This window comes from Micromonospora sp. DH13, from assembly GCF_020873825.1.
GTDB lineage: Bacteria > Actinomycetota > Actinomycetes > Mycobacteriales > Micromonosporaceae > Micromonospora > Micromonospora haikouensis.
Window position 1 is genome coordinate 57553 of the sequence record NZ_JAHWGR010000029.1, and the last position, 50976, is coordinate 108528.

Annotated in this window: 57 protein-coding genes, 4 tRNA genes and 3 pseudogenes (1 of these 64 only partly in view); 6 read left to right on the forward strand and 58 right to left on the reverse strand. The window is 69.7% G+C overall.

Annotation, left to right across the window (positions count from 1 at the left end; genetic code table 11):
• The 50 genes from secY to LPA42_RS24700 form a co-directional block, all read right to left on the reverse strand.
• Positions 1-1266, reverse strand: the 5' portion of a protein-coding gene (gene secY / locus LPA42_RS24455; RefSeq protein WP_043965532.1) for a preprotein translocase subunit SecY. 63 nt of this gene lie to the left of the window's left edge; 1266 of the gene's 1329 nt are visible here — the first part of the coding sequence; it begins with the start codon at positions 1264-1266; its stop codon lies beyond the left edge, outside the window.
• A 235-nt stretch (positions 1267-1501) separates the two neighbouring features.
• A complete protein-coding gene (gene rplO / locus LPA42_RS24460) occupies positions 1502-1945 on the reverse strand; it encodes a 50S ribosomal protein L15 (protein ID WP_043965531.1) in 444 nt (147 codons plus the stop codon).
• Positions 1945-2127 carry a 50S ribosomal protein L30 gene (gene rpmD / locus LPA42_RS24465; RefSeq protein ID WP_043965530.1) on the reverse strand — a complete coding sequence of 61 codons (183 nt, stop codon included), beginning with the start codon at positions 2125-2127 and terminating at the stop codon, positions 1945-1947. The genes rplO and rpmD overlap by 1 nt, the downstream gene beginning before the upstream one ends.
• Positions 2127-2741: a 30S ribosomal protein S5 gene (rpsE, locus tag LPA42_RS24470; RefSeq protein ID WP_077938300.1), complete on the reverse strand. Its 615-nt coding sequence runs from the start codon at positions 2739-2741 to the stop codon at positions 2127-2129. Before rpsE ends, rpmD begins: the two co-directional genes overlap by 1 nt.
• A gap of 33 nt (positions 2742-2774) precedes the next feature.
• Positions 2775-3152, reverse strand: coding sequence for a 50S ribosomal protein L18 (rplR, locus tag LPA42_RS24475; RefSeq protein WP_176734116.1), 378 nt, complete (start codon positions 3150-3152; stop codon positions 2775-2777).
• An 8-nt stretch (positions 3153-3160) separates the two neighbouring features.
• The gene (gene rplF, locus LPA42_RS24480; RefSeq protein ID WP_077938299.1) at positions 3161-3703 is read right to left on the reverse strand and encodes a 50S ribosomal protein L6; all 543 of its coding nucleotides are present in this window, start codon (positions 3701-3703) and stop codon (positions 3161-3163) included.
• Positions 3704-3719: 16 nt separating this feature from the next.
• The gene (gene rpsH / locus LPA42_RS24485) at positions 3720-4127 is read right to left on the reverse strand and encodes a 30S ribosomal protein S8 (RefSeq protein WP_043965527.1); all 408 of its coding nucleotides are present in this window, start codon (positions 4125-4127) and stop codon (positions 3720-3722) included.
• Positions 4128-4245: 118 nt separating this feature from the next.
• Positions 4246-4431: a type Z 30S ribosomal protein S14 gene (locus tag LPA42_RS24490; protein ID WP_007073023.1), complete on the reverse strand. Its 186-nt coding sequence runs from the start codon at positions 4429-4431 to the stop codon at positions 4246-4248.
• Between the two features lies 1 nt (position 4432).
• Entirely contained in the window at positions 4433-5002 is a 570-nt protein-coding gene (gene rplE, locus LPA42_RS24495) for a 50S ribosomal protein L5 (RefSeq protein ID WP_043965524.1), read from the reverse strand.
• Positions 5002-5322 (reverse strand): 50S ribosomal protein L24, encoded by a 321-nt coding sequence (gene rplX, locus LPA42_RS24500; protein WP_007073025.1) that lies wholly within the window; start codon positions 5320-5322, stop codon positions 5002-5004. Before rplX ends, rplE begins: the two co-directional genes overlap by 1 nt.
• Positions 5319-5687: a 50S ribosomal protein L14 gene (gene rplN, locus LPA42_RS24505; protein WP_007073026.1), complete on the reverse strand. Its 369-nt coding sequence runs from the start codon at positions 5685-5687 to the stop codon at positions 5319-5321. The genes rplX and rplN overlap by 4 nt, the downstream gene beginning before the upstream one ends.
• 97 nt (positions 5688-5784) lie before the next feature.
• Positions 5785-6066 (reverse strand): 30S ribosomal protein S17, encoded by a 282-nt coding sequence (rpsQ, locus tag LPA42_RS24510; RefSeq protein WP_074472524.1) that lies wholly within the window; start codon positions 6064-6066, stop codon positions 5785-5787.
• On the reverse strand, positions 6063-6299 hold the full coding sequence (gene rpmC / locus LPA42_RS24515; protein WP_074472523.1) for a 50S ribosomal protein L29: 237 nt from the start codon (positions 6297-6299) through the stop codon (positions 6063-6065). The genes rpsQ and rpmC overlap by 4 nt, the downstream gene beginning before the upstream one ends.
• Entirely contained in the window at positions 6299-6724 is a 426-nt protein-coding gene (gene rplP, locus LPA42_RS24520) for a 50S ribosomal protein L16 (protein ID WP_043965519.1), read from the reverse strand. Before rplP ends, rpmC begins: the two co-directional genes overlap by 1 nt.
• A gap of 3 nt (positions 6725-6727) precedes the next feature.
• A complete protein-coding gene (gene rpsC / locus LPA42_RS24525; protein WP_043965517.1) occupies positions 6728-7582 on the reverse strand; it encodes a 30S ribosomal protein S3 in 855 nt (284 codons plus the stop codon).
• On the reverse strand, positions 7582-8040 hold the full coding sequence (gene rplV, locus LPA42_RS24530) for a 50S ribosomal protein L22 (RefSeq protein WP_043965515.1): 459 nt from the start codon (positions 8038-8040) through the stop codon (positions 7582-7584). The genes rpsC and rplV overlap by 1 nt, the downstream gene beginning before the upstream one ends.
• Positions 8041-8079: 39 nt before the next feature.
• Complete coding sequence (gene rpsS, locus LPA42_RS24535; protein WP_007073032.1) at positions 8080-8361, reverse strand: 30S ribosomal protein S19; 282 nt, start codon at positions 8359-8361, stop codon at positions 8080-8082.
• Between the two features lie 12 nt (positions 8362-8373).
• Positions 8374-9213: a 50S ribosomal protein L2 gene (gene rplB / locus LPA42_RS24540; RefSeq protein WP_043965513.1), complete on the reverse strand. Its 840-nt coding sequence runs from the start codon at positions 9211-9213 to the stop codon at positions 8374-8376.
• A gap of 12 nt (positions 9214-9225) precedes the next feature.
• Positions 9226-9528, reverse strand: coding sequence for a 50S ribosomal protein L23 (gene rplW / locus LPA42_RS24545; protein WP_007073034.1), 303 nt, complete (start codon positions 9526-9528; stop codon positions 9226-9228).
• Positions 9525-10175 (reverse strand): 50S ribosomal protein L4, encoded by a 651-nt coding sequence (gene rplD, locus LPA42_RS24550; RefSeq protein ID WP_077938298.1) that lies wholly within the window; start codon positions 10173-10175, stop codon positions 9525-9527. The genes rplW and rplD overlap by 4 nt, the downstream gene beginning before the upstream one ends.
• Positions 10172-10837: a 50S ribosomal protein L3 gene (gene rplC / locus LPA42_RS24555; RefSeq protein WP_043965509.1), complete on the reverse strand. Its 666-nt coding sequence runs from the start codon at positions 10835-10837 to the stop codon at positions 10172-10174. Before rplC ends, rplD begins: the two co-directional genes overlap by 4 nt.
• Positions 10838-10848: 11 nt before the next feature.
• Positions 10849-11157: a 30S ribosomal protein S10 gene (gene rpsJ, locus LPA42_RS24560; RefSeq protein ID WP_007073037.1), complete on the reverse strand. Its 309-nt coding sequence runs from the start codon at positions 11155-11157 to the stop codon at positions 10849-10851.
• 357 nt (positions 11158-11514) lie between these two features.
• Positions 11515-12708: an elongation factor Tu gene (gene tuf, locus LPA42_RS24565; RefSeq protein WP_043965499.1), complete on the reverse strand. Its 1194-nt coding sequence runs from the start codon at positions 12706-12708 to the stop codon at positions 11515-11517.
• A gap of 222 nt (positions 12709-12930) precedes the next feature.
• Positions 12931-15027 (reverse strand): elongation factor G, encoded by a 2097-nt coding sequence (gene fusA / locus LPA42_RS24570; protein ID WP_077938297.1) that lies wholly within the window; start codon positions 15025-15027, stop codon positions 12931-12933.
• Positions 15028-15103: 76 nt separating this feature from the next.
• The gene (gene rpsG, locus LPA42_RS24575; RefSeq protein ID WP_077938296.1) at positions 15104-15574 is read right to left on the reverse strand and encodes a 30S ribosomal protein S7; all 471 of its coding nucleotides are present in this window, start codon (positions 15572-15574) and stop codon (positions 15104-15106) included.
• 1 nt (position 15575) lies between these two features.
• Positions 15576-15950: a 30S ribosomal protein S12 gene (rpsL, locus tag LPA42_RS24580; protein WP_014440718.1), complete on the reverse strand. Its 375-nt coding sequence runs from the start codon at positions 15948-15950 to the stop codon at positions 15576-15578.
• 610 nt (positions 15951-16560) lie between these two features.
• Positions 16561-16929: a DUF4190 domain-containing protein gene (locus LPA42_RS24585; RefSeq protein WP_043966510.1), complete on the reverse strand. Its 369-nt coding sequence runs from the start codon at positions 16927-16929 to the stop codon at positions 16561-16563.
• 1046 nt (positions 16930-17975) lie between these two features.
• Entirely contained in the window at positions 17976-18344 is a 369-nt protein-coding gene (locus LPA42_RS24590) for a hypothetical protein (RefSeq protein ID WP_043965490.1), read from the reverse strand.
• 166 nt (positions 18345-18510) lie between these two features.
• Positions 18511-22398 (reverse strand): DNA-directed RNA polymerase subunit beta', encoded by a 3888-nt coding sequence (locus LPA42_RS24595; RefSeq protein WP_077938295.1) that lies wholly within the window; start codon positions 22396-22398, stop codon positions 18511-18513.
• Between the two features lie 81 nt (positions 22399-22479).
• Complete coding sequence (locus tag LPA42_RS24600; RefSeq protein WP_074472515.1) at positions 22480-25911, reverse strand: DNA-directed RNA polymerase subunit beta; 3432 nt, start codon at positions 25909-25911, stop codon at positions 22480-22482.
• 574 nt (positions 25912-26485) lie between these two features.
• The gene (gene rplL, locus LPA42_RS24605; RefSeq protein WP_077938294.1) at positions 26486-26875 is read right to left on the reverse strand and encodes a 50S ribosomal protein L7/L12; all 390 of its coding nucleotides are present in this window, start codon (positions 26873-26875) and stop codon (positions 26486-26488) included.
• A 54-nt stretch (positions 26876-26929) separates the two neighbouring features.
• Positions 26930-27478, reverse strand: coding sequence for a 50S ribosomal protein L10 (gene rplJ / locus LPA42_RS24610; RefSeq protein ID WP_074472513.1), 549 nt, complete (start codon positions 27476-27478; stop codon positions 26930-26932).
• Between the two features lie 331 nt (positions 27479-27809).
• Positions 27810-28499, reverse strand: a complete 690-nt coding sequence (locus LPA42_RS24615) for a hypothetical protein (RefSeq protein ID WP_077938293.1) — start codon at positions 28497-28499, stop codon at positions 27810-27812.
• A complete protein-coding gene (locus tag LPA42_RS24620) occupies positions 28496-29317 on the reverse strand; it encodes an ATP-binding cassette domain-containing protein (RefSeq protein ID WP_228986892.1) in 822 nt (273 codons plus the stop codon). Before LPA42_RS24620 ends, LPA42_RS24615 begins: the two co-directional genes overlap by 4 nt.
• Before the next feature lie 78 nt (positions 29318-29395).
• Positions 29396-30109, reverse strand: a complete 714-nt coding sequence (gene rplA / locus LPA42_RS24625) for a 50S ribosomal protein L1 (protein ID WP_043965479.1) — start codon at positions 30107-30109, stop codon at positions 29396-29398.
• A gap of 85 nt (positions 30110-30194) precedes the next feature.
• Positions 30195-30626, reverse strand: coding sequence for a 50S ribosomal protein L11 (rplK, locus tag LPA42_RS24630; RefSeq protein WP_043965477.1), 432 nt, complete (start codon positions 30624-30626; stop codon positions 30195-30197).
• Positions 30627-30819: 193 nt separating this feature from the next.
• Positions 30820-31542 (reverse strand): transcription termination/antitermination protein NusG, encoded by a 723-nt coding sequence (gene nusG, locus LPA42_RS24635; RefSeq protein ID WP_077938287.1) that lies wholly within the window; start codon positions 31540-31542, stop codon positions 30820-30822.
• Between the two features lie 38 nt (positions 31543-31580).
• Positions 31581-31976 (reverse strand): preprotein translocase subunit SecE, encoded by a 396-nt coding sequence (gene secE / locus LPA42_RS24640; RefSeq protein ID WP_077938286.1) that lies wholly within the window; start codon positions 31974-31976, stop codon positions 31581-31583.
• A 212-nt stretch (positions 31977-32188) separates the two neighbouring features.
• A tRNA-Trp gene (locus LPA42_RS24645) sits at positions 32189-32261 on the reverse strand.
• Between the two features lie 127 nt (positions 32262-32388).
• The gene (locus tag LPA42_RS24650; protein ID WP_077938285.1) at positions 32389-32781 is read right to left on the reverse strand and encodes a MaoC family dehydratase; all 393 of its coding nucleotides are present in this window, start codon (positions 32779-32781) and stop codon (positions 32389-32391) included.
• Between the two features lies 1 nt (position 32782).
• The gene (locus LPA42_RS24655) at positions 32783-33229 is read right to left on the reverse strand and encodes a MaoC family dehydratase N-terminal domain-containing protein (protein WP_077938284.1); all 447 of its coding nucleotides are present in this window, start codon (positions 33227-33229) and stop codon (positions 32783-32785) included.
• A 122-nt stretch (positions 33230-33351) separates the two neighbouring features.
• The gene (gene rpmG / locus LPA42_RS24660; protein WP_013288652.1) at positions 33352-33519 is read right to left on the reverse strand and encodes a 50S ribosomal protein L33; all 168 of its coding nucleotides are present in this window, start codon (positions 33517-33519) and stop codon (positions 33352-33354) included.
• 133 nt (positions 33520-33652) lie between these two features.
• Positions 33653-33725: transfer RNA gene (locus LPA42_RS24665), tRNA-Met, on the reverse strand.
• A gap of 25 nt (positions 33726-33750) precedes the next feature.
• A tRNA-Thr gene (locus LPA42_RS24670) sits at positions 33751-33823 on the reverse strand.
• 126 nt (positions 33824-33949) lie between these two features.
• The gene (locus tag LPA42_RS24675; protein WP_077938283.1) at positions 33950-36490 is read right to left on the reverse strand and encodes a bifunctional diguanylate cyclase/phosphodiesterase; all 2541 of its coding nucleotides are present in this window, start codon (positions 36488-36490) and stop codon (positions 33950-33952) included.
• A gap of 121 nt (positions 36491-36611) precedes the next feature.
• Complete coding sequence (locus tag LPA42_RS24680; RefSeq protein WP_158229434.1) at positions 36612-36758, reverse strand: hypothetical protein; 147 nt, start codon at positions 36756-36758, stop codon at positions 36612-36614.
• A 430-nt stretch (positions 36759-37188) separates the two neighbouring features.
• Positions 37189-37596 (reverse strand): hypothetical protein, encoded by a 408-nt coding sequence (locus LPA42_RS24685; protein WP_198956617.1) that lies wholly within the window; start codon positions 37594-37596, stop codon positions 37189-37191.
• Entirely contained in the window at positions 37520-37798 is a 279-nt protein-coding gene (locus LPA42_RS24690) for a hypothetical protein (RefSeq protein ID WP_228986893.1), read from the reverse strand. Before LPA42_RS24690 ends, LPA42_RS24685 begins: the two co-directional genes overlap by 77 nt.
• 320 nt (positions 37799-38118) lie before the next feature.
• On the reverse strand, positions 38119-39309 hold the full coding sequence (locus LPA42_RS34010) for a helix-turn-helix domain-containing protein (protein WP_077938282.1): 1191 nt from the start codon (positions 39307-39309) through the stop codon (positions 38119-38121).
• Complete coding sequence (locus LPA42_RS24700) at positions 39306-39452, reverse strand: hypothetical protein (RefSeq protein WP_228986894.1); 147 nt, start codon at positions 39450-39452, stop codon at positions 39306-39308. Before LPA42_RS24700 ends, LPA42_RS34010 begins: the two co-directional genes overlap by 4 nt.
• Before the next feature lie 328 nt (positions 39453-39780).
• On the opposite strand from LPA42_RS24700, the gene LPA42_RS24705 reads away from it, so the two are divergent.
• On the forward strand, positions 39781-40554 hold the full coding sequence (locus tag LPA42_RS24705; RefSeq protein WP_077938280.1) for a GntR family transcriptional regulator: 774 nt from the start codon (positions 39781-39783) through the stop codon (positions 40552-40554).
• Positions 40544-41467, forward strand: coding sequence for a DMT family transporter (locus LPA42_RS24710; RefSeq protein ID WP_077938279.1), 924 nt, complete (start codon positions 40544-40546; stop codon positions 41465-41467). The genes LPA42_RS24705 and LPA42_RS24710 overlap by 11 nt, the downstream gene beginning before the upstream one ends.
• Before the next feature lie 205 nt (positions 41468-41672).
• Here LPA42_RS24710 and LPA42_RS24715 read toward each other — a convergent pair whose 3' ends face one another.
• Positions 41673-42020: a hypothetical protein gene (locus LPA42_RS24715; protein ID WP_077938278.1), complete on the reverse strand. Its 348-nt coding sequence runs from the start codon at positions 42018-42020 to the stop codon at positions 41673-41675.
• A 613-nt stretch (positions 42021-42633) separates the two neighbouring features.
• Here LPA42_RS24715 and LPA42_RS24720 point away from each other — a divergent pair.
• Together LPA42_RS24720 and LPA42_RS24725 are read left to right on the forward strand one after the other, a co-directional pair.
• A complete protein-coding gene (locus LPA42_RS24720; RefSeq protein ID WP_077938277.1) occupies positions 42634-43533 on the forward strand; it encodes a hypothetical protein in 900 nt (299 codons plus the stop codon).
• 63 nt (positions 43534-43596) lie between these two features.
• Positions 43597-44208 carry a hypothetical protein gene (locus LPA42_RS24725; RefSeq protein ID WP_158229433.1) on the forward strand — a complete coding sequence of 204 codons (612 nt, stop codon included), beginning with the start codon at positions 43597-43599 and terminating at the stop codon, positions 44206-44208.
• Here the strand turns inward: LPA42_RS24725 and LPA42_RS24730 are convergent.
• The 3 genes and pseudogenes from LPA42_RS24730 to LPA42_RS24740 all read right to left on the reverse strand — a co-directional run bounded on the left by LPA42_RS24730 (position 44205) and on the right by LPA42_RS24740 (position 45652).
• Positions 44205-44859 (reverse strand): annotated as a pseudogene (locus tag LPA42_RS24730) (HAD family hydrolase). The gene LPA42_RS24725 and the pseudogene LPA42_RS24730 overlap by 4 nt on opposite strands.
• 17 nt (positions 44860-44876) lie before the next feature.
• Positions 44877-45342, reverse strand: a pseudogene (locus LPA42_RS24735) (GntR family transcriptional regulator); the annotation flags it as partial.
• Between the two features lie 226 nt (positions 45343-45568).
• Positions 45569-45652: transfer RNA gene (locus LPA42_RS24740), tRNA-Tyr, on the reverse strand.
• Positions 45653-45799: 147 nt separating this feature from the next.
• Between LPA42_RS24740 and LPA42_RS24745 the strand changes: the two genes are divergently transcribed.
• Both LPA42_RS24745 and LPA42_RS24750 read left to right on the forward strand, forming a co-directional pair.
• Positions 45800-46294 carry a YajQ family cyclic di-GMP-binding protein gene (locus LPA42_RS24745; RefSeq protein ID WP_043965453.1) on the forward strand — a complete coding sequence of 165 codons (495 nt, stop codon included), beginning with the start codon at positions 45800-45802 and terminating at the stop codon, positions 46292-46294.
• Between the two features lie 29 nt (positions 46295-46323).
• Positions 46324-46659, forward strand: coding sequence for a YnfA family protein (locus LPA42_RS24750; protein ID WP_077938276.1), 336 nt, complete (start codon positions 46324-46326; stop codon positions 46657-46659).
• Between the two features lie 31 nt (positions 46660-46690).
• Here the strand turns inward: LPA42_RS24750 and LPA42_RS24755 are convergent, their stop codons facing one another.
• From LPA42_RS24755 to LPA42_RS24770, 4 genes and pseudogenes are all read right to left on the reverse strand, one after another.
• Entirely contained in the window at positions 46691-47950 is a 1260-nt protein-coding gene (locus LPA42_RS24755; protein ID WP_077938275.1) for an MFS transporter, read from the reverse strand.
• A 185-nt stretch (positions 47951-48135) separates the two neighbouring features.
• Complete coding sequence (htpX, locus tag LPA42_RS24760; protein WP_077938274.1) at positions 48136-49014, reverse strand: zinc metalloprotease HtpX; 879 nt, start codon at positions 49012-49014, stop codon at positions 48136-48138.
• A 156-nt stretch (positions 49015-49170) separates the two neighbouring features.
• The gene (locus tag LPA42_RS24765) at positions 49171-50700 is read right to left on the reverse strand and encodes an NADH-quinone oxidoreductase subunit N (protein ID WP_077938273.1); all 1530 of its coding nucleotides are present in this window, start codon (positions 50698-50700) and stop codon (positions 49171-49173) included.
• Positions 50697-50976 (reverse strand): annotated as a pseudogene (locus tag LPA42_RS24770) (NADH-quinone oxidoreductase subunit M); the annotation flags it as partial. The pseudogene LPA42_RS24770 and the gene LPA42_RS24765, both read right to left, overlap by 4 nt.

The following is a 50976-nucleotide window of genomic DNA, read 5'->3' on the forward strand; positions in this document are numbered from 1 at the left end:
CAGACCGACGCCGACCATGATGAGCACAGCGGTGCCGCCGAACGGGAAGTTCTGGAACTGCTCGCTGTTCAGCCAGATGAAGAAGAAGTTCGGCAGGATCGAGACGATGCCCAGGTAGAGCGCGCCCGGCAGGGTGATCCGGCTGAGGATGAAGTCGAGGTAGTCGGCGGTCGGCTTGCCGGGGCGGATGCCCGGCACGAAGCCGCCGTACTTCTTCATGTTGTCCGCGACCTCGGTCGGGTTGAACGTGATCGACACGTAGAAGTACGTGAAGAAGATGATCAGCAGGAAGTAGATCGCGATGTGCAGCGGGCTCGACGGGTCGACCACGTTGTTCTGGATCCAGGCCTGGGTCTTGCCCGGGTTCGTCTGGTCGAAGAACTGGAGCGCCAGCTGCGGCAGGTAGAGCAGCGACGAGCCGAAGATGACCGGGATGACACCCGCCTGGTTGACCTTCAGCGGGATGTAGGTCGAGGTGCCGCCGTACATCCGCCGGCCGATCATCCGCTTGGCGTACTGCACCGGGATCCGGCGCTGCGCCTGCTCGATGAACGTCACCGCGGTGATGACCACCAGGACCAGAGCCAGGACCAGGAAGAACTTCCACCAGCCCTGCTGGGTCTTGATCCGCCAGCCCTCGCTGGGGAGGCGGGCCGCGATCGAGGTGAAGATCAGCACCGACATGCCGTTGCCGACGCCCCGGTCGGTGATCAGCTCGCCGAGCCACATCACCACGCCGGTGCCGGCGGTCATCGTCATGACCAGGATCGTCAGCGTCAGCCAGTCCGGGATGCCGGTGCCCTTGGGCACGATCGGGAACTGGTCGCACTGGTTGTTGAACAGCTGCCCCGAGCGGGCCAGCGCCACGAACGCCGACGACTGGAGGATGCCCAGGCCGAGCGTGAGGTAGCGGGTGTACTGCGTGATCTTCGCCTGGCCGGCCTGGCCCTCCTTGCGGAGCTGCTCCAGCCGCGGGATGACCACGGTGAGCAGCTGCAGGATGATCGACGCTGTGATGTAGGGCATGATGCCCAGCGCGAAGACCGAGAGCTGCAGCAGCGCCCCGCCGGAGAAGAGGTCCAGCAGGTTCAGCACCCCGGTGTTCGCGCTGCCGATGGTGTCGAGGCACTTCTGGACGTTGCCGTACGAGACACCAGGGCTGGGCAGGGTGGCGCCGAGCCGGTAGACGGCAATGATGCCTACCGTGAACAGCAGCTTCTTGCGCAGGTCAGGCGTACGGAACGCACTGAGAAAGGCGGACAGCAACTTCTTCCTCCTGCGCGAGGCGGGCCGCCGGTGGTGGTCCCTGGCGGATCGGGGTGGGTGCCGGGCGAGCGCCCGATATCCATAGCTGGGATGGGAGCCTAACAGCCCCGTCCCGGTCCGGGCAGGTGTGCCCGGCTACATAAATCGAATCCGATATTACCCGGTGGAGACGCCCGGGGTAGACCGAGGCGCCCGCTCAGTCACGAAGAACTGAGCGGGCGCCACAGACACTGCCTTACAGCTCGGTGACCGAGCCACCGGCGGCGGTGATCTTCTCCTTGGCCGACGCGCTGAACGCCTGCGCCGACACCTGGAGAGACACGCCGTTCAGGTCGCCGGTGCCGAGCACCTTGACCGGGTGACCCTTGCGGACCGCGCCGGCCTCGACCAGCTCCTGCGGGCCGACCTGACCGCCGTTCGGGAACAGCTCGGCGAGCTTGTCCAGGTTGACCACCTGGAAGACCACCTTGAACTTGTTCTTGAAGCCCTTCACCTTCGGCAGGCGCATGTGGATGGGCATCTGCCCACCCTCGAACGCCGCCGAGATGTTCTTGCGGGCCTTGGAACCCTTGGTACCGCGGCCGGCGGTCTTGCCCTTGGAGCCCTCACCGCGACCCACGCGGGTCTTCGCGGTCTTGGCACCGGGCGCCGGGCGCAGGTGGTGGACCTTGATCGTCATTACTCGACCTCCTCGACCTTCACGAGGTGGTTGACCGCGAAGATCATGCCCCGGATCTCGGGACGGTCCTCCTTGACCACCACGTCGTTGATCCGCTTCAGGCCGAGCGAACGCAGCGACTCACGCTGGTTGCGCTTGGCACCGATCTCGGACCGGAGCTGGGTGACCTTCAGGCGAGCCATCAGGACGCCACCCCCGCCCGCGACGCGAGCATCGCGGCCGGCGCGACGTCCTCGACCGGCAGGCCACGACGGGCCGCGACGGCCTCCGGGGACTCCAGCCCCTTCAGCGCCGCCACCGTGGCGTGCACGATGTTGATCGGGTTGGACGAGCCGAGGCTCTTGGAGAGCACGTCGTGGATGCCCGCGCACTCCAGCACGGCACGCACCGGGCCACCGGCGATGACGCCCGTACCGGCGGAGGCCGGCTTGAGCAGCACCACACCGGCGGCGGCCTCACCCGTCACCGGGTGCGGGATCGAGGAAGCGATCCGCGGCACCTTGAAGAAGTGCTTCTTGGCCTCCTCGACGCCCTTGGCGATCGCCGCGGGCACCTCCTTGGCCTTTCCGTAGCCCACGCCGACGGTGCCGTCGCCGTCGCCCACGATCACCAGGGCGGTGAAGCTGAAGCGACGACCACCCTTCACGACCTTGGCGACGCGGTTGATCGCGACGACCCGCTCGATGTGCGGGGTCTTCTCGACGGGCGCGTTTCCGCGGCCGCCCTCACGGCGGTTGTCGCGGCGACCACCCTCGTTGCCACCGGACCCGCCGCCACGGCGCTGTTGACCTGGCATCAGCAGCCTTCCTTATCTCTCGTGACGGGGTTTCTAGAACTCGAGCCCGGCTTCGCGGGCGGCGTCGGCAAGCGCGGCGACCCGCCCCGCGTACCGGTTGCCACCGCGGTCGAAGACGACCTTCGAGACGCCGGCGGCCTTGGCCCGCTCGGCAAGCAGAGCGCCGACCTTGCCGGCCAGGGCGCTCTTGTCGCCCTCGGTGCCGCGCACCGACGCGTCGAGGGTCGAGGCCGACGCCAGGGTGTGGCCCTTGGTGTCGTCGACGACCTGCGCGACGATGTGACGCAGCGACCGAGTGACGACCAGGCGGGGACGCTCGGGGGTGCCGCTGACGTTCTTGCGGACCCGGAAGTGTCGACGCGCACGGCCGACGGCGCGCTTGGCGGCGACGCCGCGGCGACGCTTGAGCAGCGTGGCGCTCACTTCTTACCTGCCTTTCCGGCCTTGCGGCGGATGACCTCGCCCTGGTACTTCACGCCCTTGCCCTTGTAGGGCTCCGGCGGGCGGATCTTCCGGATGTTGGCGGCGACCTCACCGACGAGCTGCTTGTCGATGCCGGCCACGTGGAAGACGGTCGGCTTCTCCACCGTGAAGGTGATGCCGTCCGGCGCGGGGACCAGCACCGGGTGCGAGAACCCGAGCGCGAACTCCAGGTCCTTGCCCTTGGCCGTGACCCGGTAACCGGTGCCGGCGATCTCCAGGCTCTTGCGGTGGCCCTCGGTCACGCCGACGATCATGTTGGCGATCAGGGTCCGGCTCAGGCCGTGCAGTTCCTTGGCCTTGCGCTCGTCGTTCGGCCGGTTGACCTGAAGCTGACCGTCCTCGGCCCGCTCCGCGGTGATCGGCTCGGCGAGCACGTGCACGAGCTCGCCCTTCGGGCCCTTGACCTTGACGGCCTGGCCGTCGATCGTGATGTCGACGCCGGCAGGCACCGGGATCGACTTACGTCCAATACGCGACATTTCTACCTGTCTCCCGTTACCAGACGAAGGCGAGGACTTCCCCGCCAACGCTCCGCTTGCGGGCCTGCCGGTCGGTGAGCAGCCCCTGGGACGTCGAAATGATCGCCACGCCCAGCCCGCCGAGCACCCGCGGGAGCCCGTCCGACTTGGCGTACACCCGGAGACCGGGCTTGGACACGCGCTTGATGCCGGCCAGGCTCCGCTCGCGGTTCTGGCCGTACTTCAGCTCGACGACCAGTCGCTTGCCGACGGCGCCCTCCTCGGGCTCCTCGACCGACCAGGTGGCGATGTAGCCCTCGGACATCAGGACCTCGGCGATGTTCGCCTTGATCTTGGAGTAGGGCATCGTCACCCGGTCGTGGTACGCCTGGTTGGCGTTACGCAGACGCGTGAGCATGTCTGCGATCGGGTCGGTCATCGTCATGGATTTCGTCAGCCTTTCTCGCCGGGGTTCCCGGGGCGGTCAGCCCCGGGCCTACGGCGAAGAGCAATACATGATCGGTGCAAGGGGGCCCCGGCCGGCAGCCGGGGCGCGGTCGCCCTTACCAGGAAGCCTTGGACACGCCCGGCAGCTCACCGCGGTGGGCCATCTCCCGGATGCAGACCCGGCAGAGACCGAACTTGCGGTAGACCGCCTTGGGACGCCCGCACCGCTGGCAGCGGGTGTACGCGCGAACCGAGAACTTCGGCTTCGCGGCCGCCTTGAGGATCAGCGCCTTCTTGGCCATCTCAGTTCTCCTTGAACGGGAAGCCCAGGAGCTTGAGCAGCGCCCGGCCCTCGTCGTCGGTCGTGGCGGTCGTGACCACCGTGATGTCCATGCCCCGCTGGCGATCGATCTTGTCCTGGTCGATCTCGTGGAACACCGACTGCTCGGTCAGGCCGAACGTGTAGTTGCCGTGCCCGTCGAGCTTGCGCCCGTCCAGCCCGCGGAAGTCGCGGATACGCGGCAGCGCGATGGAGAGCAGGCGGTCCAGGAACTCCCACATCCGGTCGCCGCGGAGGGTGACCTTCGCGCCGATCGGCATGCCCTCGCGGAGCTTGAACTGCGCGATGGACTTGGTCGCCCGCCGCACCTGCGGCTTCTGGCCGGTGATGGTGGCCAGGTCCCGCACGGCGCCGTCGATCAGCTTGGCGTCCCGGGCGGCCTCGCCGACACCCATGTTCACGACGATCTTGACCAACCGCGGCACCTGCATGGGGTTGCCGAAGTTGTGCTGCTCCTGCAGCTTGGCCACGATCTCGTTGCGGTACCGCTCCTTGAGGCGCGGCATGGTCTTGGTTTCGGTAGCCGTGGTCATCACAGGTCCTTACCGGTGCTACGCGCGATGCGGACCTTCTGGCCGTTGTCGTCGATCCGGTACCCGACGCGGGTCGGGTTACCGTCGGAGTCCACGACCATCACGTTGGAGACGTGGATCGGTGCCTCCTGGGTGACGATGCCGCCGGTCTTGGCGCCACGCTGGGTGGTGCTGATGCGGGTGTGCTTCTTGACCCGGTTCACGCCCTCGACCAGGACCTTGTCCTGCCGCGGGTAGGCCGCGATGACCTTGCCCTTGGCACCCTTGTCCTTGCCGGCGATGACGACGACCGTGTCGCCCTTCTTGACCTTCACGGTCACAACACCTCCGGCGCGAGGGAAATGATCTTCATGAACCGCTTGTCCCGCAGCTCCCGACCCACCGGGCCGAAGATACGGGTACCGCGCGGGTCCCCACCGTCCTTGATGATGACGGCGGCGTTCTCGTCGAAGCGGATGTACGAGCCGTCCGGCCGCCGCTTCTCCTTGGCGGTGCGGACGACGACGGCCTTGACGACGTCGCCCTTCTTCACACCGGCACCCGGGATCGCGTCCTTGACCGTGGCCACGATGACGTCGCCGATGCTCGCGTAGCGCCGACCGGAGCCACCGAGCACCCGGATGCACAGGATCTCCCGGGCACCCGTGTTGTCGGCGACGCGCAGTCGCGACTCCTGCTGAATCACGTCTATCTCCTATGTCTGCCGGTTCTCCGGCCGCCTGCCGCGGCCGGAGCCTGGCGGAACCTGCGCCCGACTGACGCCGGGCGAGCTCGAGCCTTCGCTACTTGGCCTTTTCCTGGATCTCCACGATCCGCCAACGCTTGGTGGCGGACAGCGGCCGGGTCTCCATGATCAGGACCCGGTCGCCGATGCCGGCGGCGTTCTGCTCGTCGTGCACCTTCAGCTTGCGGGTACGGCGCATGATCTTGCCGTACAGCGCGTGCTTGACCCGGTCCTCGACCTCGACCACGACGGTCTTGTCCATCTTGTCGCTGACCACCAGGCCCTCACGCACCTTCCGGCGGGCCCGTGCGTCGACGGTGGTGTTCTCGGTCTCGCTCATGATGCAGTCACCTCAGTCGGCGCGACCGAGAGACCCAGCTCGCGCTCACGCATGATCGTGTAGATCCGGGCGATCTCCCGACGGATGACCTGCAGCCGCCGGTTGTTGTCCAGCTGCCCGGTTGCGGCCTGCACGCGGAGGTTGAACAGCTCCGCCTTGGCCTCACGCAGCTTCGTGACCAGCTCCTCCTCGGAGAGCTCACGCAGCTCGGAGGCCTTAACGCCCGCTGCCATCAGGATTCACCCACTTCGCGCGTAACAATGCGGCACTTCATCGGGAGCTTGTGGATCGCGCGACGCATCGCCTCTCGCGCGATCTGCTCGTTGGGGAAGGACATCTCGAACAGGATCCGCCCCGGCTTGACGTTGGCGACCCACCACTCGGGCGAGCCCTTGCCGGAACCCATCCGGGTCTCGGCCGGCTTCTTCGTCAGGGCCTGGTCCGGGAAGATCGAGATCCAGACCTTACCGCCACGCTTGATGTGACGGGTCATCGCGATACGCGCCGACTCGATCTGCCGGTTCGTCACGTACGCCGGCTCGAGAGCCTGGATCCCGAACTCGCCGAACACCACGCGGTTGCCACCCTTGGACGCACCGTGGCGGTCCGGGTGGTGCGGCTTGCGGAAGCCCTTCGGGGGCTTGCGCGGCATCAGCATCTGTCAGCCCTCCTGCTGCGTTTCTGCCGCGGCGGCGACGGCGGACGCGTCCACCGGCTCGCCACTCGGCGTCTCGGCCTGCTGCGCGATCGTGGTCGCGGCAGCCCGGCCGGCCTCGGTGCCACCGGCGGTCGTGCCGGACGAACCGGACCGACCACGGCGCGGCCGCTCGGGGCGGTCGCCGCGCTCACGGCGCGGGCGCGACGGAGCCTCGGCCGGAGCCTCCCGACCCGGCACCGCGTCACCCTTGTAGATCCAGACCTTCACGCCGATCCGGCCGAAGGTGGTACGGGCCTCGAAGAAGCCGTACTCGATGTTGGCCCGCAGCGTGTGCAGCGGAACCCGGCCCTCGCGGTAGAACTCGGTCCGGCTCATCTCGGCGCCGCCGAGGCGACCCGAGACCTGCACCCGGATGCCCTTGCAGACCGGGTTCTTCATCGCCGACTGCATCGCCTTGCGCATCGCCCGACGGAAGCTGACCCGGCTGGAGAGCTGCTCGGCGACGCCCTGGGCGACCAGCTGCGCGTCCGACTCGGGGTTCTTCACCTCGATGATGTTCAGCTGCACCTGCTTGCCGGTGAGCTTCTCCAGCTCGCCGCGGATCCGGTCGGCCTCCGCACCCTTACGGCCGATGACGATGCCCGGCCGGGCGGTGTGGATGTCGACGCGGACCCGGTCCCGGGTGCGCTCGATGTCGACCTTGGAGATGCCGGCGCGCTCGAGCCCCTTGGACATCATCCGGCGGATCTTGACGTCCTCGCCGATGTAGTCCTTGTAGAGCTTGTCCGCGAACCAGCGGGACTTCCAGTCGGTCGAGATGCCGAGCCGGAACCCAGTGGGGTGAACCTTCTGACCCATTACTCGGCGCCCTCCGTCTTGCTCTCCGTCTCAGCGGCCGCAGGCTGCTGCGCCGGGGCGGCCTTCTTCGCCGCGGACTTCTTCGGCGCGGCCGGCGCGACCGCCTCGACCGCCACGGTGATGTGGCAGGTGCGCTTGCGGATCCGGTACGCCCGGCCCTGCGCCCGCGGCCGGAACCGCTTCATGGTCGGGCCCTCGTCGACGAACGCCTCGCTGACGAGCAGCGCGTCGGGGTCCAGCCGCTCGTTGTTCTCCGCGTTGGCGATCGCGCTAGCGAGCACCTTGTATACCTGCTCGCTCGCAGCCTGCGGCGCGAACTGCAGCACCGTGAGCGCCTCCTTCGCGGGCAGGCCGCGGACGAGGTTGACCACCCGGCGCGCCTTCATCGGCGAGATGCGCACGTGCCGCGCAACCGCCCGCGCGCCCGGAAGCACCGGAGCGTCGCCCTTTCCTGGCATCGCTGTAACCCCTTGTTCCTCTATCCGTATGCCCGCGGCTCAGCGCCGGCGGCTCTTCCGGTCGTCCTTCTCGTGACCCTTGAAGGTGCGGGTCAGCGCGAACTCGCCGAGCTTGTGCCCGACCATCGCCTCGGTGACGAACACCGGGACGTGCTTGCGTCCGTCGTGCACGGCGATCGTGTGGCCGAGCATCTCGGGGATGATCGTCGAGCGCCGCGACCAGGTCTTGATGACGTTCTTCGAGCCCTTGTCGTTCTGCGTCTCCACCTTCTTGAGCAGGTGGTCGTCGACGAACGGGCCCTTCTTCAGGCTGCGAGGCATGTCTTATCTCCCTCAGCCGCGCTTACGCGTGGCGTAGCGGCGGCGGACGATCAGCCGGTCGCTCGGCTGGCCCTTACGACGGGTGCGGCCCTCGGGCTTACCCTGCGGGTTGACCGGGTGGCGACCACCGGAGGTCTTGCCCTCACCACCACCGTGCGGGTGGTCGACCGGGTTCATGGCGACACCACGGACGGTCGGGCGCTTGCCCTTCCACCGCATCCGGCCGGCCTTGCCCCAGTTGATGTTCGACTGGTCGGCGTTGCCGATCTCGCCGACGCTGGCGCGGCAGCGCACGTCGACCCGCCGGATCTCGCCGGACGGCATACGCAGGGTCGCGTACGCGCCCTCCCGGCCGAGCAGCTGGATGCCGACGCCGGCCGAGCGGGCCAGCTTGGCACCGCCACCCGGACGAAGCTCCACGTTGTGGATCGTCGTACCGACCGGGATGTTGCGCAGCGGCAGGTTGTTGCCGGGCTTGATGTCGGCGCCCGGACCGGACTCGACCGCGTCGCCCTGCTTCAGGTCCTTCGGCGCGATGATGTACCGCTTCTCGCCGTCGGCGTAGTGCAGCAGCGCGATGCGCGCGGTGCGGTTCGGGTCGTACTCGATGTGCGCGACCTTCGCCGGGACGCCGTCCTTGTCGACCCGCTTGAAGTCGATCAGACGGTACTGGCGCTTGTGGCCGCCACCGTGGTGCCGCGCGGTGATCCGGCCGTGGGCGTTACGCCCGCCCTTCTTCGGCAGCGGAACCAGCAGCGACTTCTCGGGCGTCGACCGGGTGATCTCGGCGAAGTCGGCGACGCTCGAGCCACGCCGGCCCGGCGTCGTCGGCTTGTACTTACGGATAGCCATTGTCTACACCCCTCAGCTGACCGGGCCGCCGAAGGCCTCGATACGGTCACCGTCAGCCAGCTTCACGATCGCCCGCTTGGTGGCCTTGCGCTGACCGAAGCCGGTCTTGGTGCGCTTGCGCTTGCCCTCGCGGTTGAGCGTGTTGACCGTCAGGACGCGGACGTTGAAGATCTGCTGGATAGCGATCTTGATCTCGGTCTTGTTGGCGTCCGGGTGCACCAGGAAGGTGTACCAGTTCCGGTTCAGCTCGCTGTAGCTCTTCTCCGAGACGACCGGCGCGATGATGACGTCACGCGGATCGGCGATCGTGCTCACTTGTCACCCTCCTCGGTGGTCTCGGCCGGGACACCCAGGAACTCGTCCAGGGCGTCCTTGGTGAAGACCACGTCGTCGGCCACCAGCACGTCGTACGTGTTGAGCTGGCCGGCCTCGATCAGGTGCACCCGCGGCTCGTTGCGCAGCGACACCCAGTTCAGCTCGTCGGTGCTGCTCAGCACGACCAGGACGCGGCGCGCCTCGGTCAGCTTGGCCAGCGTGGCCAGGGCGGCCTTGGTCGACGGCTTCTCGCCCGAGACGAACGCCTCGACGACGTGCACCTGGCCGGCGCGGGCCCGGTCGGAGAGGGCGCCACGCAGGGCGGCGGCCTTCATCTTCTTCGGGGTCCGCTGGCTGTAGTCGCGCGGCACCGGGCCGTGGACCACGCCACCGCCGGCGAACTGCGGCGCGCGGATCGAACCCTGGCGGGCCCGACCGGTGCCCTTCTGCTTGTACGGCTTCTTGCCGCCACCGGCGACCTCGCCGCGGGTCTTGGTCTTGTGCGTGCCCTGCCGGGCGGCCGCGAGCTGGGCCACCACGACCTGGTGCATCAGCGCGATGTTGGCCTGGACGTCGAAGACGTCGGACGGCAGCTCGACGGCGCCGCTCTTCGTGCCTTCGACGTTGAGCACGTCAACGGTGGTCACTTGGCCGCACCGCCCTTCTTCGCCTTGACCTTGGCCGCGGTGCGGACCAGGACCAGCGCGCCCTTCGGGCCGGGGATGGCGCCGCGGACGAGCAGGAGGTTGTTCTCGGTGTCGACCGCCTGGACGGTCAGGTTCTGGACGGTGTAGCGCACGCCACCCATCCGACCCGCCATCCGGGTGCCCTTGAAGACGCGACCCGGGGTGGCGCAGGCGCCGATCGAGCCCGGCGAACGGTGCTTGCGCTCGACACCGTGGCTGGCGCGCAGACCGTGGAAGCCGTGCCGCTTCATCGGGCCGGCGTAGCCCTTGCCCTTGGTCTTGCCGGTGACGTCGATGGTGACGCCCACCGGGAACTGCTCGACCGTGACCTCCTGGCCCAGCGAGTAGTCCGCGGCGTCCTTGGTGCGCAGCTCGACGATGTGCCGGCGCGGCGCCACGTCCGCCTTCGCGTAGTGCCCGCTGACCGGCTTCTTGACCTTGCGCGGGTCGATGGTGCCGTACGCGAGCTGGACCGCGGAGTAACCGTCCTTCTCGGCGCTACGAACCTGGCTGACGACGCACGGGCCGGCCTGCACCACGGTCACGGGCACAACCTTGTTGTTGTCCCAGACCTGGGTCATGCCGAGCTTGGCGCCCAGGATCCCCTTGACTTGCCTGTCCATTTGTCCGGTCCCTACAGCTTGATCTCGATGTCGACGCCAGCCGGCAGGTCGAGGCGCATGAGCGAGTCGACCGTCTTCGGGGTCGGGTCGATGATGTCGATCAGCCGCTTGTGCGTACGCATCTCGAAGTGCTCGCGCGAGTCCTTGTACTTGTGCGGCGAGCGGATAACGCAGAAACGGTTGATCTCCGTGGGCAGCGGCACCGGGCCAGCGACCTGCGCCCCGGTACGCGTCACCGTCTCGACGATCTTCCGAGCCGAGGAGTCGACGACCTCGTGGTCATAGGCCTTGAGCCGGATGCGGATCTTCTGTCCCGCCATGGTGGCTTCTGTTCCTTCTCTCGATGCCGCTGTGTTGCGGGCGCCTGCACCGGCTGGTGCAGGCCCACTTCCGCCGACCCCCGCGGTCGGGCGTGTCGCGCCCTAGGACCAGGCTCCGCCCCGGGACCCCGGAGCTCTGCTGGCCATGCGGTGGGTCAATGGCGCCGATCGCGTTCACCGCGACCCGGACGCCGTGCGAGGGTGGTTGGCCGCACAGTGGCAGGCCAACCACCCTACGCGCGACTGTTCAACGACCCGGAGGTCCAGCGGATGCCGGACACGGGCGAGGAACTGCCGTTACGCAACCTGACTAGTATGCCGCACGACCGGCGGCGACGCTAATCGGGGTTACCCAGTTCACTTGACGATCTTGGTGACCCGACCCGCGCCGACCGTACGGCCACCCTCCCGGATCGCGAACTTGAGGTTTTCCTCCATCGCGATGGGCTGGATGAGCTTGACGCTCATCGTGGTGTTGTCGCCCGGCATGACCATCTCGGTGCCCTCGGGCAGCGTGACGACGCCGGTGACGTCCGTGGTGCGGAAGTAGAACTGCGGGCGGTAGTTCTGGAAGAACGGGGTGTGCCGGCCGCCCTCCTCCTTGGAGAGGATGTAGACCGTCGCCTCGAACTCCGTGTGCGGGGTCGTGGTGCCCGGCTTGATGACGACCATGCCGCGCTCGACGTCCTCGCGCTTGGTGCCACGCAGCAGGAGACCGACGTTCTCACCCGCGCGCGCGTCGTCCAGGGTCTTCCGGAACATCTCGATCGCGGTGACCTTGGTCTTGAAGCCCTTCTCGCGGATGCCGACGACCTCGACGTCCTCGTTCGGGAGCAGCACGCCACGCTCGACACGACCGGTGACGACGGTGCCACGACCGGTGATCGTGAAGACGTCCTCGACAGGCATGAGGAACGGCTTCTCGGTCTCGCGCTCCGGCTGCGGGATCGCGGTGTCGACCGCGTTCATCAGCTCGAGCAGCTTCTCGGTCCACACCGGGTCGCCCTCGAGCGCCTTCAGCGCGGAGACCTGCACGACCGGCAGGTCGTCGCCCGGGTACTCCTGCGAGGAGAGCAGCTCGCGGACCTCGAGCTCGACGAGCTCCAGGAGCTCGGCGTCGTCGACCATGTCGCTCTTGTTGAGCGCCACGACGATGTACGGCACACCGACCTGACGGGCCAGCAGCACGTGCTCGCGGGTCTGCGGCATCGGGCCGTCGGTCGCCGCCACCACCAGGATCGCGCCGTCCATCTGCGCGGCACCGGTGATCATGTTCTTGATGTAGTCGGCGTGCCCGGGGCAGTCGACGTGCGCGTAGTGCCGCGCCTCGGTCTGGTACTCGACGTGCGCGATGGAGATCGTGATGCCGCGGGCCTTCTCCTCCGGCGCCTTGTCGATCTCGTCGAACGGGGTGTACGGGTTCAGGTCCGGGAACTGGTCGTGCAGGACCTTGGTGATGGCCGCCGTCAGCGTCGTCTTACCGTGGTCGATGTGACCAATGGTGCCGATGTTGACGTGCGGCTTAGTCCGCTCGAACTTCGCCTTCGCCACTGGTGTCCTCCTGTGGACTTCTTGGTTCTTCTCGCCCCGGCACGCCAGGTAGGCGCTTAGGACTCTGTCGACAGCCTTTCCGGCCTGACGGCCGGAGAGCTTTTGTGGGTTCTGCGGCGATGAAGCCTACAGGCCCGGTCTCACACAACCCGACCGAGGTGGCCGCGGGCGGGAGTCCCTCCCGCGACCAGCCCCGATTCATCGGATCAGCTCAGGCGAGCGTCACTCACCAGTCGCCTTGGCGATGATCTCCTTGGCCACCGAGGCCGGAATCTCGGCGTAGGAGTCGAACTGCATGCTGTAGCTAGCCCGGCCCTGGGTCTTCGACCGCAGGTCGCCGACGTAGCCGAACATCTCCGACAGCGGCACCAGCGCCCTCACGATGCGGGTGCCGCTGCGCTCCTCCATCGCCTGGATGATGCCACGGCGGGAGTTGAGGTCGCCGATGACGTCACCCATGTTCTCCTCAGGAGTGGTGACCTCGACGGACATCACCGGCTCCAGCAGCGCCGGGTCGGCCTTGCGGGCCGCCTCCTTCAGCGCCATCGAGCCAGCGATCTTGAACGCCATCTCGGACGAGTCGACCTCGTGGTACTGGCCGTCCACCAGGGTCAGCTTGACACCCACCAGCGGGAAGCCGGCGAGAATGCCGTACTGCATGGCGTCCTGGGCGCCCGCGTCCACCGACGGGATGAACTCCCGGGGGATGCGGCCACCCGTGACGGCGTTCGCGAACTCGTAGGTCGGCGAGTCGTTGTCCAGCGGCAGCGGCTCCAGGCTGATGATGACCCGGGCGTACTGGCCGGAACCACCGGTCTGCTTCTTGTGGGTGAACTCGACCTTCTCCACCTTGCGGCGGATGGTCTCGCGGTACGCCACCTGCGGCTTGCCGATGTTCGCCTCGACGTTGAACTCGCGGCGCATCCGGTCGACCAGGATGTCCAGGTGCAGCTCGCCCATGCCGGAGATGACCGTCTGGCCGGTCTCGTCGTCCAGCTTGACGCGGAAGGTCGGGTCCTCCTCGGCCAGCCGCTGGATGGCGGTGCTGAGCTTCTCCTGGTCGGCCTTGGTCTTCGGCTCGATGGCGACCTCGATGACCGGCTCCGGGAAGGTCATCGACTCCAGGATGACCGGGTTCGCCGGGTCGCACAGCGTGTCACCGGTGGTGGTCTGCTTGAGACCCTGCACCGCGATGATGTCGCCAGCCTGGGCCGAGCCGCGCTCTTCCCGCTTGTTGGCGTGCATCTGGTAGATCTTGCCGATGCGCTCCTTGCGGTCCTTGGTGGAGTTGACCACCTGGGACCCCGACTCGACCACGCCGGAGTAGACCCGGACGTAGGTGAGCTTGCCGAGGTGCTTGTCGGTCTGGATCTTGAAGGCGAGACCGGAGAACGGCTCCTTCTTCGAGGGCTTCCGCTGCAGCGGCGTCTCGCCGTCGGTCGCGGTGCCCTCGATGGCCGGGATGTCCAGCGGCGACGGCAGGAAGTCGACCACGGCGTCGAGCATGGGCTGCACGCCCTTGTTCTTGAACGCCGAGCCGCACAGCACCGGGTTGGCCTTGCTGGCGATCGTGGCCCGCCGGATGGCGGCCTTGATCTCCTCGACGGAGATCTCCTCGCCCTCCAGGTACTTCTCCATCACCGCGTCGTCGACGTCGGCCAGGGTCTCCATCAGCTTCTCGCGCCACTCCGCAGCGGAGTCGGCGAGGTCGGCCGGGATCTCCTCGATCGCGTAGTCCTCACCCTTCTGGGTCTCCCCGCGCCAGGTGAGGGCACGCATGCCGATCAGGTCGACGACACCGATGTGGTCGCCCTCGAGCCCGATCGGGATCTGGAGCACCAGCGGGGTCGCGTTCAGCCGGTCGATCATCATCTGGACGCAGCGGAAGAAGTCCGCGCCGGTCCGGTCGAGCTTGTTGACGAAGCACATCCGCGGGACGTTGTACTTGTCGGCCTGACGCCAGACGTTCTCCGTCTGCGGCTCCACGCCGGCCACGCCGTCGTAGACCGCGACCGCACCGTCCAGCACCCGCAGCGACCGCTCGACCTCGACCGTGAAGTCGACGTGACCGGGCGTGTCGATGATCTGGATCGTGTGGCCCTTCCACTCACACTTGGTGGCAGCGGAGGTGATGGTGATACCACGCTCCTGCTCCTGCTCCATCCAGTCCATGACGGCAGCGCCCTCGTGGACCTCACCGATCTTGTACGTGATACCGGTGTAGAAGAGGATCCGCTCGGTGGTAGTGGTCTTACCGGCATCGATGTGCGCCATGATGCCGATGTTGCGTACGTTGGCGAGCGCGTCTGCGGCGGCCACTTCAATCCCTACTTATCGTCGTCTCGACACAACTGGTGGTGGTTCCGGCGCCACGCGGGCGCCGGAACCAGATGTGTTACCAGCGGTAGTGCGCGAAGGCCTTGTTCGACTCGGCCATCTTGTGCGTGTCCTCGCGCCGCTTGACGGCGGCACCGAGGCCGTTGCTCGCGTCCAGCAGCTCGTTCATCAGCCGCTCGATCATGGTCTTCTCGCGCCGGGCGCGGGAGTAGGTGACCAGCCAGCGCAGGCCCAGGGTGGTCGCCCGGGCCGGCCGGACCTCGACCGGGACCTGGTAGGTGGCGCCACCGACACGGCGGCTGCGCACCTCGAGGGTCGGCTTGACGTTGTCCATCGCCCGCTTCAGGGTGACGACCGGGTCGGTGCCGGACTTCTCGCGGCAGCCCTCCAGGGCCGCGTACACGATGCGCTCGGCGAGCTGGCGCTTGCCGCGCAGCAGGATCTTGTTCACCAGCTGGGTGACCAACGGCGAGTTGTACACCGGGTCAGCGACCAGCGGCTTCCGCGGAGCGGGTCCCTTACGCGGCATCTCAGCTCTTCTCCTTCTTCGCGCCGTAACGGCTGCGCGCCTGCTTGCGGTTACGGACACCCTGGGTGTCCAGCGAACCGCGGACGATCTTGTAACGCACGCCGGGGAGGTCCTTCACCCGGCCGCCGCGGACGAGCACGATGGAGTGCTCCTGCAGGTTGTGACCCACGCCCGGGATGTAGGCGGTCACCTCGATCTGGCTGCTGAGCTTGACACGAGCGACCTTGCGCAGCGCCGAGTTCGGCTTCTTCGGGGTGGTGGTGTACACACGGGTGCACACGCCGCGCCGCTGAGGGGAACCCTTCAGCGCCGGGGTCTTGGTCTTACTCGTCTTCGCCTGGCGGCCCTTTCGGACCAGCTGCTGGATCGTGGGCACCGGGTTTCTCCGCTCCCTTCGGCCGCCTTCCGGCGACCGCGCCGTCTGCTCGTAGCCATCCCTCGTGGAAAGGCTCTCCTACATTCCGGCCAGGCCCGCCTTGCGGAGGTCCCGGCACCCGCGGTCGGGCGTGTCGCCCGGCTCACGGTCCCGGTGCAGCCGCTCGCGCGCGCACCGGATTTCTGTCACCGGCACACGGTCACCGCGCGCCGGGTCTTCTGGCTCTCTGTCGTGCTGCCGCGCGATCACCGGGAACCCGGTTCCGACGCACGCACGAGTTGCCCGGGCGAGCCCGGGCACAAGGGGAAAGAGTACCTATCACAGCCGCACAGGTCAAAACGGAGAGGTCCCGGAGATCAGCGTCACCGCCCTGCCGGCCGAACCGTCGCGCCTGCCCACTTGCGATGGGCACCTACAGAAACAAGTGTAACGGCTACCGCGGCACCCGGCCCGTCGGCCCTGGGTAACGCCGCCGCCCCGCCCTGCCTCTGAGCCGCCATGTCGGCGACATGGCGGCATCCAGGCACCCTCGACCCCGCCATGTCGCCGACATGGTGTCGATCAAGCCGGACCAGCCGGAGGACGGGGCGGCCCCAGCACGGGCGGAGACTCAGCTCAGGGCGAGCAGCAGCCCGAGGCCGAGGCCCAGCAGGCTGAGCACCACGCCCACCACGCCGCAGCTGATCCCGGCCACCGCCAGCCCCCGGCCCGTGAAGCGCACCGCCGGCGGGGGTGCCGGACGCCGGATCTGCCGCCGGCCGAGCGCACCGGCCACCACCGCCGCCGTGCCGGCCAGCAGCCCGAGGACCGCGAACACACCGGCGGCCCAGGCCCCCTGGCTGCCGGCGGTCGCCCCGAGGCAGATCACCAGGAGCGACACCAGTGCGGAGGCGATGCCCGCCACCAGTGACCCGATCGCGAGCCCGGACGTCACCGGGGGCACGTCGAGATGCACCACGCCGAACGGGGTGCCCGGCACCGGGTCGACCCGCTTGGGCGGTCGGGCCGCGTCCTTCGGCGGCGGGGGCACCGCCCCCCGGCCAGCGCCCGGTCCGCCCCAGCCGCCGCCTGGTCCGCCCCAGCCGCCGCTCGGTCCGCCCCAGCCGCCGCTCGGTCCGCCCCAGGCACCGCCCGGCGCCTGACCCGGGTAGCCGCCCGGCGCGCCCCCCGGATGGGTGGTCGTGCCGGGGTGCCCCGGCCAGGAAGCGGGAGCCGGATGCGGCCCGGCCGCCGACTGTGGCGCGTGGCCAGGCTGCACGAAGGAAGCCGACTGCGCGGGAGAAGCCGGCGATGCCGGGGGGCCCGGCTGCACGAAGGAGGCCGGCTGCACGAAGGAGGCCGGCTGCACAGGGGAAGACGGCTGCGCGAAGGAAGCTGGCGGCGCCGGGGGGCCCGGCTGGGCAGGAGAGGCCGGTGGTGCCGAGAGACCCGGATGCGCGGGCGGAACCGGCTGCGACGCGGAACCCGACGCCGAGGGGGACGGCGACGCGGCGGGGCCCGGCTGCGCCGAGGGAGACGACTGCGCGGCGGGGGACCACGGCTCGGGCGAAGTCGGCGGTGCGGCGGGGGCCGGCGGTGGCCCGGAACTCGGCTGCGCGGCGTCGCCGGCCCCCGGGCCTGGGCCGAACTGCGGCGGGGAGCCGGCCGCCGGGCCGGGACCCGGCCCAGGAAACGGGTCGGGCTGCGGGAACGCGCCGGCAGAGGGGCCGGTGCTCCCGATCGGCGGGGAGGCCGACGAAGGCGAGACCGACGGCGGGGCGGGGACGGTAGGGATGCCCGGTGCCCCCGGATCGGTGCCGGCGGCGGGCCGGGCCCACGGGCTCTCCTCCGGCGCTGCCGGCGACCCCGCCGGATCCGGGTGCGCGGCGGATCCCTCCGCCGACTCGCCCGAGGGCCGCGCCGGTTCCGTCACGAGGGCCTCCTGTCACCGGTCGTCGTCCACCGCCGCGCGGCGGACACCGGCCAGGCTACCGTCGCCCGGCCAGCCCCGTGGGCGCGCGTCGGCGTCTCCCCCGCGCGGGACGGTCAGTCCACGTTCGGGGCGTAGTCGTGCCCGAACGGCGCTCCGGCCAACCGCACCAGGCCGATCACCAGGGCCGCCACCACGGCCGCCGCGACCAGGACCAGCCCGGCCCAGGCCAGGCGCTCCCCGCGTCGCAGCCAGGCCGCGCCGGTGAGGAAACCCCCCGAGGCGTACGCCTCACGGCGGGCCTGCCGGGCCAGCACGAGAGCGAGCGTGGCCGGCACCACCCCGCCGACGAAGAGCCCGGTCAGCGCGCCCATCAGGCCGAGCGCGAAGACCGCCCGGGCCTTGCTGGAGCGCACCGGGTCGGGGTCGAGCGGATGGCGTGCCCCGTGCGGGGCGACGGGCACCTGCCCGGGTGCGATCGTCATGCCCTCCATCATGCCCGTCCCCCGCGACGATCCCAGCCGACCACGGAGAGATAGCGGTATCCCGGGCCGGCGACCCCGCCAGCTCGGCGACATGGCGGTGTCGCACGGCCCGACGCGACGAGGCCCCCGGCGGTGCGCCGGGGGCCTCGTCGTCAGTGCGTGATCTTTAGCGGTACGACCCGAAGTCGAAGTCGTCCAGCGGCACGGCCTGCCCGCTGGCCGGCCCGAAGCCGTAGTCGGTCTCCGGGTATCCGGTCATCGAGTAGACCTTGGCCTTGGCCTCCTCGGTCGGCTCGACCCGGACGTTGCGGTACTTGCTGATGCCCGTACCGGCCGGGATGAGCTTACCGATGATCACGTTCTCCTTGAGGCCGATCAGCGAGTCGCTGCGGGCGTGGATCGCCGCGTCCGTCAGCACCCGGGTGGTCTCCTGGAAGGAGGCCGCCGACAGCCAGGAGTCCGTGGCCAGCGAGGCCTTGGTGATACCCATCAGCACGGGGCGACCGGCGGCGGGCTCGCCGCCCTCGCCGACGAGCCGGCGGTTCTCCGACTCGAACAGCGCCCGGTCGACCAGCACGCCCGGCAGGAACTCGGTCGAGCCGGAGTCGATGACCGTCACCCGCTTGAGCATCTGGCGGATGATGATCTCGATGTGCTTGTCGTGGATGAGCACACCCTGCGAGCGGTAGACCTCCTGGACCTCCTGGGTCAGGTGGACCTGGACCGCGCGCGGGCCGAGGATGCGCAGCAGCTCGTGCGGGTCGATGGTGCCCTCGGTGAGCTTCTCGCCGACCTCGACGTGGTCGCCGTCGTGGGCCCGCAGCCGGACCCGCTTGGAGATCTTGTCGTAGACGATCTCGTCGGAGCCGTCGTCCGGCACCACGATGATCTTCCGCGACCGCTCGCCGTCCTCGATCCGGATCCGGCCCGGGGTGTCGGCGATGGGCGCCTTGCCCTTCGGGACGCGGGCCTCGAAGATCTCCTGGACCCGGGGCAGACCCTGGGTGATGTCCTCACCCGCGACACCACCGGTGTGGAACGTACGCATCGTCAGCTGCGTACCGGGCTCACCGATCGACTGGGCGGCGATGATGCCGACCGCCTCGCCGACGTCCACGGTCTTGCCGGTCGGCAGCGAACGGCCGTAGCACGCACCGCAGACGCCCAGCTTCGACTCGCAGGTGAGCACGCTGCGCACCCGCACCGTCTCCGTCCCGGCGGCGACGATCGCGTCGACCAGGATGGAGTTGATGTCCTGGCCCCGGTGGGCGACGACCGTGCCGTCCGGGCCCTTGATGTCGTCGGCCAGGGTCCGGGCGTGGACGCTGGTCTCGGCGTGCTCGTGGACGTACAGCTTGCCGTCGCGCCGCTCGCCGATCTGCATCGGGATGGCCCGGTCGGTGCCGCAGTCCTCCTCGCGGATGATGACGTCCTGCGAGACGTCCACCAGACGACGGGTCAGGTAACCCGAGTCGGCGGTCCGCAGCGCGGTGTCGGCCAGACCCTTACGGGCACCGTGCGTGGAAATGAAGTATTCCAGCACGGAGAGACCCTCCCGGTACGACGCCTTGATGGGTCGCGGGATGATCTCGCCCTTGGGGTTGGCCACCAGACCACGGATCGCGGCGATCTGGCGGAGCTGGAGCAGGTTACCGCGGGCACCCGAGTTGATCATCTTCCACAGCGGGTTCTCCTGCGGCAGCGCGGTGTCCATCTCCTTGGCGACCTCGTTGGTCGCCTTGGTCCAGATCTCGATGAGCTCGCCGCGACGCTCCTCGGCGGTCATCAGACCACGCTGGTACTGCTTGTCGATCCGGTCGGCTTCCTTCTCGTACCGCTCCAGGATCTCCCGCTTGCGCGGCGGAGCGATGACGTCCTCCATGCCGATCGTCACCCCGGACCAGGTGGCCCAGTGGAAACCGGCCTCCTTGAGCCCGTCGAGGGTCGCGGCGAGGGCGACCTTCGGGAAGCGCTCGGCGAGGTCGTTGACGATCGCGGAGAGCTGACCCTTGCGGATCTCGTAGTTCACGAAGCGGTAGCCCTGCGGCAGCGTCTCGTTGAACAGCACCCGGCCCAGGGTGGTCTCGACGGTGAGCGGCTCACCCTCGACCCAGCCCTCCGGCGCGACCCACGGCTGCGCGCCGGCGCCGTTGTCGACCCCGACCAGCCCGCGCAGCCGGATCCGCACCGGCGCCTGCAGGTGCAGCTCGCCGGCGTCGAACGCCATCCGCGCCTCGGCGTCCGAGCTGAACGCCCGGCCCTCGCCCTTCTCACCGGTGGTGAGGTGGGTGAGGTGGTAGAGGCCGATGACCATGTCCTGGGTGGGCATGGTGACCGGCTTACCGTCGGCCGGCTTGAGGATGTTGTTCGACGACAGCATCAGGATCCGCGCCTCGGCCTGCGCCTCGGCGGACAGCGGCACGTGCACCGCCATCTGGTCGCCGTCGAAGTCGGCGTTGAACGCGGTGCAGACCAGCGGGTGGATCTGGATGGCCTTGCCCTCGACCAGCTGCGGCTCGAAGGCCTGGATGCCCAGGCGGTGCAGGGTCGGCGCGCGGTTGAGCAGCACCGGGTGCTCGCCGATGACCTCTTCCAGCACGTCCCACACGACCGGGCGCTGCCGCTCGACCATCCGCTTGGCGGACTTGATGTTCTGCGCGTGGTTGAGGTCGACCAGCCGCTTCATCACGAACGGCTTGAACAGCTCCAGCGCCATCTGCTTGGGCAGGCCGCACTGGTGCAGCTTCAGCTTCGGGCCGACCACGATGACCGAACGGCCGGAGTAGTCGACGCGCTTGCCGAGCAGGTTCTGCCGGAACCGGCCCTGCTTGCCCTTGAGCATGTCGGACAGCGACTTGAGCGGGCGGTTACCCGGGCCGGTGACCGGCCGGCCGCGGCGGCCGTTGTCGAACAGCGCGTCGACGGCCTCCTGGAGCATCCGCTTCTCGTTGTTGACGATGATCTCGGGCGCGCCGAGGTCGATCAGCCGCTTGAGACGGTTGTTCCGGTTGATCACGCGGCGGTACAGGTCGTTCAGGTCGGACGTCGCGAAGCGGCCACCGTCGAGCTGCACCATCGGGCGCAGGTCCGGCGGGATGACCGGGACGCAGTCCAGCACCATGCCGAGCGGCGAGTTGCGGGTGTTCAGGAACGCCGCGACGACCTTGAGCCGCTTGAGCGCCCGGATCTTCCGCTGGCCCTTGCCGGAGCGGATGGTCTCGCGCAGGCTCTCGGCCTCGGCGTCGAGGTCCATGTTCTGGACCAGCGCCTTGATCGCCTCGGCGCCCATGCCGCCCGTGAAGTACTCGCCGAACCGGTCGCGCAGCTCCCGGTAGAGCAGCTCGTCGGTGACGAGCTGCTTCGGCTCCAGCTTGCGGAAGGTGTCGAGCACCTCGTCGAGGCGGTCGATCTCGCGCTGGGCCCGGTCGCGGATCTGGCGCATCTCGCGCTCTCCGCCCTCCTTGACCTTGCGCCGGACGTCCGCCTTCGCGCCCTCGGCCTCCAGCTCGGCCAGATCGGCCTCCAGCTTGGCGGCCCGCTTCTCGATCTCCGAGTCGCGGCTGTTCTCCGACTGCCGCTTCTCGGCGAGGATCTCGTTCTCGATGGTCGAGAGGTCACGGTGACGCGACTCGGCGTCCACGCTCGTCACGACGTACGAGGCGAAGTAGATGATCTTTTCGAGGTCCTTCGGGGCGAGGTCCAGCAGGTAGCCCAGCCGGCTCGGCACGCCCTTGAAGTACCAGATGTGGGTCACCGGAGCGGCCAGCTCGATGTGCCCCATGCGCTCCCGGCGAACCTTGGAGCGGGTCACCTCGACGCCGCAGCGCTCGCAGATGATGCCCTTGAACCGGACCCGCTTGTACTTACCGCAGTAGCACTCCCAGTCCCGCTGCGGACCGAAGATCTTCTCGCAGAAGAGCCCGTCCTTTTCCGGCTTGAGGGTGCGGTAGTTGATCGTCTCGGGCTTCTTGACCTCGCCGTGCGACCACTGACGGATGTCGTCGGCGGTGGCGAGACCGATGCGCAGCTCGTCGAAGAAGTTGACGTCGAGCACTATGTCCCCTATGTCGTCGTCTTTACAGCTAGATCACGGGCGGGGTTGGGGGCCGGTCGCCCGGCCCCCAACCCACACCACTTACACCTCTTCGACCGAGCTCGGCTCGCGCCGGGACAGGTCGATGCCCAGCTCCTCCGCGGCCCGGAACACCTCGTCGTCGGTCTCGCGCATCTCCAGGGCCACGCCGTCGCTGGAGAGCACCTCGACGTTCAGGCACAGCGACTGCAGTTCCTTGAGCAACACCTTGAACGACTCCGGAATGCCCGGCTCCGGGATGTTCTCGCCCTTGACGATCGCCTCGTAGACCTTGACCCGGCCCAGGACGTCGTCGGACTTGATGGTCAGCAGCTCCTGCAGGGCGTACGCGGCGCCGTACGCCTGCATCGCCCAGCACTCCATCTCACCGAAACGCTGGCCACCGAACTGCGCCTTACCACCCAGCGGCTGCTGCGTGATCATCGAGTACGGACCGGTCGACCGGGCGTGGATCTTGTCGTCGACCAGGTGGTTGAGCTTCAGGATGTAGATGTAGCCGACCGCGATCGGGTCCGGCAGCGGCTCGCCGGAGCGACCGTCGAACAGCTGCGCCTTGCCGGAGGAACCGATCAGCTGCTTGCCGTCCCGGTTGGGCAGGGTCGACGCGAGCAGACCGGAGATCTCCTCCTCGCGGGCACCGTCGAAGACCGGCGTGGCCACGTTGGTGTCCGGCTCGGACTCGTGCGCCTCGATGGAGCGCAGCTGGCGCTTCCACTCGGCGTCGTCGCCGTCGACGCTCCACCCCGTCTTGGCCACCCAGCCGAGGTGCGTCTCCAGCACCTGGCCGATGTTCATCCGGGACGGCACACCCAGCGGGTTGAGCACGATGTCGACCGGGGTGCCGTCCTCCAGGAACGGCATGTCCTCGATCGGCAGGATCTTCGAGATGACGCCCTTGTTGCCGTGCCGGCCGGCGAGCTTGTCGCCGTCCTGGATCTTCCGCTTCTGGGCGACGTAGACCCGGACCAGCTCGTTGACGCCCGGGGGCAGCTCGTCGCCGTCCTCGCGGGAGAACGTGCGTACGCCGATGACCGTGCCGGTCTCGCCGTGCGGCACCTTCAGCGAGGTGTCCCGGACCTCGCGCGCCTTCTCGCCGAAGATCGCGCGGAGCAGCCGCTCCTCCGGGGTCAGCTCGGTCTCGCCCTTGGGCGTGACCTTGCCGACCAGGATGTCGCCGGGGACGACCTCGGCGCCGATCCGGATGATGCCGCGCTCGTCGAGGTCGGCGAGCATCTCCTCGCTGACGTTCGGGATGTCCCGGGTGATCTCCTCCGGGCCGAGCTTGGTGTCCCGCGCGTCGACCTCGTGCTCCTCGATGTGGATCGAGGTGAGCACGTCCTGCTGCACGAGGCGCTGCGACAGGATGATCGCGTCCTCGTAGTTGTGGCCCTCCCAGCACATGAACGCGACCAGCAGGTTGCGCCCGAGCGCCATCTCGCCCTCGTCGGTGCAGGGACCGTCGGCGATGACCTGGCCGGCCTCGACGCGGTCGCCCTCGAAGACGACCGGCTTCTGGTTGACGCAGGAGCCGGCGTTGGAGCGGCGGAACTTGTGCAGCAGGTACGTCCGGCGGTGGCCGTCGTCCTGGTGGATGGTGATGTAGTCGGCGCAGAGGTCCTCGATGACACCGCCGACCTCGGCCACGACCACGTCACCGGCGTCGACGGCGGCACGGTATTCCATGCCGGTGCCGACCAGCGGCGACTCCGCCTTGACCAGCGGCACCGCCTGACGCTGCATGTTCGCGCCCATCAGGGCCCGGTTGGCGTCGTCGTGCTCGAGGAACGGGATCATCGCGGTCGCGACCGAGGTCATCTGCCGCGGCGAGACGTCCATGTAGTCGACGGCGGCCGGGACCACGTCCTCGGTCTCGCCGCCCTTACGGCGGCAGAGGACCCGGTCCTCGGCGAACGTGCCGTCGGCCTTCAGCGGCGCGTTCGCCTGGGCCTTGACGAACCGGTCCTCCTCGTCCGCGGTCAGGTAGTCGATCTGGTCGGTGACCCGACCGTCGACGACCTTCCGGTACGGCGTCTCGATGAAGCCGAACGGGTTGACCCGGGCGAAGGTGGACAGCGCGCCGATCAGGCCGATGTTCGGGCCTTCGGGCGTCTCGATCGGGCACATCCGGCCGTAGTGGGACGGGTGCACGTCGCGGACCTCGAAGCCGGCCCGCTCCCGGGACAGACCACCCGGGCCGAGCGCGCTCAGCCGACGCCGGTGGGTCAGGCCCGCCAGCGGGTTGGTCTGGTCCATGAACTGGGACAGCTGCGAGGTGCCGAAGAACTCCTTGATCGCCGCCACGACGGGGCGGATGTTGATCAGGGTCTGCGGCGTGATCGCCTCGACGTCCTGGGTGGTCATCCGCTCGCGGACGACCCGCTCCATCCGGGACAGGCCGACGCGGACCTGGTTCTGGATGAGCTCGCCCACGGTGCGCAGGCGCCGGTTGCCGAAGTGGTCGATGTCGTCGGCCTCGTAGCCGTCCTCACCGGCGTGCAGCCGGCAGAGGTATTCCACGGTGGCGACGATGTCGTCCTCGGTGAGCGTGCCGGTGGTGATCGGCACGCTCAGCTCGAGCTTCTTGTTGAACTTGTACCGACCGACCTTGGCGACGTCGTACCGCTTCGGGTTGAAGAAGAGGTTGTCGAGCAGGGTCTGGGCGTTCTCGCGGGTCGGCGGCTCGCCAGGGCGGAGCTTGCGGTAGATGTCTAGCAGCGCCTCGTCCTGGCCGGCGATGTGGTCCTTCTCGAGCGTCGTCATCAGCAGCTCGGACCAGCCGAACTTCTCGCGGATCCGCTCGGCCGACCAACCGATGGCCTTGAGCAGGACGGTGACGGCCTGCCGGCGCTTGCGGTCGATGCGGACGCCGACGGTGTCGCGCTTGTCGATGTCGAACTCGAGCCAGGCACCCCGGCTCGGGATGACCTTGACGCTGGAGAGGTCGCGGTCGGAGGTCTTGTCCGGCTGCTTGTCGAAGTAGACGCCCGGGGACCGGACGAGCTGGCTGACCACGACGCGCTCGGTGCCGTTGATGATGAACGTGCCCTTGGGCGTCATCATCGGGAAGTCACCCATGAACACCGTCTGGCTCTTGATCTCGCCGGTGGTGTTGTTGGTGAACTCCGCCGTCACGAACAGCGGGGCGCAGTAGGTCAGGTCCTTCTCCTTGCACTCCTCGATCGAGGCCTTGACCTCGTCGAAGCGCGGCGCCGAGAAGGAGAGCGACATGGTGCCGGAAAAGTCCTCAATGGGACTGATCTCGTCGAGGATTTCCGCGAGACCCGAGCGTGCGTGCGGGTCGTCCGCCGACCGGCCCTGCCAAGCCTCGTTGCCGACGAGCCAGTCGAAGGACTCGTTCTGGATGGCGAGGAGGTTGGGGACCTCGAGGTGTTCGGTGATCCTGCCGAATGAAACTCGGCGGGGTGCGAAAGCGCTCGACGTACGACTGGTCTTCGCAGGGCGGGAAGCTGCCAAGATGCGTCCTTCCGAGGACCGGTGCTGCAGAACGGCTGGTACGCGTGCACTCCAATGACCCCACCAGAAATATCCGTAATCGGACATTTCTGCGCAGGGGTCAAGTCGGAAGGCAGCGCAAACTAGCAGTGTAGCCGAGAGGCTAACCGCTGTCCAGCCCAACCCGCAGGTCGCCGCGGAACGTGCCTCGGGGCCCCCGGAACGGGGCCTCACCGGGCCGCTCGGAACGCGGCATACCCACGGACCGCCCAGGTGCAGCGGACGATGGTGCCGCCGCTGCCATTACCCGGATGGTGGCCGTCGCAAGCGCGGAAGGTCTTGCTGGTGTCAGCGTGCCTGGCAGCCGGGGGCCGCGTCAAGGGCCCGTCTCGTGCGCGACAGGTGTTTCCCACGCGTGGGCGACGGCCCCGGAGCGCCCCGCCGAAGGGCGCGGAGCGTCGCCGCCCTGCTCACGACGCTGTCAGGGAGTCACGACACGAACACGGCGGGGGGGGGGGCACCCCCCCCCCGCCGCGACGCGATGTGCCCTGGCTCACGTGAGGCGAGCCGGGCGCACGCCTGAGTCCAACCTCAATTACTTGAGGGTGACCTTGGCGCCCTCGCCCTCGAGCTTGGCCTTGGCCTTCTCGGCGGTCTCCTTGTTGACCTTCTCGAGGATGGCCTTCGGCGCGGCCTCGACCGCGTCCTTGGCCTCCTTGAGGCCCAGGCCGGTCAGCTCGCGCACGACCTTGATGACCTGGATCTTCTTGCCACCGTCGGCCTCGAGGACGACGTCGAACTCGTCCTTCTCCTCCTCGGCCGGAGCGGCGGCGGCGCCACCGGCACCACCGGCGGCGGCGACCGCGACCGGGGCGGCCGCGGTGACCTCGAAGGTCTCCTCGAACTGCTTCACGAACTCGGAGAGCTCGATCAGCGTCATCTCCTTGAACGCGTCGAGCAGCTCGTCGGTGCTGAGCTTCGCCATGGCTGGCGTCCTTTCTAACGGTTGTCTAAGAACGTGGGTGCGCCGGACGCGGCCTCAGGCCGCCTCGGCGCCCTCCTGCTCGCGCTTCTTGTCCGCCAGGGCGGCCGCCGCGCGGGCGGCCTTGGAGAGCGGAGCCTGGAACAGGGCCGCGGCCTTGCTCAGGTTGCCCTTCATCGCGCCGGCCAGCTTGGCCAGCAGCACCTCGCGGGACTCCAGGTCGGCGAGCTTCGTGACCTCGGCCGCGGAAATGGCCTTGCCCTCGAAGACGCCGCCCTTGATGACGAGCTTCGGGTTGGCCTTCGCGAAGTCGCGAAGCCCCTTCGCCGCCTCGACGACGTCGCCCGAAACGAAAGTCAGCGCGGTAGGACCGGTGAACAGCTCGTCGAGGCCGGAGATGCCCGCGTCGGCCGCGGCACGCTTCGCCAGCGTGTTCTTCGCGACCGTGTAGGTGGTCTCCTTGCCGAGCGAGCGCCGCAGCTGGGTGAGCTGGGAAACCGTCAGACCACGGTACTCGGTCAGCACCGTAGCTCCCGCGTTGCGGAAGCTGTCGGTCATCTCAGCGACTGCCGTGGCCTTGTCGGCCCGGATCGGCTTGTCCGCCATGTCCCTCCTCTCTCGTTGCTCCAGGCTGATCCACCAGGAGGCCGGTGGGCCTCCCGGTACCGGAGGGCCACGACAACGAGAAAAGCCCCGGCGCAGGGCGCACGGGGCGAGGGCCGGCCGGTCGCGCCGCAGTCGGCGGACCACGGGAACACAGCCGAGTTTCGCTTGCCGCCCTGCGCGGGTCGCCCGTCGGATCGGGACCTTCGACCGTGCCTAGGCACGGTGACCAGCGGTCTCTGGGTGGTACTTCGCCGCAAGGTTACGCGACACGCCCCGTGAGCACCAAATCGCCCCCGGGTGCGCCCCGTCACTCCCCCGCCGCCCGTACCCCTCAGGCGCGGGCGCGCCGCCGCCAGGCGTACCCGGCGAGCGCCGTCGCGCTCCAGGCGACGGCCCACGCGGTGAGCAGACCCACCGAGGCGGGGGACGGGCCGGCCGCCGTGGCCCGGGCGACCGGCAGCACCGGAGGAGCGAGCCAGGGCGCCACCGAGGCCGACAGGCCGAGCACCAACGAGCCGACCGCGCCGAGCGCCAGCACCGCCACCCCGTAACCGGCGCTGCCCGTCACCGCCCGGCTGGCCAGCGCGCCCAACGCCACCGCGGCGGGCAGGGCGAGCAGGTGCGCCCAGACGCCGAGGGCCACCCCGGCGGCCACCGACGGGCCGCCCGGCTCCGCCTGGCCGGTCACCCCGCCCACCAGCCAGGGGAAGACCAGCGCGACGGCGACCGTGCCGAGCCCGGCCACCAGCGCCGCGAGCAGCCCGGCGGCCCACTCCCGGGCGGCGCCGGCGAGCACCAGGGCCAGCCGGCGCTGCACGTCCGGCTCGACGTCGAGCAGGAGCTTGGTCTGCCACGCCAGCACCGGGAAGAGCACCACCGCCGACACGCCGTAGGCCTCCGCCGGCTGGGCCCGGCCGCCGCCGTAGAGGACGCCGAGGGCGAGCAGGCCGGCCAGCAGCGGGGCGACCGCCCGTCCGGTACGCAGGAAGCCGGCCAGCCGCAGCCGCACGAGCGCGGTCACCGGGGCACCTGCCCGCCCGCCCCGGGGTCGGGGGCGGGGTCGGGTGGCCCTCCGGCGGGCGCGGGGGCGTCGGGCGGGGCGGGGTCGGCGCGTACGCGAAGGACGTGGTGACCGTCGGCGCGGAGCCGGGCCACGGCACCCGCGGCGCGCGCGGCCGGGACCGCCACCTCGACCACGACGAGCGCCCCCGGCGACGCGTCGGTCGGGGCCTGCGCGGTGACGGTGCCGTCGGCGACCGTCCAGCGGGCCGCGCCCGGCAGCCGGGCCGTCTCGCCCCGGTGGTCGCTGACCAGCACCGACCCGCCGGCGGCCAGCACTTCGTCGATCAGGGCGGGGACCAGGTCGCGGGCGGCGGCGTCGAGGCCCTCCCAGGGCTCGTCGAGGATGAGCAGGCCGGGCCGGCGGAGCATCGCCTGGGCCAGGCCCACCTTCTGGGCGGTGCCCTTGGACAGCTCGGGCAGCCGCACCCCGTGGAACGGGCCCAGGCCCAGCCGCTCGGTCCACCGCCGCACGGCGTCGCCGGCCTCGGCACCGCCCAGCCCGGCGACGCGGGCCATGCCGGCGAGGTAGCGGCCCACGGTGAACGGCTGGTCGGCGGGGAACCGCTCCGGGACCCAGCCGACGTGCCGGGGCCGGTCGACGACGCGGCCCCGGGACGGCCGGAGCACCCCGGCCGCGAGCTGGAGCAGCGTGGACTTGCCGACGCCGTTGCGGCCGAGCACCACCGCGGCCTCGCCGGCGCCCAGCCGCAGGTCGACCTGCCGCAGCACCCACGGACCGCGCCGGTGGTAACGGAGCCCGACGTCCTCCCAGCGCATGGCGTGAGCCTGCCACACCGGACAGACGGACGGGGCCCCGCCACGAGTCGTGGCGGGGCCCCGGCGAGGCGGTGGTGCTCAGGCCTCGACGCCCTCCTGGAGGTTCTTGATCAGGTTGGGGTCGACCGGCACGCCCGGGCCCATCGTGGTGGTGAGGGTGACCTTCTTGAGGTACTTGCCCTTGGCCGCCGAAGGCTTGGCCCGCAGCACCTCGTCGAGGACCGCCGCGTAGTTGTCGATCAGCTGGGTCTCGGAGAACGAGGCCTTGCCGATGATCAGGTGGAGGTTGGAGTGCTTGTCCACCCGGAAGGTGATCTTGCCGCCCTTGATGTCCGAGACGGCCTTGGTGACGTCCATGGTCACCGTGCCGGTCTTCGGGTTCGGCATCAGGCCGCGCGGGCCCAGGATCCGCGCGATCCGGCCGATCTTGGCCATCTGGTCCGGCGTGGCGATCGCCGCGTCGAAGTCGAGCCAGCCGCCCTGGATCCGGGCGACGAGCTCGTCGGTGCCCACCTCGTCCGCACCCGCGGCGACGGCCTCCTCGGCCTTCGCGCCGGCGGCGAAGACGATCACGCGGGCGGTCTTACCGGTGCCGTGCGGCAGGTTGACCACGCCGCGGACCATCTGGTCCGCCTTGCGGGGGTCGACGCCGAGGCGCATGGCGACCTCGACCGTGGCGTCGAACTTGGTGCTGGTGGTGTCCTTGGCGATCTTGACCGCCTCGGCCGGCGTGTAGAGCTTCGACCGGTCGATGACCTCGGCGGCCTTGCGGTAGGTCTTGCTGCGCTGCATCTCTGCTTACTCCTGTGGTCTATGGCGGGCCGCGGCGCTCCGCGTGCCCTCCCACGAACTGATCGGGTGAGGCGGTGAGGCGAGGTCAGTCGCCGACGGTCAGGCCCATCGACCGGGCGGTGCCGGCGATGATCTTCTCAGCCTGGTCGAGGTCGTTGGCGTTGAGGTCGACCATCTTCTTCTCGGCGATCTCCCGCAGCTGGGCGCGGGTGACGGAGCCGACCTTCTCCTTGTGCGGGTTGCCCGAGCCCTTCTGCACGCCGGCGGCCTTGATCAGCAGCTGGGCGGCGGGCGGGGTCTTCAGGACGAAGGTGAAGCTGCGGTCCTCGTAGACGCTGATCTCGGCGGGGACGATGTCGCCCCGCTGAGCCTCGGTCTGCGCGTTGTAGGTCTTGCAGAACTCCATGATGTTGACGCCGTGCTGGCCGAGCGCGGGGCCGACCGGCGGCGCCGGGGTCGCCTGGCCCGCCTTCAGCTGAAGCGTGAACGTCTTGACGAGCTTCTTCTTCGGAGGCATGTCTCTTCCTGGGGCTTGGAACTGGGAAAGGTGCCGGCCGGGGGCGCGCACGGTCAGCGCGATGCGACGGCCGACGTTCTAGGTTAGCGCAAGGCTCCGCCCCCGGATGCGGCGAGGTCCGCCGAGGCCGGCACGGGGGCGGAAACGGCCTCGCCGGCGGCGGGCCGCTGCCCACCGCCGGCGAGACGGAACGTCAGATCTTGGTGACCTGGTTGAAGTTCAGCTCGACCGGCGTCTCCCGGCCGAAGATCGACACCAGCACCTTGAGCTTCTGCTGGTCGGCGTTGATCTCGCTGATCGTCGCCGGCAGCGAGGCGAACGCGCCGTCGGTGACGGTGACCGAGTCGCCCACCTCGAAGTCGAGGACCTTGATCTCGGGCTTGGCCTTCTTCTGCTCGGTCTCGACCGCCGGGGCCAGCCACTTGAGGACCTCGTCGAGGCTCAGCGGCGCGGGCCGGTCGGCCCGGTCGGTCGCCCCCACGAAGCCGGTGACCCCCGGGGTGTTCCGCACGCAGGAGTAGGACTCGGCGGTCAGCTCCATCCGGACCAGGATGTAGCCCGGGAAGACCTTGGCCTGGATCTGGGACCGCTTGCCGTTCTTGACCTCGACCTCTTCCCGGGTCGGCACCTCGACCTGGTAGATGTAGTCCTCCATGTCGAGGGACGTGATCCGGGTCTCGAGGTTGGTCTTGACCTTGTTCTCGTAGCCGGCGTACGAGTGCACCACGTACCAGTCGCCCGGCGCGTAGCGCAGCTTCTGGCGCAGCTCCGCGACCGGGTCGTACTCCTCGTCCGGGGCGGGCTCGGTGGTCGGAAAGTCCGGCTCGCTGGCGGCCTCGACCGACTCATCGTTGGCCGCCGTCGCCACCGCGGACTGCTCGTCCGTGGTCTCGGCGGTCTCGTCGTACTCAGGCACGCTCGCTCACTTCCGTAACTATCGGCTTGATCAGCCGGTCAGCTGGGGTTTCCGAAGACCCACAGCACGCCCTTCGCGAAGGCGTAGTCCAGGCCGGCCACGATCGTCAGCATCACGGCGACGAAGGTGACCACCACCGCGGTGTAGGTCAGCAGCTCCTTGCGGGTCGGCCAGATGACCTTACGCAGTTCGGCCACGACCTCGCGGAAGAACCGCGCGATGCGGGCGAACAGCCCGATCCGCTCGGTGTCCTTGCGGGTCTTCCTCTCGTCGGCCGACTCGGCCTTGGCCCGCGCCCGGGTGGCCGTGCCACCGCGGGATACCGGCTCGTCCGCGTCGGAGGCGTCGTCGTCGGCGGCCACGTCGTCGGCGACCTCGTCGTTCAGACGGTCGTCGTCGCCGGCGTCCTCGCTGCGCCGCTTGTTCTCGGCCACTTCGCCCTCCGTCGCGGGAATCGGGTCGCACACCGGTGCGGCGTGCGCGGCGCTGGTCACGCCGGCCGGACCAACCGTCCCGCGACGGGCCGCGGCCGGCGGATCGACGGACGGGCCCCGATGCCTCGGAACCCACCCCGCCGATGCCACCACCACGGGCCGGACGCCGCCGGTTGGCGGCGCGACCCACGGGAACGGTCAGGCCTGAGGCGCAGGGGTGACAGGACTTGAACCTGCAGCCTGCGGTTTTGGAGACCGCTGCTCTGCCAATTGAGCTACACCCCTGTGCGGCAACGCTCGCCCGACCCGGCCATGAAGCACCGGGCGGGGTCACTTGCCCCACGGCGGACCAGTGTACGGGTACGGACCCGACTTTCCCAACCGGTCTGCCCCCGCGCGTGGCGCGACCTTCTCAGCGGGGCGTCCGGATCACCGCCCGGGCCTGCGAGAGCACCTTCTCGCCCCGGCACGTCGCGGTGATGTCGAGCCTGGTCAGGCCCTCCCCCGCGCCCTCGCGGACCTTCGCGGTCACCTCGATCTCGGTGCCGGCGTCGTCGTCGGGGACGACCACCGGACGGGCGAACCGGACCCCGTAGTCGACCACCGCGTCGGGCGCGCCGGCCCACTCGGCCACCGCCCGGCCCACCAGGGCCATGGTGAACATGCCGTGCGCGATCACCCCGGGCAGGCCGACCCCGGTGGCGACGCGGTCGCTCCAGTGGATCGGGTTGAAGTCGCCCGACGCGCCCGCGTAGCGGACCAGGTCGGCCCGGGTGACCCGGAAGGTCTGGGTGGGCAGCTCCATGTCAGGCCTCCCCGCGTACGACAAGCTTGGACCAGACGGCGACCACCGACTCGCCGGCGGCCGTGCTCACGTCGGTGCGGGTGGTCAGGAAGTCGTGCCCGCCGCGGCTGGTGATGTCCTCGATGGTGTTCACGCAGACCAGCTCGTCGCCGGCCACCACCGGCCGGGTGTAGGCGAACCGCTGGTCGCCGTGGACCACCCGGCTGTAGTCGACCCCGAGGGCCGGGTCGTCGACGATCTGCTGGGTGGCGGCCATCGTGATCACCACGGGGAAGGTCGGCGGAGCGACCACGTCCGGGTGCCCGAGCGCACGGGCGGCCTCCGGGTCGTGGTGCGCCGGGTCGGCGGCGCCGATCGCCGTGGCGAACTCGCGGATCTTTTCACGGCCCACCTGGTAGGGGGCGGTCGGCGGATAGGTCCGGCCGACGTAGGACGGGTCCAGGGACATGCCCGAGAACCTACACGGGAAGCACGAAGGCCGACCCGGGGGCGGACGGTCGGCCGGGTGGCCTTGCGCTCGCTCCGGATCGGCGATCGGGTGTCGTGCTGGCCGGCGTGCGCCGGCGACGGTCAGCGGGTCTCGCGGTGGACCGTGTGCTTGCCGTCCCGGGGGCAGAACTTCTTCAGCTCGATGCGGTCCGGGTCGTTGCGGCGGTTCTTGCGCGTGATGTAGTTGCGCTCCTTGCACTCCACACACGCCAAAGTGATCTTCGGCCGGACATCGGTAGCCTTCGCCACGGCGGAGTGCCTTCCTCGCTAACGGACAACAACTACAGCGCCTCAGCCTACGCGCTGGCGACGCGGACATGCAAAGTGGGCGCCTATGGCGCCCATCCCACCGACCACCGGAAGCTGGCCCGGAGGACGAGAGTAGCGGTGGCCGGACTTGAACCGGCGACACAGCGATTATGAGCCGCTTGCTCTGCCATCTGAGCTACACCGCCGTGGCGGGTCCAGCCGGACCCTTTGAGCCCCCTTACGGAATCGAACCGTAGACCTTCTCCTTACCATGGAGACGCTCTGCCGACTGAGCTAAGGGGGCCTGCGCGATCACTCGGTGGCCGCGCAGAGGTAAGAGTACACGGCCCCGCGCCGGAGGTGAAATCGGATCCCCCCACCCTCGCGCGTCGCAACGTTCCCCCAGCTCAGCGCCGTCTTCGGGGCGGAATCAGGGGACGATGCGCAGCCGCCGGACGTCCGGGGTGACGAGCGCCTCGGACTCCAACTGGGCCCCGAACCACGCCTCCAGCCGCTCGTACGGCAGCGGCCGGCTGAACAGGAAGCCCTGCCCGATCTCGCAGCCGATGTCCTGCAGCAGCTCCAGGGTCAGCTCGCTCTCCACCCCCTCGGCCACCACCGCGAGGCCGAACTGCTGGGAGAGGGTCACCACGGCGTTGACGATGGCCAGGTCCCCCGGGTCGGTCGCCATGCCCTGCACGAAGGAGCGGTCGACCTTCACCTCGTGCACGGGCAGCCGGCGCAGGTAGGCCAGCGAGGACGAGCCGGTGCCGAAGTCGTCCACCGACAGCCGCACCCCGAGGTCGCGCAGCCGGCGCAGCGTCGGGATCGGGCGGTCGGTGCCGTCGAGCACCCCGGCCTCGCGGATCTCGAAGGTGAGCCGCTGCGGGGGCACGTCGTACTCGGCGAGCAGCTCGCGCACGCGGTCGGGGAAGTGCCGGTCGGTGAGCGTACGCGCGGAGAGGTTGACCGCGACGGCGAGCGGCTGCTCGGCGTGCGCCCAGTCCCGGCTGCGCCGCAGCCCCTCCCGCAGCACCACCTCGGTGAGCCGGCCGAGCTGGCCGGTGTGCTCCGCCACGGCCACGAAGTCCTCCGGGGCGACCTCGCCGTGCGCCGGGTGCTCCCAGCGGGCCAGGCACTCCACCCCGACCAGGCGGCGGTCCCGCAGCGTCACCTTCGGCTGGAAGTAGACCTCCAGCGCGCCGTCGTCGAGGGCCTTGCGCAGGTCGCCCGCGAGGCCGAGGCGGCGCAGCGACCGCGACTCCAGTGCCGGATTGAACAACTGGATGCTGCCCGGCATGGACTTCGCCGCCATCGCGGCCAGGTCGACCCGTTGCAGCAGGGTCGCGGCGTCGCTGCCGTGGTCGGGGTGCACGGCCACGCCGACGGCCGTGTCGACGTCCAGCGTGAACGCGTCGAAGACCATCTCGGCGCGGATCTCCTCGCGCAGCCGGGCGGCCAGCTCCAGCGCCGCCTCGGCGTTCTCCAGCCGCAGCGTCACCAGGAACTCGTCGCCGCCGGCCCGGCCGACCAGCGCCGAGGAGGGCGCGGAGTCGCGCAGCCGCACGGCTACCTCGGCGAGCACCTGGTCGCCGGCCGCGTGGCCGAGCGACTCGTTGACCTGACGCAGCCCGTCCACGTCGAACAGCAGGACGGCCACCACCTCGCCGGGGGCCCGGATGCTCACGGCCTCGTCGAGCGCCGCGCTGATCCGCCGCCGGTTGGGCAGCTTGGTCAGCGTGTCGTGGTAGGCGTCGTGGCGCAGCCGGTCGACCAGCCGGGAATTCTCCAGGGCCACCGCCGCGTGCGCGGCGACCGTTTCGATCACCGGCACGTCCGACGGGGTGAAGTGGCCGACGTCGCTGAGCCGGTTGACCACCTCCAGCGTGCCGATTACCGCCTCGCCGGAGCGCAGCGGCACGACGATCGCGTCCTTCGTCGACGCCGCCCGGAGCATGGCCAACTGCACGCGGTCCCCGCCGAGCCGGGCGCCGAGCGCGACGGTCTGCCGCTGCTGCACGACCTGTTCCCGCACCGACGCCGGGATCTTCGAGAAGTCGAGCAGGCCCCGCCCGTCGATCCGGGCGGTCAGCAGCACCTCCGGGTGCCGGCCCTGCGCGGGCAGCCACAGCGTCGCGTACTCGGCCTGCATGAGGGCGCGGACCCGGCCGAGCAGCGCGTCCGGCAGCGTGCCGTCCTGGCCGCTGCGGGTCATCGCCCGGGTCAGGTCGTAGATGTCGGCCAGCGTGCGGTGCTGGCGGAGGAACTGGGCGTACGCCCGGTAGACCAGCGCCACCGTGAGGGCGAGCGCGGCGAGCAGCAGCAGCGACCAGTAGGTGGCCTTCAACGCGAGCAGGATGATCAGGCCGACGGTCGCGTTCACCGCCGCCGCGAGCAGCGGCACGGTGGACGTCCGGACCACCTCCAGCCCGGCCTGCCAGCCCTGGAGCAGGGTGATCACGCCGACCACGGCGGCGAGGGTGACCAGGGTGACGGTGCTGACCGCCGCGAAGAGGATGCCCCACGTGCCGGGGCCCACCCCCCGGATCGGGGGCAACGCCAGCAGGACCAGGCCGGCGAGGGACGTCGCCGCGGCGGACCGGGCGACGTTGAACGCGAACTTGGCCGGGCCGAGCCGCCGCCGGAGCTGGGCGATCAGGGCCGCCAGGGTGGCCACCAGCACCAGGGTCAGCGGCGGAAGATAATAGAGCGCCAGGACCAGCGGGATCTCGGTGATCGTGGCGGAGAGCGTCTGCCGCCGGACGATGAAGCTCAGCACCGGCAGGTGGGCGGCGACCAGGGCGGTGAGCAGCAGCAGGCCCAGGCCCCACTCGCCGTAGGCGTCCTTCTTGTCGTCGGTGACCAGCGCGATCAGCAGGCAGCAGATGACCGCCAGGAACGCCAGCGGCCCGGTGATCAGCCAGGCCAGGTCAGTCCCGCGTCGTCGCACGGCTGCCGCTCGGCTCGTCATCCTGCTCCCTTGTTGTCACCGAGAGTGAACTCCGCGCCGATGCCTGGCCCGTGTCTCGCCGCTACCGCCGCCGCCCGGTGGGTGGCCGGGCGACGGCGGTGTCACACGAACTGCGAAGAACCTAGTTCCACTCGAACTCGAGGTTCACCAGGCCGCCCGAAGCTGAGGCCGGGGCACCGGCGACAGAGGCGACCGAGGCGACCCCGGAGGCGAGCGCGAACAGCATCAGGGTCATGCCGAGCAGCCGACCCAGCTTTTGAGTAGGCATCTGTGGGGCTCCTGTCACGAAACGGGCAGCACGGGGGGCGTGAAGATTCCATGATGGTGCCACACGCACTGAGGGCAACAAAGCCCTCGGTGGCCTGGCTCCGCCTGGACGGCAACAAGTCCGACCGATCGGCAGGACGCCCTGCCTGGCGGGGTGATACCCCTGCGTTCCCGCGTTCCACGCGGTCCTTCATTTGGCGAACACTCGGACCTAGCGCGCCAATCATGGAAATTCATTGAATGCATGCTCCAGCCCCCTGGCGCCACGCATCGGGAAACAGCACACCACAGACGACGAGATATCGAAAGGGACCTTCGTCCCGAACCCGCGCTGGGCGGGGCTGGGCCCGCCATGTCGGCGACATGGGGGTGTCCGGCGGCCGGGATACCGCCACCTGCCCGACATGGCCGCGACGGGCCCGATGACCTGGTCAGGCTGGGGGTCGGCGGGCCCAGAAGAGGGCGTGCCCGCCCGTCCCCTCGGGCACGAACTCCTCGGCGGTGACCAGCAGCCCGGCGTCCCGCAGCCAGGAGCGGTAGGTCGACGCGTCGGCATGGCTCCACCACATGGCGGCGGGACCGCCGAGCCAGTTGTCCTCGGTGCCCGTCCAGGCGCTGTCGCCGACGGTGGCCAGCAGCCAGCCGCCCGGGCGCAGCCAGGTGAAGATGCGCCCGACGAGGCGGGGCTGCTCGGGCAGGGGCAGGTGGATGAGGGCAGGTCGACGCGGGTGGCGTCGGCGCGGCGGAAGGTCCCGGTGGGCATCAGGCGGCGGCGAGGAAGCGGGCGGCCGGCACGCCGCAGCCGCAGCCGCAGCCGAGATCGAGAACCGCCGCCGCACCCGGCAGGCGTCGGTGCAAAGCGGCGAGCCACGGAGCGTATTGGCCGTCCCCGGCATCGTCCGCTCGGTAGTGGTATGACAACGCGTCGTATCCGCGCTCGACCAAGGCGCGCCCGTCAGGATCGCCCATCTTCGCGAGGCTAGGCGGCGCGATGCCGCGCGCCCATTCGATTTCCCCGGAATGGGCGGAGTCGCCGCCCATTGCCATTGCCCCGGCGGGCGGCTTCTGCCGCGCATAGGGAGCTGAGTCAGATACGACATCACTCACGACGCCCGGCCGCACTCCCGAAGCGCCACCCCGACCCCACTCGTTCCCGGTTGGCAACACCTTGGTCGCTCGCTCGTCACCGGCGCGACATGGCGAACCGGATGCCGGCACACGGCGGACGATCCTCGTGGCCGACCGTCGGGCGGTGCCGGAGCCGGCAGCACCGTCGGGCAGGACCGCAGGGCGCAGGGGCGCAGGACCACGGGGCGCGGGGCCGGCGGCGCGACGGCAGCGCGGCACGATCGGGCGGATGCCTACTGCCGGGTGAGGCCGATGGTGGCGGCGAGGCGGGCGACGTCGGCGGCGGTGAGTCCGGTGCGGACGACTGCGGTGAGGGCGGCGCGTGCGGCGGGGCGGGTGCGAGCCTCGGCGGGGGCGATCTGGTCGGCGGCGATCAGGGCGCGGCCGGCGGCCCGCGGGTCGCCGAGGTCGAGGTGGGCGCGGGCGATGTCGATGAGGTGTGCGGCGCGGTGCTCGGCGGGAAGCATGGGCCAGCCGTCGCCGCTGGTGGCGTACCGATGGATTGTCACGGCCTGGTGGTGGTCGCCGAGCCGGGTGGCGACCAGGGCGCGAGCGAGGGTGACGGCGGCGGAGCCGAAGGCGATGCCGTCGCCGTCACCCTGACGGTGGCCGTCGTGCGCGGCGGCGAGGTGGGCGGCGCGCTCGGTGAGGTCGTGGGCGGTGGCGGCGTCGCGGTAGCTTGCGGCGGCGAGGGCGGCTTCGAGCAGCAGCGTCCCGGCGAGGCCCGGGTCCGGCGGGCCGTCGTGCGCCGCCGGGTCAAGCTGGTGTACGGCGGTGAGCGCGGCGGCCTGGGCGAGGCGGCCCCGGTGCAGGGCGCGCAGGGCCTGGGCGAGGGATACGGCGGCGAGCGCGGTGCGGTGGGGGTCGCCGGTCGCGGCGGTCATGGCACGGTCGGCGGCCAGCCAGGCGAGGTGGGGCTGGCCGAGCTTGACCAGCGTCTGGGCGGTCAGCCGGTAGACGCGGACGGGCGGGTCGGCCGCCGGCTCGGCGCGGCCGGTGTGCCGGGTGGCGGCGAGCAGGTCGGGCAGGGCGCGCAGGACCTGGGCGTGGTGGCCGTTGCGGTACGCGGCCCAGGCGTGACCGGCCCGGTCGTCGAGCTGCCGCGCGGTGGGGCTGTCGGCGTCGGCCCCGGGTGGGTCGTGGCGGGCCAGCGCCGCGCGGATGCGTTCCACGGCGGCGTCGATGTCGGTGACGCCTTCCCGGCGGGGCCTGCCGGTGAGCAGGATGGTCGGGGTGACGCCGAGGGCGGCGGCCACGGTCTCGATGACGGAGAGCCGGTCGAGGGTGCGTACGCCTCGTTCGACCTTGTCGACCCAGCTCTTCGACTTGCCGATCCGGTCGGCGAAGACCTGCTGACTCATGCCCCGGCGGGCCCGCAGCTCCGCCATCCGCCGCCCGATCGGCACCTCGCCGCGGTCGCTCATCTGTCCTGCTCCCCCGGCGGCATGGCCAGGGTGAACTCGCCGCAGCGCGGGCACCAGCGGGACTTGACACGGAACGCGAGCAACCCGAGCAGGAAGCCCGGCACCAGCCCACCGAACACAATCGACAAGACTCCGGAGATCACGAGCACTCCCGATTCCTGGGCAGGTCGGAGGTGCTCGCAGGCGAGAACGCCCACAGTCCTGCCCACGCTCGTCGAAGCCCACTACCGGCTTCACACCTGGGCACCGCACAGCCTGCGGAAGGACGCCGTCGATCGGATCGGAAGCTTGATCGTGTTCGGACCATGCCCCTGCCTCCTTGTCGCGTCGGTCTCCACCGACGTCTGCGGACAACTGCCCAGCCGGATCGCAACTGGCTTAAGCCAGATTGCGTGAGGGTGACCCAGCTGTCAATAGCTGGCTTGAGCCAGTTGCGCTAGCCTGGAGCCACATCGAGAAGCAGGTGATCTGATGAGCGATCAGGAAGAGCGACGACCCCCGAGCCGCCGCATCGCCGATGACCTACGGGCCGCGATCACAGGAGGCGATCTCGCGGAGGGCGACCGGCTGCCCTCGGAGCGCGAGCTGGCCTCCCAGTACGCCACCGCCCGCAACACAGCCCGCGAGGCGTTGGGCATCCTGCAAGCCGAGGGCCTTGCCGTCGCCCAGCACGGCCGAGGCGTCTTCGTGCGTCAGCGCCGTCCACTCGTGCGGATGGGCCGGGACAGGTACTCCCGCCAGGCACGGGACGAAACCGGGCTGTCGCCGTTCCGCATCGAGGTGCAGCAGCAGGGACGCACACCGCACACCGAGTGTCGATCGGTCACCGTCGTGCCGCCGCCGGCCGACGTAGCTGACCGGCTCGGGCTGAGCACCGGCCAGGACGTCGTCCGCCGCGAGAACTGGTACTTCGCGGACGACGAGCCCGTGCAGGTCGGGGTGACCTTCATCCCCACTGCGATCGTCGCGGGGTCACCCCTGGCAACCGAGAAGAAGCTCGGCCGGGGAAGCATCTACCAGCGGTTCGAAGATCTCGGCTACCCCATCGCCCGCATCCGGGAAGAGGTCAGCTCACGTATGCCGACACCGGAGGAGTCAAGGGGCCTCGCGATGCCGCCGGGCGTGCCAGTAATCGAGGTGCTGCACACCAGCATCGACGGCAACGGGCGGGCCTTCGAGGTGACGCGGTTCGTCCTGCGCGCTGACGTGAACGGCCTGGACTACGAAATGCCCGTTGACGACTGACCACCAGGGCGTCAGCCGGGCTGGACTCGTCCGGGTGGCTGCCCTGGCTCTGCTGTGGGGTTCCAGCTTCCTATGGATCAAGCTCGCGCTACGCGGCTTCAACCCCGTACAGATCGTCTTCGGGCGACTCCTGCTCGGCTTCGCGGTCCTGGCACCCATCGCCCTGTCGCGCGGTCTGCGCTTCCCCCGGCAGGGACGCACCTGGGCACACCTGTTCGCCGCCGCCCTGGTCGCCAACGCCGTGCCGTACGTGCTGTTCGGCATCGGAGAAGAGACGGTCGGGTCGAACGTGGCCGGAGTGCTCAACGCGACTACCCCGCTATGGACCCTGCTACTGGCGTTCCTCGTCGGCGTCGACTGGGCCGTCACCACGAAGAAGGCAGCCGGCATCGTCCTCGGATTCCTCGGGGTGGTGGTCATCTTCTCGCCCTGGGAGTCCGCAGGCGAGATCGCGAGCCGGGGCGGGCTTGCATGCCTCGCCGCAGCCGCAAGTTACGGCGTCGGCTACGTCTACATGGGCCGCTTTCTGACCGGTCGCGGCATTCCGCCTCTCATGCTGTCGGCAAGCCAACTCGGTGCAGCGACAGTGCTGCTGGCCATCGCAATGCCGTTCGCCGGCCTGGAAACGCCAACCTGGCGGATCGACGCTGTTGCCAGCCTGCTGGTGCTCGGCGTCCTCGGCACCGGCGCGGCCTACGTCCTGAACTACCGGATCATCGACGACGAAGGACCGACCGCCGCATCCGTCGTCACCTACCTGCTGCCCATCGTCGCCATCGCCTTCGGCTGGCTGTTCCTTCGGGAAGCCATCACAGCCGCCGTCGTGGTCGGCATCGTTCTGGTGCTCGCCGGGATCACCCTCAGCAGAAAGCCACGAACAGCAGGCAATCTTCGACAGCCAACACCCGACTGACACGCATGCGAGACGCACTCTCCGTCGGCCGCATCGGACGGACGCTGACCAGGCTGCCGTCTGAGCGTGCAACCAGGCCGGGTGACGAGACTTCCTCTCGGGATGCCCCGTCACCCGGCCCCGCCAGGCCCGGAGATGCGTGATCGTCAAAGCAAAGGAGCCAGGATCAGGCAGCGCGGCACAGACTGGAGAACCGGTGCTGCGGCTAGCTGGCCACGTTCAGCAAGAACTTTTCGTGGCCGCCACCGTTGGCGTTGAACTGACAGTTGACGATCCCGCCGCCAGAATCGGTGGAGGCCGTCACCCCAGAACCAACAAGGCTCAGGTACACGTTCGGAAAGGCCGTCGCCGACTCGAAGGAGAACGAGCCGTCCACCTGCGCCTGAAGCTTGACTTCTCGTAGGGCTCCACTCCGAACTGGCAGTTGACCGTCCCACCACCGGGCCCCTGAGGTGATGGCCGGCAGCCCCGCCACTGCCACGACAGCAACGATAATCAACAACGGAACCCACAGGTGAATGATCACGGCAACCAGGGCAGCGAAGACCTTCATGGCAGGCATGATGCGCCGACCGCATGTCGGAGGAGAGCAAGACGATCCTCGTCCGCGAAGGTCGCCGATCTCGTCGCCTCGCCGACCCATGGCAGCAACCTCAAGCGGCAGGACTCGGCCGGACTTCGCTAGATCGACAACAACGGTCCCCGATCAGCATTCCTGCTGGTCAGGGACCGTTCTCGCACCTGGTAACGGGTAGAGGATTCGAACCTCTGTAGCTTCGCGACTGATCTACAGAGCGCCAAAGCCGACACGTTGACCAACACAAACGAACTTCCGACCCCCTCCTAGGACACAGATATGACACGACAAGAGTCAGTCGCCGCGACGGGCTACGTCGAGAGCCCATACGCGCCATCAGCGCCTTCGGTGCCACCCCGTCCCGCTTCGCTGATCGCCGCGCCCCACTGCGGCTCGGTAGCTCGCCGAACTTGCTACGGCGTACAGACGGCTCCTCGGGTCGGCAAAGCGACAGCACGCGCCCACCAAACCGTACCAAAGCGGTGTAAAGGCGACTAAACCAGGTTCGACGCGAGTGTGAATGCTTGACATGAGGAAAGCTAAAAGCGAGTGTCATACCGGAGCTGGGCAGCGGGATCAGGGGGCAAGTGTGGCTATCCAGAAGCGCAAGAAGCTGGTGTCCTTCTTCGAAGTTCGCGACGAGCACGGCGACCCCCTTACCGAGACCGTGGATTGGCAGGACGTGCTGGCGGAGGTCGCAGCAGCGCCGCTTGAGCGACGCGAACAGAAAATTAAAGACATCATCCACTGGGCGCAAGTGTATCCATATGACGACGCCTACCATCTCGTTTTTGCCCGCGCCCGAGAGGAAGCGGTTTCATCGCTTGATCGGCAGACCGGCGAGATCCTCGACACCGAGGCCGACACCAACAAGCCATGGGTAGAGGTGTCCGTAATAAGCTTCCTGCCCGAAACCAACCGCTTCGGCTTTGTCCTAGGGACAGGAGCATCCCCGCGAGCATCAACTTTGGCGACTTGGTTCAACAGGTTCGGATCGTTTCAAGAGGCAATCACGATCGGCCCCGTCCTAAGTAGAGACGTGGTGAGCAAAATCAATGGTGCCGCAGAAGCAAGTTTAGTTCGAGCTAAGTTCGATTCCCATAACGCAACGGCGACGGAGGGATCTTCGCTCTTCGGAGCCAAGCACCTATTACAGGCGGGCTTTGGCGACGTCGAGGTCGAGCTAGTAATTAAGGTGAAGGGCAGAATCTCGGAAAGGCGCGAAGAAGAGCGCCACCGTCTCGCCTCCGCCGCACAAGATCTGATTGGTAAGGATTTCAAGCGCGCAGTCGCCCAGATTGTGACTTACGACGATGACGGCAACCCGCACCGGGAGGATGTCGACTTCCTCCACAACCGCATCACGAAGCGTAAATACATCGACGTTACGGACGAAGAGGGCCGCTCAGTTCGAATCAAGTCTGCCGTGCAGGCCATCAATCAGGCAGCCGACGCCTTGAAGGCCGACCTGTACGATCTGGACCGCTGACAAGGTTGTCGTACCCTACCGCTACGCTGCCTGAAGACGCAGAGGGGTGGGGCGAGGATGAGCGTGAACGTTCGGTACTACCCGAACCGGCGGCAGCTCATTTGGGAGATTATCCGCCATCCCGGCGGGTTCTGGTCGGATCACCCGAACGTTGATTTAGCCCTGTGCCTCCTATTCGTAGGCGGCCACGCTTTTGTGGTCTACAAACTCGGGCACGGCAACGTCTTGCACTGGGCTGATCAATCTCAGCGGTTGGCTATTTATTCGGCCGGCGCAGGAGTGATGTCGCTGATCGCCGGCTTTGCGGGTACCGCAATCGCGGCTTACGGAAGTTCGTCAGGGCCGGTGGTCACTGCTCTACGGTCGGCTCACGGCGAAAAGATCCGCAGCAACTGGCGCAACCTCACACGGTATCTTCTGACGGCAGCCGTCCTCTGTCTCGTCGCAATGGCTATTGATTCCAAGACCACTCCACGCGGCTCACAATGGGTATTTGAGGCTGCCTTAGCTATTGCAGTCGCGAAGTTCTCGCGACTGGCATTTCTGTTCGACCTGATCCTGACTGCGGTTGACTCAGGAGCAGAGAATCCCCGGCCGAAGCGCACACTCACTAGACGGAATCCCAATGCAACCGCAGAGGCAGGTTCCGTCGGGACTACAAACCAGGCCGACTAGCTCAAACTCATTAGAGCGGTAGCCAGTTCGCCCATGTCCGTGACTACGGTGTCCGCCCCTGCAGCCGGAGTACGCACACCTTACTGGGCCGATTCGCGAACCCAACCACGCGGACTCCTGCGGAACGCGCGCCCTCGATATCAGAGAGGGAGTCGCCAACTGAGACGCAGCGGACAGGCGCCTCGCCAAGCGCCGTGACAGCACGCAGAATCGGCTCAGGATTGGGCTTCACACAGGCGGATTCGGCGTAGGCTCGGCCGACCACCGAAGATACATACCCGGCGAGCCAGTGCGCCGCGAGGTAGGTCGTCACCGCGCCGGCTGAGTTGTTGCTGACCGCCGTCACCGGCATCCGGCGCCACGATGACTTCCCGGCCGTAAGGCGTCGGCTCGGCAGTCTGTACGGCTTGACGCTCGGCCGCGCAGAGCGCGTCCTCTATCGCCCGCGTGACACCGTGGTCGCCGGCCGCGCACGTGCGGCGCAGCGCTTCGAGCGGGTCCGGCTCGCTGGCGAGATCCGGCGGCACGTCGACCCCGCGCCGCCGCAGGACGTCCACCAGTTCGGCCGCGGCCTGCGGCGCTGGGTATCCGGTGAAGATGCTGCAAACCGGTCCGTCGAAGTCGAACAGCACCGCCGACCCCGCCGAGCAGTCAGCCGAGATCGGCGCTCATCCGTCGTACCAATAGGCGATGGTCGACCACACCGAGTCGAACCACTGGCGGGACGCTTCCATGAACTGCGTGCCGTGAGTCGTGTCGTCGTCGGTCACCGCGTAGTGGAACAGCGGTACGTCTCCTTGCCCATGAGGTCGTAGATCGCCATGGGCCGAGACGGTGCGCGCAACGACAGGATAGAAGCCGTAGAAGACCTCTTCCCCGTTCAGGATGTAGAGCTTGAACAGGGGCGACCCCTCGGTGCATCCACACCTCTACCGTGGTTGAGCGAATCAGGCCGGTCGCCCAGCTCGGCCACCTGGTCATGATGCCGTCTGCCGACCGGCGCGTGATGCGCTCGGCTCGCTCTCGTACCGCTGGATCGTCCGCCTGAGTCTCAGCCCGAGCGGGCAGCGCCATGGGCACCGTCATGTCAGAGATCAGCACCCCCATCGTGATCATCTCCGGCGCGAGCCTCCCACCCCCCACTGGCCCGGCGGCCGTACGACCTGGGGCACGCCACCGTATCGCTCTGGCTCAATGCAGGGGTGCCGGCTACCCAGGTCTCCGAGTGGGCCGGGCACAGCGTCCACGTTCTCATGTGACACAGCCAACGAGATCGAGCGGGCAAGAGCGGGACTGAGTGGGACTCACGAAAGAGGCCCCTGACCGGCGTTCTCGCTGGTCAGGGGCCTCTTTGTACACCTGGTGGCGGGTAGAGGATTCGAACCTCTGTAGCTTTCGCGACGGATTTACAGTCCGCTCCCATTGGCCGCTCGGGCAACCCGCCAGGGCGTCACCGCCGCGCCGTGGCGTGGCAGCGGAGCCAAGGATAGCGGTTGCTCCCGGGGCGAGCGCAACCGGGTACCGTCAGGGGGTCGTGCCGCTGGTTGGCGGCGCGTACGTGCACTGACCGCCGGACAGCAGGAGCATCAGCATGGCAGCGAACCCGTCGTTCGACATCGTGAGCAAGGTCGACCGGCAGGAGGTCGACAACGCCCTCCGCCAGGCGGAGAAGGAGCTCTCGACGCGGTTCGACTTCCGGGGCACCGGCGCGGAGGTCTCCTGGTCGGGTGAGGAGGCGATCAGCCTCCAGGCGGAGACCGAGGAGCGGGTCCGGGCCGCCCTGGACGTCCTGAAGGAGAAGCTGGTCAAGCGGAACATCTCGCTGAAGTCCCTGGACGCGGGCGAGCCGCGGCCCTCGGGCAAGATCTTCAAGATCGACGCCAAGGTGGTCCAGGGCATCGACTCGGACAAGGCCAAGGCGATCAGCAAGAAGATCCGCGACGAGGGCCCGAAGGGCGTCCAGGCGCAGATCCAGGGCGACCAGCTCCGGGTCACCGGCAAGAAGAAGGACGAACTCCAGGCCGTCATCGCCCTGCTCAAGAGCGAGGACTTCGGCATCGCCCTCCAGTTCACCAACTACCGCTGACGAGGGGCCCTACGGCTACGGTCTGACGCATGACGGTCGCCCGCTCGATCCTGCTGTTCCTGCTCGCCGCCCTCGCCGAGATCGGCGGGGCCTGGCTGGTGTGGCAGGGCTGGCGGGAGCACCGGGGACTGCTCTGGATCGCGGGCGGCGTGGTCGCGCTCGGGCTCTACGGCTTCGTCGCCACGTTCCAGCCCGACGCGAACTTCGGCCGCATCCTCGCCGCCTACGGCGGGGTGTTCGTCGCCGGGTCGCTCGCGTGGGGCATGGTCGTCGACAAGTTCCGGCCCGACCGCTACGACGTCGTCGGCGCGGCCATCTGCCTGGTCGGGGTCGCCGTCATCATGTACGCGCCGCGCAACGGCTGACCAGCCCCCACGCACCGGCCGAGCAGAACGCTCAGGCGGCGAGGGTCTGCTCGACGCGTACCGCCGTGGCTTCCGCGCGGGCGATGGGGCCGGCGGGCAGCGCGGCGACGGCGGCCCCGACGGCGACGGCCGACCCGGCGAAGACGAACGCCCACGGCACGCCGCCCGCGTGGTCGATGATCAGCCCTGCCACCGCGCCTCCGGCGGCGCTGGACGCGACCATGATGGTCACCGCCCAGGTGTACGCCTCGTTGAGCATGCCGGCCGGGGCGATCCGCCCGACGAGGGTGTTCTCCAGGGTGAGCGCGGGGGCGATGGCGGCCCCGCCGACGACCAGCGCGACGCCGAGGGCGAGCGGGCCGGGCATCACCGCGTACACGGCGAAGGTGGCGGCGACGGCGGCGAGCAGCCAGGCGAACTGGCGGGTCATGTTGGCCGCGGGCTTGCGGACGCCGAACCAGAAGCCGGCGGCGGCGCTGCCGAGGCCCCAGACCGCGAGCAGGACGCCGGCCATGCTCTCCGGGTCGTCGGTGGGCTGGTTGCCGGCGAACGCCGGCACGATGACCCCGGCGGCCCCGAACGCGATGCCGAGGCCGGCGATGCAGAGCAGCAGGGCGGGGAAGCCGCCGACGCGCAGCGGGCCGAGCCCCCGGGCGTGGTTCTCCTTCGGGTGCGGCTGCCAGCCGCGCATGACCCGGCCGAGCGCCACGGCGACGGTGCCGACGAGGGTGACCACGGCCGCGCCGACCAGGGCGGCTGCCGCGTCGGCGATGAGGACGAACGCGGCCACCAGCAGCGGGCCGAGCACGAAGACGACTTCGAGGAGCGCGGTCTCCGCGCCGAGGGCGGTGTTGCGCAGGTGGTACCGGCCGGTGGCGGGGCTGGTGAGGTCGTTCCAGGCGCCGCGCAGCGCGGCGGTCAGCGGCGGGTACGTGGCACCGGCCACCCCGGCGGCGAGGTAGATCAGGGCGATGCTGGCCCCGTCGGCGCGGCTGGCCCAGAGCAGCCCGCCGAGGGCGAGCGGGTGCGCGACGGCGGTCGCCAGCAGCACGGGGGTGGGGCCGACCCGGTCGGCGACGCGGCCGGCGACGGGGCTGAGCGCGGCACCGGCGAGGGCGTAGATGCCACCGGCGACGGCGGCGAGGGAGTAGCGCCCGGTGACCTGTTGCACGACGAGCAGCAGCGCCAGCGGCGTCATGCCGATCCCGAGCCGGCCGATGACGCCGAGGACGAGCAGCATCGGCGCGCCGGGGATCCGCCATACGCCGAGGTACTGGCGCAGTGCGGCCACGGGAACCTCCAGGGGGGTGCAAACGAGAGGGTGCGACGAGAGCATGTAACGAGCCGGAAACGTCCCGACCCTAACGCCGCAGGCTGGCGGCCGTGAACTGGTTATGGTGCGCGTCTCGCCGCGTACCAGACGAAACGCCCGCGCCCGGTCGGACCGGGCGCGGGCGGGATCGGGGTCGGGACGGGTCAGCGCTGGAACTGCACGGGGCCGGCGCTGGCGGCCATCCGCTCCAGGCGGGCGACCCGCTCCTCCATCCGGGGGTGGGTGGAGAAGAGCGCGGCGATGCCGCCGCCCCGCTTGAACGGGTTGTCGATCATCAGGTGGGCGGTGCTGGTGAGCTGCCCCTGGGCCGGCAGCGGCCGGGCCTGGGTGCCCAGGTGGATCTTCCGCAGGGCGCTGGCCAGGGCCAGCGGGTCCCTGGTGAGCCGGGCCCCCGACTCGTCGGCCTGGAACTCGCGGCTGCGGCTGATCGCGAGCTGGATCACGGTGGCCGCGAGCGGGCCGAGGATCAGGGTGAGCAGCAGCACGATCGGGTTGGGGGCGTCCTCGTCGTCACCGCCGCCGAGCGGGATGAACCAGGCGATGTTGGCCAGCATGGTGATGATGCCGGCGAGGCCGGCGGCGACGCTGGAGATGAGGATGTCCCGGTTGTAGACGTGCGACAGCTCGTGCCCGATCACGCCCCGCAGCTCCCGGTAGTCGAGGATCTCGGTGATCCCCTGCGTGACGCAGACCGCCGCGTTGGCCGGGTTGCGGCCCGTGGCGAACGCGTTGGGCTGGGAGGTGGGGCTGACGTAGAGCCTGGGCATCGGCTGCCGCGCCTCGGTGGCCAGCTCGCGGACCATCCGGTACAGCTCGGGGAACTGTGCCTCGCTGACCGGTTGCGCCCGCATCGAGCGCAGGGCGAGCTTGTCGGAGTAGAAGTAGGTCACGCCGTTCATCACCAACGAGACGACGACGGCGACGACGAGCCCGCCGCTGCCACCGAACCAGTAGCCGACCGCGAGGATCAGCGAGGTCAGCAGGCCGAGCAGCGCTGCGGTCTTCAGACGGTTGTGATGCACGATCGCTCCTTCGGTGCGCGGACCGCGCGGGATCCGCTGACCGGTACAACACCTCGGTACCCGCCAACCATCCGTCTCAACGCTGTGAGTTGCCTGGGATCGACCTGCGGAAACACTGAGGTCGGGGCACCGGCCCGGCGACCGTTCAGGGGCCGCTCAGCGGGCGGCGAGGTCCAGCACGAGCTGCGGGGCGAAGCCGACGGCCACGGCGACCAGGGTGGCCACGGCGAGGGTGCCGAGCACCGCCCAGGCCGGCCGGGTGCCGGCGGCGCCCCCAGCGCCGGCCGCCACACCGGCCTCGGCGGGCGCGGCGGTCTCCCCAGCCCCGGCGGTCTCGGCGGGCGGGGCGTAGAGGGTGGCGGCGAGGCGGAGGTAGTAGGCCAGGCCGATCACCGCGTTCACCGCCACCATTAGCGCCAGCCAGCCCGCGCCGCCGTCCAGCAGCGCCCGCACCACGGTCACCTTGGCGAACAGGCCGGCCAGCCCCGGCGGGAGCCCGGCCAGCCCGACCAGGGCCAGCGCGAACGCCCCCGCCACCCAGGGCCGCCGCCGGGCCGCGCCGCGCAGGTCGGCGAGGCTGCCGCCGTCGGCTCCCGCCGGGCGCAGCGCCACCAGCGCCGCGAAGGCGGCCAGCTCCAGGACCACGAAGAACACGGTGTACGCCACGGCGGCGGCGTACGCGGCGGCGCGGGCGTCGGCGGTGCGGCCGGCGGCCAGCGCGAGCGCGCCTAGCGGGGCCAAGATGTAGCCGGCCTGGGCCACCGACGACCAGGCGAGCAGCCGCACCGTGCGGCGCTGGCGCAGCGCCACCAGGTTGCCCACGGTCATGGTGAGCACGGCGAGCCCGGCCAGCACCGGGCCGGTCACCTCGGCCGGCAGCGCCCGCTGCACCACCGCGAGCAGGGCCACCACGCCGCCCAGCTTCGACGCGGTCGACAGGTAGGCGGCCACGGGCAGCGGCGCGCCGTCGTAGGTGGCCGGGGCCCACGCGTGGAACGGCACGGCGGCCACCTTGAACGCCAGCCCGAGCAGCACCAGCGCCACCGCCGCCGTGGTCAGCGGCACGTCCAGCAGGTCGGGTCGCCCGGCGAGCAGCGCGCCGACCCGGTCGAGGTGCAGGCCGCCGGTGACCGCGTAGAGCAGGGCCGCGCCGAGCAGGGTGACGGTGGTGGCGACCACGCTCACCACGAAGAACGTGACCGCCGCCTCGGCGGAGGCGAGGCTGCCCCGGCGCAGGCCGACGAGCACGTACAGCGGGAGGGTCAGCGTCTCCAGCGCCACGATCAGGGTGATCAGGTCGCCGGCCGCGCCGAGCACCACGCCGCCGGTCATCGAGCAGGCGAGCAGGAAGCAGTATTCGCCGACGGGCGACCGCCCGGCGCGCAGCGCCGGCCCCGACAGGGCCAGCACCCCGAGGGTGAGCAGCGCGAACAGCGCCCCGACGAGGGCGGCCCGGCCGCCGTAGACGTACGAGCAGTCGGCCGCGACGCAGAAGGTGGACCGCGGCCCGCCCGCCCCGACGACCGCGCTGCCCAGCCCGGTGGCGACCGCCCCGGCGGCGGCCACGGCGACCGTCGCGGCGGCGCGGGCCACCAGCAGGTCGGCCAGCAGCACCAGGACGGCGGTGCCGGCCGCCAGGTAGGCCGGGAGCAGCGCCACGTTGTCGACGCTCTGCACCAGACTCATTTGAGCACCCCCACGAGGGCCGCCACCGGGTCGGCGGCGACGCCGAGGACGAGGGTGGGGGCAAGGCCGACGGCGAGGGCGAGCAGCACCAGCGGGGCCCAGGCCGTCCACTCGGCGGCGGCGAGGCCGGGGCCGATCCGGCCGACCGCCGGGCTGGCCGGGCCGTGGGTGACCCGGCGCAGCAGCCGCAGCAGGTACGCGGCGGTCAGCGCCCCGCCGACGGCGGCGAGCACGCCGAGGGTGGTCCACAGCGGGCCGCCCCGCCCGATCGCGGCG

Bases quoted from the DNA above. Each gene is read 5' to 3' on its own strand.
- LPA42_RS24750 (WP_077938276.1), top strand. From the start codon at position 46,324: ATGACGGTCGCCCGCTCGATCCTGCTGTTCCTGCTCGCCGCCCTCGCC.
- rpsC (WP_043965517.1), bottom strand. From the start codon at position 7,582: ATGGGTCAGAAGGTTCACCCCACTGGGTTCCGGCTCGGCATCTCGACC.
- rplC (WP_043965509.1), bottom strand. From the start codon at position 10,837: ATGGACAGGCAAGTCAAGGGGATCCTGGGCGCCAAGCTCGGCATGACC.
- LPA42_RS24680 (WP_158229434.1), bottom strand. From the start codon at position 36,758: ATGCCTACTCAAAAGCTGGGTCGGCTGCTCGGCATGACCCTGATGCTG.
- rpsE (WP_077938300.1), bottom strand. From the start codon at position 2,741: ATGCCAGGTCAACAGCGCCGTGGCGGCGGGTCCGGTGGCAACGAGGGT.
- rplV (WP_043965515.1), bottom strand. From the start codon at position 8,040: ATGCCAGGAAAGGGCGACGCTCCGGTGCTTCCGGGCGCGCGGGCGGTT.
- rplL (WP_077938294.1), bottom strand. From the start codon at position 26,875: ATGGCGAAGCTCAGCACCGACGAGCTGCTCGACGCGTTCAAGGAGATG.
- rpmC (WP_074472523.1), bottom strand. From the start codon at position 6,299: ATGGCAGCGGGCGTTAAGGCCTCCGAGCTGCGTGAGCTCTCCGAGGAG.
- rpmD (WP_043965530.1), bottom strand. From the start codon at position 2,127: ATGGCTCGCCTGAAGGTCACCCAGCTCCGGTCCGAGATCGGTGCCAAG.
- rpsJ (WP_007073037.1), bottom strand. From the start codon at position 11,157: ATGGCGGGACAGAAGATCCGCATCCGGCTCAAGGCCTATGACCACGAG.
- LPA42_RS24590 (WP_043965490.1), bottom strand. From the start codon at position 18,344: ATGACGATCGCACCCGGGCAGGTGCCCGTCGCCCCGCACGGGGCACGC.
- rpsQ (WP_074472524.1), bottom strand. From the start codon at position 6,066: ATGAGCGAGACCGAGAACACCACCGTCGACGCACGGGCCCGCCGGAAG.
- LPA42_RS24745 (WP_043965453.1), top strand. From the start codon at position 45,800: ATGGCAGCGAACCCGTCGTTCGACATCGTGAGCAAGGTCGACCGGCAG.
- LPA42_RS24715 (WP_077938278.1), bottom strand. From the start codon at position 42,020: ATGAAGGTCTTCGCTGCCCTGGTTGCCGTGATCATTCACCTGTGGGTT.
- rplE (WP_043965524.1), bottom strand. From the start codon at position 5,002: ATGACCACGGCTACCGAAACCAAGACCATGCCGCGCCTCAAGGAGCGG.
- rplO (WP_043965531.1), bottom strand. From the start codon at position 1,945: ATGACGATCAAGGTCCACCACCTGCGCCCGGCGCCCGGTGCCAAGACC.
- LPA42_RS24690 (WP_228986893.1), bottom strand. From the start codon at position 37,798: ATGGGCGGCGACTCCGCCCATTCCGGGGAAATCGAATGGGCGCGCGGC.
- LPA42_RS24765 (WP_077938273.1), bottom strand. From the start codon at position 50,700: ATGAGTCTGGTGCAGAGCGTCGACAACGTGGCGCTGCTCCCGGCCTAC.
- rplB (WP_043965513.1), bottom strand. From the start codon at position 9,213: ATGGCTATCCGTAAGTACAAGCCGACGACGCCGGGCCGGCGTGGCTCG.
- rpsH (WP_043965527.1), bottom strand. From the start codon at position 4,127: ATGACGATGACCGACCCGATCGCAGACATGCTCACGCGTCTGCGTAAC.
- rplK (WP_043965477.1), bottom strand. From the start codon at position 30,626: ATGCCTCCGAAGAAGAAGCTCGTCAAGACGTTCACGCTTCAGCTGAAG.
- LPA42_RS24650 (WP_077938285.1), bottom strand. From the start codon at position 32,781: ATGGAGCTGCCCACCCAGACCTTCCGGGTCACCCGGGCCGACCTGGTC.
- LPA42_RS24655 (WP_077938284.1), bottom strand. From the start codon at position 33,229: ATGTCCCTGGACCCGTCCTACGTCGGCCGGACCTATCCGCCGACCGCC.
- LPA42_RS24705 (WP_077938280.1), top strand. From the start codon at position 39,781: ATGAGCGATCAGGAAGAGCGACGACCCCCGAGCCGCCGCATCGCCGAT.
- LPA42_RS34010 (WP_077938282.1), bottom strand. From the start codon at position 39,309: ATGAGCGACCGCGGCGAGGTGCCGATCGGGCGGCGGATGGCGGAGCTG.
- rplJ (WP_074472513.1), bottom strand. From the start codon at position 27,478: ATGGCGGACAAGCCGATCCGGGCCGACAAGGCCACGGCAGTCGCTGAG.
- LPA42_RS24675 (WP_077938283.1), bottom strand. From the start codon at position 36,490: ATGACGAGCCGAGCGGCAGCCGTGCGACGACGCGGGACTGACCTGGCC.
- LPA42_RS24620 (WP_228986892.1), bottom strand. From the start codon at position 29,317: ATGCGCTGGGAGGACGTCGGGCTCCGTTACCACCGGCGCGGTCCGTGG.
- LPA42_RS24490 (WP_007073023.1), bottom strand. From the start codon at position 4,431: ATGGCCAAGAAGGCGCTGATCCTCAAGGCGGCCGCGAAGCCGAAGTTC.
- rpsG (WP_077938296.1), bottom strand. From the start codon at position 15,574: ATGCCGCGTAAGGGACCCGCTCCGCGGAAGCCGCTGGTCGCTGACCCG.
- rpsS (WP_007073032.1), bottom strand. From the start codon at position 8,361: ATGCCTCGCAGCCTGAAGAAGGGCCCGTTCGTCGACGACCACCTGCTC.
- rplP (WP_043965519.1), bottom strand. From the start codon at position 6,724: ATGCTGATGCCGCGCAAGCCCCCGAAGGGCTTCCGCAAGCCGCACCAC.
- rplF (WP_077938299.1), bottom strand. From the start codon at position 3,703: ATGTCGCGTATTGGACGTAAGTCGATCCCGGTGCCTGCCGGCGTCGAC.
- rplA (WP_043965479.1), bottom strand. From the start codon at position 30,109: ATGCAGCGCAGCAAGACCTACCGCAAGGCCGCCGAGGTCATCGACCGG.